This window comes from Nitrospirota bacterium (assembly GCA_030645475.1).
In the GTDB taxonomy this organism is placed as follows: Bacteria; Nitrospirota; Nitrospiria; order Nitrospirales; family Nitrospiraceae; genus Palsa-1315.
In genome coordinates this window covers 1-55125 of sequence record JAUSMA010000058.1, presented here as the reverse complement: position 1 = coordinate 55125, position 55125 = coordinate 1, and the positions used below count along the sequence as shown (strand labels likewise).

Genomic DNA, 55125 nt, shown 5'->3' with positions numbered 1-55125 from the left:
TCGGATGGTTGCCCTTTGCGTTTACGATCGCGATGAACGGGTTGGAAGTCGGTATCGCGTTCATTCAAGCCTATATTTTTACCGTGTTGACTTGCGTCTATTTGGGAGACGCATTCCACTTACACGGCCACGATGAGCACGCGCACTAGCGCGTGTTAGTTCAGACAAGGGAGGAGTAGGACACAATGGATTCAGCAGCAGCAGCATTGTTGGGCATGGGGTTGGCGGCGGCAGGGTTTGCCGGAGCCGGCGTGGGTATCGGCTACATCTTCGGGAAGATGATCGAAGCGGTGGCGCGCCAGCCGGAAGCGGAAGCCCGCGTCGGAAAGTATATGTGGATCGGGTTCGCGCTGGTGGAAGCCATCGCGCTGTACGGCCTGGTCATCGCGTTCATCATCATGGGCCTTCGCAAATAGGAGCAGGCTAAAGGCTTGAGGCAATGGGCCGGGGAAAGGACGTGAGTTCCTCTTGCCATTTGCCACGCGCCTTGTGCTTGGGTTGAACTATGCCGCAGTTTGAATCTCACTTTTTTTCTTCCCTGATTTTCTGGGAAGTCCTGTCGTTTGGGATTCTCTTTTTCGTGCTCTACAAGTTTGCCTTCCCCGGCATCTTGGGCGTGCTGGAAGAGCGGGAAAAGAAAATTAAGGACAGTCTCGATCAAGCCGAGCGTCACCGGTCAGAGGCCGAACGGAAGCTCAAGGAGTATGAGGCCAAGCTCAATACCGCGGCGAAAGAAGCAGAAGCTATTCTCGCTGCCGCGAAAGAACGGGCACAGCGGCTTATGGAAGAAAATGAGCAGCGGTTGACGACCGAAGCCGAGCGGATCAAGGGTGATGCGACGCGCGAGATCGATCATGAGCGCCGTAAGGCGATTCAGGATATTCGGGCTCAAACGACGGACTTGGCCTTGATGGTGGCAGAGAAGGTGGTGCAGCGCAGTTTGACGGATGCCGACCATCGGAAATTCGCAGACGAGGCGCTTGAGGCCCTGTCGAAATCCTACCAGCGGTAATTTTTGGATCAGGCGGGGTCAGCCTAGGCTGGTCCCGCCCGGTCTGTATCCATCCAAATCTACACAGACGAAGCGGAATCCAGCCTGGCGGAGCCTGTCGCTGATTCGTGCTCGCAGGTCCGATTGATTCAGCCTGGAGAACTCCTCCTGGCCGACTTCGATTCGCGCTACCTCGCCATGTTCTCGTACGCGCACATGGCGAAACCCCTCAGCCTGTAAGACCTCTTCAGCCTGTTCTACTCGGCGGAGTTTGTCGATCGTGATCGGGATGCCGCGCGGGATTCTAGAAGAGAGGCAGGCTGCAGCCGGCTTATCCCAATTCGAGAGTCCCAGGATCCTGGCGAGCGCCCGTATATCCGCCTTTGAGAAGGAAGCCTCGACCAGCGGGCTGCGCACCCCCCACTCGCGTGCGGCGGTGATGCCTGGCCGATCGTCTCCGAGATCGTCGAGATTCGTTCCATCCACAATCCACTTGCTCTGACGTGGTTCACGCAGTCCGTCCATCAATTGATAGAGGTCTGTTTTACAATGGAAGCAGCGGGCGGCATCGTTCTGTACGAAGGCTGGAATCTCGAGTTGATCGGTATGGACGAGCTCATGCCGAGCACCAATCTCTGAGGCCATCTGCCTCGCACCGTTGAGTTCGATCTCGGGAAATGTCGGTGAGACGGCGGTGATGCCCAGTGCGCGTGCGCCGAGCTGCTCATGGGCGATTTTCAGGACGATGGTGCTGTCGATCCCGCCGGAGTAAGCGACCAGGACGGACTGCATGTCCGAGATCACCTGGCGGAGTCTGTCGAGTTTGCCCTGGAGGGATTCGGTCGCCATGGATGCCTGACCTTTGGAGTCGATGCAGGGTCGACTAGTTTTTGACTTTGGCTTTGGCGAGGTTCCCCACCACGACTAAGGCGTAGCGCTTGGGGTCCAAATATTGTTTGGCGACGCGCTGCACGTCTTCCTTCGTGACCCGTTCTATCCACTTCGGGTAGTCCGAAAAATATTCGAATCCCAGGCCGTAGAACTCCACTTGGGCGAGCACCTGCGCAAGTTTTGCCGTGGAATCGAGCCGGAGTGGGAAGCTGCCGACCAAGAACGATTTGGCTTCAGCCAATTCCTGGTCTGATACCGGCGCGTCACGAATCGATTTGATTTCAGACAAGACCCCGGTAATGGCTTGGTTGGTCGTCTCTGTTTTAGTTTGAAGGTTGACCCAAAACGAGCCGGGCATCAGTCGGGCATCGAAGTGGCTCATGATCCCATAGGCCAGCCCCTGCTTGTCGCGAATCGAATCCATCAGGCGGGAGGAAAATCCACCGGCTCCCAGGATGTAATTCATGACCGTCACAGAATAGAAGTCCGGGTGCGCGCGCGAAAGCCCTCCATGCCCAAGTACGATGGTGGATTGGGAGAGGTCCTTCTCGATGAGTTGAACCGTTCTGCGTTCGACGGGGGATGCCTTCTTCGTATTCCGTGCCGTTACGGCCACTTTTTTCCAGGCACCCAAGTGGGTCTGGACCAATGCCGTGGCTTGTTCAAGGGTGATGTCGCCCACGACGGTTACGATAACTTGGGAAGGAGAATATTCCCGTCCATAAAAGCTCTGTACGTCGGCGAGAGTGATCTTGCTGAGCGTCTCTTCCGTGCCGGTGACGGGCCAGCGATAGGGGTGTCCGTGGAAGACCAGCTGGTTGAAGGCTTTCATGGCGATATGGCCCGGGTCGTCGTTGTCGCTGGCCATCTCGCCCAGGAGCTGGGTGCGAATCCGTTCGAACTCCTGTTTATGGAACGCGGGATGTTGCAGCATGTCGGCGAGCAGGGTAAAGCCGAGGTCGACGTCTTTCTTGAGGACGCGGGCGGAGGCGGTAGTGAAGTCCTCAGCGGCCTTGGCTTCCAGCGCTCCTCCGACAAAGTCGATTTGTTCTGCCTGCTGTTTTGACGTCCGGGTCGTCGTTCCTTCGTCCAGGAGGCTGGCGACGAGGTTTGCGAGTCCTGCTTTGTCAGGAGGGTCCTGCGCAGAGCCGGCTTTGATCAATGCATGGATCTCAACGATGGGGAGAAAATGCTGTTCCAGAACCAGCACGGTGATCCCGTTCGAGGTCACAAACTTCGTCGGGGCGATCTCGGCGGCGACGGAGACGCCCGATGCCCAGAGCATGGCGCAGCATCCCATCCCAAGAACCAGGGTTGTCTGGCGCCACAGCGCAGTCGCCCATTGTCTGATCATCGACATCATTTAGGGTCGTCCCTGTTGTGCGGCGGTGGCTGGTGCCTCTGGTTGTTTGGGCGGCACCGGAATCAACGTGCCGACGGTCCGATTATCTTCCGTCAAGTATTGGCGGGCGACACGTTGGATGTCTTTCGCCGTCACGGCCCGGATCCGTTCCACAAATTGGTCGATCTTTCGCCAGCCGGCGCCGACGGACTCCGCTTGCCCCAGCAGCATGGCATGCCGGAAGTTAGAGTCCTGTTCGAAGACATGGGTGGCTTCAACCTGGTTCTTGGCCCGTTGGAGCTCCAGTTCTGTCGGTGGATCGGTCTGGAGGCGTTTGATCTCCCGATGAAGGGCTTCTTCGACGATCTCAGGTTTCTGGCCAGGGCTCACGAGGGCGTAAAAATAGAAAAGGCCTGGATCGGTCTGGAGCAGGCTGTATTCCGCCCCGACGGCCAACGACGACTTCTGTTCGTACACGAGGCTCTGGTAGAGGCGTGAACTTTTTCCATGCGAGAGAATCGAGTCTAGAATGTCGAGGGCATAGGAGTCTTCGCTCGTAAAATTCGGCACGCGATAACCCATCATGACGAAGGGGACTTGGGCATCTCGCTTGAGCAGAAAACGGCGTTCACCTTTTTGCTCCGATTCCATCGTGGCGATGGGTTTGGGTTCCGGCCCTCGTGGAATCGGCTCGAACAGTTGCTTGATGATAGGGAACAGGTTGTCGGCCTTGATGTCGCCCACCACGACGAGGGTCGCATTGTTGGGCGAGTAGTAGGTATCGTAATGCCGCTGCAGGTCGTCCAGGGTCATCGCATCCAGATCGCCGAACCAGCCGATGACCGGCCAATGGTAGGGATGGCTGAGATAGGCCTGGGCAAAGAGCGCTTCGACGAGTGCACCTTGGGGATCGTCCTCCGAGCGAAGACGCCGTTCTTCCTTCACCACCTCCCGCTCCGTCTTCAACTCGCTCATCTCGAGTACGAGCCCCTGCATGCGATCAGCCTCAAGCTCCAGGGCCAGTTCGACGCGGTCGGCTGCGAGATTCTCGAAATAGGCGGTGAAGTCCTGGCTCGTGAAGGCGTTATCCATGCCGCCGTTCTTGCGAATGAGACGGGAGAAGGTGCCTTTCGGGTATTTGGCGGTACCCTTGAACATCATATGTTCCAGCATGTGGGAGAGGCCCGCACGGCCCATGACTTCGTTGCGTGAGCCCACTTTGTACCAGACTTGGACGGTCGCAACCGGAGCTTTGGGCACTTCGACTAAGAGGACTTTCATCCCATTGGAGAGGATGAACTCTCGAGGCTCCGTGGCGATGGCGGGCGATGTGAAGGCGAAGAGGAGACTGCTCGCGGCGATCAGCCAGAATAGTTGCATCATGTGTCGGGAATAGGGCCAGGTCATAGTTGGATGGAATGCACAGCACATGCTAGCAACGGGGTTCAATTTGTGTCAAGGCGCGTCCTGCATACTCGGGTGAAAGATTGCCCAATTGACCGCAGGCGCCCAGCACATCACGACCGCGACTCTTGCGGATGAAGGCGTCAATGCCGCCATGTGTGAGTACCGCCTGAAATGCGAATACGTTCCGGTCGGTCGGCCGGCGGAAGGGATTGCCCGGAAACTCATTAAAGGGAATCAGGTTCACCTTGCAGCGGAGACCCTTGAGCAGTTTCACCAGGCGATGGGCGTCCTCGTCGCGGTCGTTCACGCCGGCGAGCAACACATATTCAAACGTTAGTCGTCTGGTTGGGGCGAGCGGATAGCGCCGGCAGGCGGCCATGAGGGTCTTGAGCGAGGCGATTTGGCTGGCCGCCGGCATCAATTGCTGGCGTTGCTCTTCCGTCGTGCCGTTCAATGAGATGGCGAGATTCACCCCGAGCGCGGCCACATCCTTCAACCGTGCGGCGAGTCCTGCCGTCGACACGGTAATGCGGCGCGGCGACCAGCCAAGCCCCCATGACTTGTTCGTGAGGCAATGGATGGCGGTGGAGAGCGCGTCGATATTGGCAAGGGGCTCCCCCATGCCCATGAAGACGAGATTGGTCAGGCGTTCGGTGCCGGTCAAATGGTCCTGAGACGTCAGCACCTGATCGACGATCTCATGTGCCTTGAGGTTTCGCTTCAGTCCCATGGTGCCGGTTAGGCAGAAACCACAATCTAGCATGCAGCCCACTTGGGTCGAGACGCAGAGCGTGAGTCGATCCTCGTCGGGAATGAGCACCGTTTCGATGCGGAGTGCATCGTCCAATGTGAGTAGAAGCTTGCGCGTATGGTCGGTCGATTCAAGCACGGTGCAGTCTTGCGTGCGCGAAATTGTAGCGACCTCGGCCAGTTGTTCTCGATCGTTCTGGGAGAGATCGGTCATCTGCGTGATGCTGCGGGCGCGTCGTTGATAGAGCCAGCGGAGAATCTGACCAGTTCGGTATCGGGGCCATCCGAATGGCTGCAGGAGCCGACTGAGACCTTCTTCTGTCAGCGACAAGAGATTGGTCGGAGCGGGACTCGATGGGAGGGCGTGATTCTCATGCTGCATAATGGCACCCTACCATAGCCTTAAAAAGTGGAACAAGGTAGAGGGTTCAGATGGCTCTGCTGGCAACGGGGATAAGGACGCTGTTATATATGATAGGAGTCGAGGGGGGCCACGCGTGCGCACCGGTACATATCAATTGACTATACGAAATCTATTCCTTGTCGCGAGCCTTGGCCTCTGGGGGGTTGCGCTGCCCTCGGGCCAGGCATTTGCCGGTCCGGTCTCTCAGTCGGCAGTGAGTGACGGTGCAGTCTGTGAGGGTGCAGAAGAATGCTTCCACGCAGCCGCGCTGCCGAAGGAACGGCTCGGTAAGGTCCTGAACAAAGAACAAGTGGTGTTGCTGAAGCTTGAGCGGCTCCAGCAGCTGATGGAGCGGTTCCCTGCCACGATCTGGGCGAAGCGCGCAGGATTGTTATCCGGTGTGCTGCTTCTTGAGCGAAATCCTGCCGTAGCCATGCAGTTTCTCCGCGCGGCACAGCGAGACGTCCCGATGTTGGACGACTATATCCGGCTATGGATCGGAGAGGCGTTGCTGAATCTTGGAGACGCCAAACCCGCAGCAGCGATGTTTGAAACCCTTTCCCTGACTGCATCGGACTCGCCGTTGTTGGTGAAGGCCGCCTATCGGGCCGGAGAAGCGTGGTATCAGGCCTCGAGTTGTCACGAAGCGACGGCCTGGATTTCTAAAGCAGTGGCGATGAGCGTGAAGGAATTGGAGACTCCCCAGGCGTTGCTCCGGCAAGGCGCTTGTCAGTTGCGAGAGAATAATATCGCCGAGGGTCGTGAAACCCTTACGCAGTTGTGGACCCGGTTTGCAGCCAGTGGAGAAGCGAAAGAGGCGGAGGCGCTGTTGGCGTCGAATCTAGGTGGCGAGCCTTGGGTCGTTCAGTCGAACGAGCGGCTCGCTCGGGCGCAGGTGTATCTTGGGCAAGCGTTCCATGCCGAGGCGATCGAGGAGCTTCGAAAGTTTCTTGCAGCTGATCCTCAGTCGCCGCTTCGCACCGAAGCGAAGCTGAAGCTTGGGATTGCACAGGTTCGGCTGAAGCAGTACGACCAAGCCCGAGAGACGTTTCGTGCGCTGGTGAAAGATGGCGCGGCTGAATCGTCCGAAGCCTCCGTGTGGCTCGCACGCGTCTATCTTCGCCAAGGCCTGGGTGATAAATTGCTCGATCTTGCGCGGACCATGTCCGCGTCGTTATCCGCAGAGCAGAAAGGCCAGATCACGCTCTTCGCCGGAATTTGGCTGGAAGATCAGGGCCGCTTCGACGACGCGATCGCGAGATATCGGCAGGTGGCAAAGGCTGGCGAGCCGGCGTCTCAGCGAGCCGAGGGGCAGTGGCGTGTAGGCTGGGGGTATTACCGGATGGCGCGCTATCGTGAGGCGTCAGACCAGTTGCATGCGCTCGTGGATCAGCACGACGGCGATTTCGAGCCGCAGGCGCTCTATTGGATGGGGCGGGCGGCTGAACTGAGCCAGCAGCCTCAAGCTCGCGATGCCTACGTGAGGCTCTGCCAACGATACGTCTATACCTATTATTGCCAACTGGCTCGCGAGCGGATCGACATTCCGTCGCCGGATTCTCCTGCCGCAGAATCAGTCGTGGCCGCCGTTTCGGTAGACGGCGGCAGGTCTGGAGGTGGTGAGGCCGCACGTTCGGTGTCTGCCAGGGCAGAAATCGAGCAGCAGCCTGCCTATCGACGCGCCATCGAGCTGAAGACGTTGGGGCTGGACTCGGATGCCGCGCGAGAATTGGCGGGATTGACGGATCGCTATAGTCGAGATCCTGACCTTCTCATGGTGCTATCGACATTGTTGAACGAGGCAGGTGCCTATCACCATGCCCTCCGACTCGCACGGGCCCGGTTCAGGGATAAGCTGGAGCGGACTGGAGGCGCTGTCGATCCATCGCTGTGGCAGGTGGCCTATCCGACAGGTCTTCTGCCTACGATCAAGGGGCAGGGAGCCAAAGGCGTCGATCCTTATCTGGTGGCGGCGATCATACGAGAGGAAAGTCAGTACGATTGGCGGGCGGTATCGCGGGTTGGCGCGATCGGCTTGATGCAAGTGATGCCGGGTACGGCAAATACTGTTGCCCAGCGACTTGGACTTCCCGCAGTCGGACGGGATGACCTCTTTGACCAAGAGACGAACATTCGCCTTGGTGTTCGTTACGTCGAACAACTGCTCGAACAGTTTTCCGGGAACGTTGCCTATACGATTGCCTCATACAATGCCGGACCGATCGCGGTTGGAAATTGGATTGCGCTGCACCGTGGGCGAAGTCAGGATGAATTCGTTGAATTGATCCCCTATCAGGAGACGCGGCAGTATGTGAAGCGTGTTCTGCGGAGTTATCGAGAATATGCCCGGCTGGGCAGGGCTTCCTAGGTGCCGTTTCTTGACAAGATTTAGACAAGTTTCTATAGTGCGCCACAACCTGTAGGGGCTACTTTTAAGGAGGGGACTGAGGGAATGGCACTCGATCGATTGGACGCGCTTGAAGACCGTATTAAAGACCTTGTGAAGCTGATCCAAGAATTGAAGAAGAAGAATGCGGCTGCTGAAGAAGAGTTAAAGGTTGTTCGGCAGCGACTTGCGGAGAAGGATGATTCGAATCGGCGCTGGGAGCAAGAGCGTATCGATATCAAGTCCCGCATCGAAAAAGTCCTCGGCGACGTTGAGTTGTTGGAGTGCTTTGAAGAACGCAAGGAGGTGGCCCTTGACGAAGACCATTGACGTGGAAATCTATGGCCAACGGTTTGCGATCCGCGGGGAGGCGGACGAGGGGTATATTCGGCGGCTCGCGAGTTTTGTCGATAGCCAGATGCGTAGTCTCGCGGAGGGAATGAATACGACGACTCCGTCGAAGCTCGCCGTGTTGACGGCGATCAACCTGGCCCATCAGTTGTTCGAAGTTGAACGGAAGCGTGCGCAGGGTGATGCGGATGTCGAGCGGCGGATGACGTCGCTCATGGAATCAATCGAGGAGCAGGTGCCAACCTCGCTCTTTCGCTAGATTCAACTTGCAAAGGGTAACCCCCTTTGATATCGTGAATTGTGCTGTTGGGATGTAGTGGAGTTGACGGTAGGGATACAATCAGGTCACGCTCAAACCGGTTTAGTGATCCGGGAAGATGATGCAGTCGCCGCGGAATAGATGTGGGTTCTTGATGCTGGTGAAATTGAGACAAGTAGAATCTGTGCAAGGGTTCGTCCTCCTCATGTATCGCCTCCTCGAAATGTTGGGCAAATTCATGGAGTTCCTGCTGCCGTCTGGCAGTGCGGTGCATGGAGGGAGTCTTCGGCTGCTTCCCGTTCGCGCACTCGATCCTCTCAAGCGGATGAGGGGATGGCGACGTAGCGGAACCTCGTGGAATCTGTCCGGCACGGGACGTACTCGTTCGCTCAAGCCATCAAGATCTTCATCCCCGTGGAGTCCGTTCTCGGAGTGAATCTGTAGACCGCGTGTTGGGCTATCCTCTTCCGTTCAGCTAATCTTCCACTGCGCCCCCACATCAAGATAGAACCGTCGACCAACCTTGTATCAAGACGAGGCTGAGAAGCCGGGTGTTTCTCGTCTCGGGACTGTAGGGGGGTGAGTCAAATTACTACTTCAATTTTTGCCTATCTGTTGACAGGACTCGTTGGAGGATTGCTCGGAATCGGGCTTTTCGAACTGATTCGTCGTTCTTCTGGCGCTACGAAGAAGGCGCAAGAAGAGGAGCAAGCCCGCCAGTCTGTGCAGAATGCCCAGCGGGAGGCGGACAATATTGTCAAAGAAGCCAAGCTGGAAGCGAAAGATCTTCTGCTGCAGTCGAAATCGGAACTCGAGAAAGAGCAGAAGGCCAAGATGGCCGAGCTCGCCGTTGTCGAAAAACGTTTGATTCAGCGCGATGAAACCATCGAGAAACGAATCAGTGCGATCGACAAGCGAGAAGGCGATACGCAGAAACGAGATCTGGAGCTGGTGAAACGGGAAGAAAAGCTGACAGTGAAAGAATCGGCTTGTGCTCGAGCGGAGAAGGAACATTGTGAGGCACTGGAACGTGTCGCAGGAATGACGTCCGACGAAGCGAAGAAGCAGCTCATTCATGAAATGGAAAGTCAGGCTCGGCTGGAAGCTGTTGGGCTTGCGAAGCGGATCTTAGAAGAGGCCCGGGAGAATGCGGAACGGGAAGCACGCGAGATCATTACCTGCTCAATCCAACGGGTGGTGCGTGATTACGTGTCCGAGTCCACGATTTCCGTGGTCCAGATCCCGAACGACGCGATGAAGGGGCGGATCATTGGACGGGAAGGGCGCAATATTCGTGCGATCGAAGCTGCGACGGGAATCGACTTAATCATCGATGAGACCCCCGAAGCGGTGATTATCTCCGGTTTCGATCCGTTGCGTCGGGAGATCGCCAAGGTGTCGCTCGAACGGCTCATGCATGACGGGCGCATCCATCCGACGCGGATCGAGGAGATCGTTGAGAAGGTCAAAGTCGATATCGATAAGCTCATGTATGAAGAGGCCGAGAAAATCATTTTTGAGTTAGGCCTCTCTGACTTTCATCCTGAGTTGATCAAAGTGCTTGGTCGGCTCAAATACCGGACGAGTTATGGACAGAACAATCTCTACCATGCGCGTGAAGCGGCTTATATCTGCGGCATCATGGCGTCGGAGCTCGGGCTCGATGTGAAGTTGGCAAGACGAGGGGCGCTGCTCCACGATATCGGGAAAGCCGTCAGTCATGAAGAAGAGGGCCCCCATGCCATGTTGGGCGCCGAGATCGCCAAGAAGTATGGCGAGAGTGAGAAGATTATCAATGCCATCGCAGGGCACCACGAACAAGTGGAGCCGATCTGTCCCGAGTCCGTCTTGGTGGCTGCAGCCGAAGCGTTGTCTGCCGCCAGACCTGGGGCGAGACGTGAGGCCTTGGAGACCTACGTGAAGCGGTTGGAGAAGTTGGAGTCGCTTGCCACGACGATCAAAGGGGTGCAGAAAGCCTATGCCATCCAGGCAGGCCGGGAGATTCGCGTCATCGTTCGACAGGAAGATATTACAGATGCCGAGTCGTTCCAGCTGTCGCGGGACCTGGCGAAGAAGATCGAGCAGGAGTTGACCTATCCAGGCACAATTCGGGTGACGGTCATTCGAGAGAGCCGGTATGTGGAGTATGCGAAGTGAAGGTTCTCTTCATCGGCGATATCTTTGGAGAACCCGGGCGCCGTGCGGTGGCCCGGGCCGTTCCCAGACTGGTCGCTCAGCGGCAGATTGACATTGTTATTGGTAATGGTGAAAACGCGGCCGCCGGATTTGGCATCACGCCTGATTTGGCTGAAGAGTTGTTCGAGCTCGGCCTTGCGGTCATCACGACCGGGAATCATGCCTGGGATAAGAAGGAAATTCTCGACTATTTTCCCCGTGAGCCGCGCCTGCTTCGGCCTGCCAATTATCCGAGCGGTGTGCCGGGGTATGGCAGTGTGGTGGTCGAATCGGCCGGTGGGGAGCAGTTAGGCGTCATGCAGCTGATGGGTCGGGCCTATATGCCGACGTTGGATTGCCCGTTTCAGGTCGCAAAAAAAGAGCTGGCCGGATTGAAGAAGCGAGTGGCTGCTGTGATTGTCGATATGCATGCAGAGGCCACATCTGAAAAAATGGCGATGGGACATTATCTGGACGGCGAGGTCGTGGCCGTGGTCGGGACCCATACGCATGTGCAAACGGCTGACGATCAGATTTTCCCGAAGGGGACGGCCTATATGACGGACATCGGCATGACCGGCCCTCTCCATTCCGTGATTGGGGTAAAGAAAGAATTGGCGATCGAAAAGTTTCTGACTGGGATGCCGCGGCGCTTCGAAGTGGCCTCAGGACCCTCCGTTTTTTGTGCGGTTCTGATCGAGCTTGATGCGCGCCTCGGGAAGGCCCTCTCGATCGAACGCATTCGCATCATCGATTAAAGGAGTCTCACCACGAGCTCTCCCGGTTTCCCTGATCTCTTCTCTCAGCCTACTCCTCCGAAACAGGTCTTTACGGTTTCGGAGTTGACGGGACTACTCCGCACCTCCATCGAAGAACAATTCTCTGACATCTGGCTGGAAGGCGAACTCTCCAACCTTCGTGCTCCCGGATCGGGACATGTCTATTGCACACTCAAGGACAAGACGAGCCAAATTCGCGCGGTGCTGTTTCGGTCCAGCGCGGTGCGGCTGCGTTTCGCCTTGCAGGAGGGGATGCAGGTGATTGTGCGGGGGCGGCTCACGGTGTACGAACTGCGTGGAGAATATCAGATTGTTCTCGATACGGTGGAGCCGAAGGGAGTCGGCGCGTTACAGCTGGCCTTTGAACAGTTGAAAGAACGATTGGCTGAAGAGGGGTTGTTCGATCAGGACAGAAAGAAGCCTCTTCCGGTGTTTCCACGGACAGTGGGTGTCATCACCTCGCTAACTGGCGCAGCCATACGGGATATTCTGGCCGTGCTTTGTCGCCGCTGGCCGACGATCCAGATTCTGATCGCGCCAGTTCAAGTTCAGGGGGAGAGTGCCGGACGTCAAGTCGCCGAGGCGCTTGCTGCGTTGAACGAATGGGGCTCTGTGGACGTCATCATTGTCGGGCGTGGCGGAGGGTCGATGGAGGATCTCTGGAGTTTCAACGAAGAGATCGTTGTGCGTGCCATTGCGGTTTCTCATGTACCAGTAGTGTCGGCGGTCGGGCATGAAATCGATGTGACGTTGTCTGACTTCGTGGCCGACCTCCGTGCGCCGACGCCGTCGGCGGCGGCCGAGGCGGTCGTTCCGGTCTTGGCGGAGATCGTGGAGCGATTACGAGAGCTGACCGTCCGTATGGGACAGATGATGCTCCGGCATTGCGCGTTTGAGCGGCAGCGGCTCGATGCCGGCATTCGGGGGGTGACGGATGTCCGTTTCCGTCTCCAGGCAGCGGCGCAACGGACAGACGATATGGTGGATCGGTTACGCGAGATGCTCCAGCGCTTGCTCACGGTAGGGCGGGAGCGGGTGCATGTAGCACAGCGTGATCTATCCGGTCTCAATCCTATTCTCGCGATCAAGCAAGGGTTGGCAACCGTCCCGCAGTTTTCACAGCGCTTAGAGGGGCAGATGGGAGTGGTCTTGACGCAACATCGTCATCGCGTCCATGCGCTGCTGGCGCAGCTCCATACGCTCAGTCCATTGGCAGTCCTTGGTCGCGGGTACAGCATCCTTCAGACTGTGCCGGCTGGGAAGATTCTCCATCGAGCGAACGACGTCGCGGTTGGCGAGGAGTTGGAGGCTCAATTGGCAAGCGGGCGGCTGAGTTGCAAGGTCACGCGGGTGTTCGACGATTCCGCAGTTTGAAATTGCAAGGTGGTCGAGTATAATGGCTCTCTACATCTGTGAATGAATAACGAGGCGTACTGTGGCAGCGGTAAAGTTTGAACAGGCAATGGCGCGGTTGGAAGCCATTGTCGGCGAGTTGGAGAAAAGCGATCTTCCCTTGGACGAATCGCTCAGGATCTTCGAAGAGGGCATTCGCCTCTCCAAGAATTGCCTCAAGGTTCTGGAAGAAGCCGAGCATAAAGTAGAAGTGCTCGTGCAAGATAAGAACGGCAGAAAACGAATCCACGCCTTCTCCCCAGACGACGAAACCGATGAGCCGTCTTCCTAAGTTCCCTGGTAGGGGCTCCTCTATCCGCCTCCATTCCGTCGTATTGCTTCCGTAAGTGACTATGGCGACCACCCCTCGTATTCACAAAGAACGGTTGGACCGTGTGTTGCTGGTGCAGGGCTTGGTGTCGAGCCGTGAAGCCGCGGCTCGAGCGGTCTTGGCAGGCGGAGTCTCGGTTGATGGGATCATGGTGGATAAGCCTGCGAAGCTGGTACCGCTGGATGCGCGGATTGAGGTTGTGCAGCCTGCGTTATTCGTCAGTCGATCAGGCGATAAATTAGCCGCGGCTCTTGACGCGTTTCACATAGATCCACTCGGGGCGGTTGGTATGGACGTCGGCTGTTCGACCGGCGGGTTCACCGATTGTTTATTGCAGCGAGGCGCGACCCGTATTTACGCCATCGATGTGGGGTATGGGCAGTTCGAGTGGAAGCTTCGTCAAGATTCTCGTGTTGTCTTGCTCGAACGGACTAATATTCGGTATGTTGACCGTGCCGTGGTTCCTGAGCCGATCGATCTGGCGGTCATCGATGTATCCTTTATATCGCTGACCTTAGTCTTGCCCGCCGTTGTGCGCCTCCTCAATAGATCCGCGGCGGTTGTCGCGTTAGTCAAGCCACAGTTTGAAGTTGGCAAGGGGCAGGTAGGGCGAGGCGGAATCGTGCGGGATGATGCACAACGCGAGGCAGTGACTGAAAAAGTCATTGCTTGTGCGACGCAGTTGGGGCTTCAGTTGAAAGGCGTACTCGATTCTCCTGTGATAGGGCGAAAAGGGAATCGGGAGATTCTTGTCGGGTTTAGTATGGGCGATCGCAGCATGACGGGGACTGTGGAGGGGCGAGGATGACGACGATTCATTGGCGATGGGGGCATGCATGAAGGTACTCGTGACGGGAGGTGCCGGCTTTATTGGTTCCCATGTGGTCGATCGCCTTGTCCAGGAAGGACATGAAGTGGTGGTGGTGGACAATCTATCCACAGGAAAGCGGAAAAACCTCAATCGTGCCGCTCGCTTCTGTAAGATGGATATCCAGAGCTGGCGACTTGAGCGGGTGTTTCGCAACGAGCGGCCCCATATCGTCATGCATCTTGCGGCACAGATGGACGTCAGGAAATCTGTGGAAGATCCGGTCTTCGATGCCCAGGTGAATATTCTTGGAATGCTGAACGTATTGCAGCAAGCAGTCAGGCACGGTGTGCGGAAGGTGGTATTCTCTTCTTCGGGTGGAGCGATCTACGGCGAACAGGAGATCTACCCTGCTTCTGAGTCCCACGTCACGCGGCCGCTATCGCCCTACGGCATCAGTAAGTTGTGCGGGGAGCAGTACCTCTCATACTACCAACGGGTGAGCGGGCTTCAAGTGGTGAACTTGCGCTACGCGAATGTCTATGGCCCTCGTCAGGATCCTGATGGAGAGGCTGGGGTGGTTGCGATCTTTATTCAGAAGTTGCTGAACAACGAGCAAGCGATTATTTATGGAAATGGACGGCAAACGAGAGACTTCGTCTATGTTGAAGATGTTGTTGAGGCAAATCTCGCGGTGATGAGTCAGGAAATACAAGGAACGTATAATGTTGGCACAGGGCAAGAAACGTCAATCAACGATTTGTTGAGGCTTCTCATCACGCATACGAATTCAACCTGTAAGGAAGTTCATGGGCCAGCCAGAAAGGGCGAGCAGGCACGGAGCGTCATTGATTCCACTAAGCTCCGTCAGGAATTGTCTTGGGAGCCGAGAGCCGAACTCAGCGAAGGGCTCAAGCGTACTGTCGAATATTTCCGTGAGCGTATGGGCTAGCAACAGCTGGGCCGTTCAGGCTTAATTAGCGCCAAACGCATCGTCTCCAGAGCTAGTATCGAGGAACGGTTCCATCCACCTGGGTCGACCAGGCATCGATTCCACCCACTAGATTCTTTACAGTACTGAACCCTTGTTGGAGTAGAAAGTTTGTCGCATCGGCGCTTCTCATCCCATGGTGGCAGATGGCGATGATCTCCGAGTCACGGTTCAACTGAGCCAGCGATTGAGGAAGTGTTCCAAGAGGAATGAGGGTTGAGCCCTCAATCTTTGCAAGGGAATATTCCCAGTCCTCCCGCACATCGACCAGTACTAGCTTGTCGCCCTTATCAAGTCTTGCTTTTAGTTCTTTTGGGGAAATGGCAAAGCCCATTGAGTAGCCTCCTAATTGCGGGCATCATATGTGAGGGGTGAAAAGGCTGTCAATGATCAAGGTATTCGGTTTTTATGGGTACTGCTTGGATCGTTAGTGGGGCGGTAACCCGATGGTCTTTGAACAAGGATGATAAGTAACTGTACACTTTTGTCATTTTGTCGTCTTTATGTGGTCTAGACGACACGATTTGAGGGGGGTGAATATTATGATTTGTACGATTGAGTAACGCAACATATTGATAAAGCTGTAAAAGTAAGTATTTGCCTAGAAGGCAGGTCCAGAAATTGCGTTATCAGGCCATCAGTAGTGAAGGAGATATAGTTGGAGAGGGAGGAGAAGGGTATCTTGCCAGGGTCACGTCCCCTTATGAAAAAGGTCCCAACAAAGGTCCTCATTGTTTTGGTCACAACGGCAAGTCAGAAAGAAGCGGTAAGGATCGGGGAGAAAATGGTGAGTGCCAGGCTGGCTGTCTGTGCGAATGTCATCCCCAGTATCAAGTCGATCTATCGGTGGAACGGAAAAGTTGTCAAATCAAGGGAAACGCTCCTGATGCTGAAATCCACAGAGCTTCGGTACCAGGCACTCGAGAAGGCGATTAAGGCGATGCATAGTTATGAAACTCCTGAGATCGTGGCGTTGGAGATCAGGGCAGGCCTCGATCAATATATGAGTTGGGTGCGGGGAGAGACTCATATCTAATTGTTAATATTGAGTATTTTGTCATAGTTAATGTGAGGGGTTGACCGAAGCAGCCTGGATAGGTACACTCGCCGAGGACTATCTTGGACAGCTGGGGAGAGCCCATTCAGCAGGGGGTGAAGGTTATGGGACAAGTAAACGGTACTGAAAATAGCGATGCCTATACCGTCGTAATTTTTCGTGGCTCAACAGCCAAGCCTCTTCGGTTTAGTTTTCCACGCAAATTTGTCAGTAAGTTATTGATTGTTGGAGCAATTATCCTATTAGCCGACATTCTGATCATTTCACATTACGTGATCAGAACTGGTGAGGTCTGGGAACTCTCAGCGTTCCGCGCAGAAGCGATGAGCGCACGGGAGCAGACAGCCGCTTTCTCTGGAGCCGTCGATGATCTGAAGAAGCGCTTAACGGGCATGAAAGAGGTCAATCAGCGACTTCGTGTTATGTTGGGAATCGAGGCCCCAAAGACAGGGGATGTCGCAAATGGCCGAGGTGGTGAGGATGGCCCCATTCCAGATGGCAATGTTCTGTCTTCTGCTGAGAAGAATCTCAAGAGGGATGAGGGTGCTCAGCGCCCAAGTTTGGTAGAAACGGATCAGAATACTCCCGTTGGACAAACGAGCCATTCTGTCGACCCAAGTGGTCTCACCGAGCAGGAGATGATCGCCTCAATCAAGAATGGCATTGACTGGTTATCGAAAGAAGCGACGACTCAGGAGCAGTTCCTTCAAGAGTTATCCTTGGCTGCCGAGCAGAAGTCTTCTCGGTGGGCAGCGACTCCGTCCATTTGGCCAGTGAAGGGGTGGGTGACGTCTGGGTTTGGACCAAGGGTTTCCCCATTCACTGAAAAGCCTGCGTGGCATGATGGATTGGATATTGGCGCTGCTGCGAATGCTCCAGTTCAGGCTCCGGCTCAAGGCCGCGTTACAACAGTCGGGTTCGACCCGAAGCTGGGAAATCTCGTAAAAATTGATCATGGATTCGGTATTGAAACTCTCTACGGTCACATGGCTAAGGCTTTAGTGAAAGAGGGTCAGCGCGTCAAACGTGGGGAAGTCGTTGGATTAGTTGGTAGCACCGGACTGGCTACTGGGCCCCACTTACACTATATGGTCAAAGTGTATGGCCAGACGCTTGACCCGGTTCGGTATATCCTCGAATAACTAGCTAGTCTTTCCGTTTCGATCAGGGGCCTCGCTATGAACCACTCGGCTCATGACGAGGCCAGACGAAACTCAGCCCTCCTCAAGATCCCCCACCGAGCTGACTGAACTCCTGTGTTATACTGCCGCGCTATTGCGGCGGTAGTCACCATCATGGTGCCACTCCACCTATGACAGATATTGAGATCAATCGATCGGTGAAGGCGCGTTCCATTCAGGATGTTGCCGATCAGCTTGGAATCCAGGCCGTCGAGCTATTCCCTTATGGAAAACTAAAGGCGAAAGTTTCGCTCGATGTACTGACTCGCCTCAAATCAGCGCGACTAGGCAAGTATGTACTCGTGACCGCCATCAACCCGACCCCGCTCGGTGAAGGCAAGACGACCACGTCCATTGGGCTTGCCATGGGCCTGTCGCGCCTCGGCCATCGAACTGCCGTCACGCTTCGGCAGCCGTCATTGGGGCCGGTGTTCGGGATCAAAGGGGGAGGAACAGGGGGAGGGCGTGCGCAAGTCCTTCCGATGGAAGAGATCAACCTCCATTTGACCGGCGATGCCCACGCGGTCTCTGCCAGCCACAATCTTTTGTCGGCATTTATTGATAATCATCTGTTTCATGGGAATGCGCTTCATGTGGACCAGAATCGGATCACCTGGCCTCGGACGTTAGGAGTGAGTGATCGCGCGCTCCGGCAGATCTCACTGGGGGAGGGGGCGGCGGGTCATACAGGACAGTTTGTGATCACAGAAGCCTCTGAAGTCATGGCGATGCTCGCGTTAGCATCGAGCCAGGCAGACTTACGACAGAGGCTCGGGCAGATCATTGTGGGGTTTACAACTGATGGGAAGCCAGTGCGGGCAGAAGAGTTCGGCTGTGCCGGGTCTATGGCCGTTTTGCTGAGAGAAGCATTGCTGCCGAATTTGGTTCAAACGCTGGAGGGAACGCCGGCATTTGTGCATACGGGTCCCTTCGGCAATATCGCCCATGGAAATTGTTCGATTCTTTCCGATGCCATCGCGCTACGTTGTGCGGATTATGTCGTCACAGAGGCTGGATTCGGTAGCGATCTTGGTGCGGAAAAGTTTTTCAACATCAAGTGCCGTCTCTCCGGATTCAAGCCTGCAGCAGCCGTGGTCGTGGCGACGCTCCGCGCACTCAAACTCCACGGGGGCGGCGGAGCGGTTAAGGTTGGGGCACGGCTTCCGGTCGGGCTGACCGGGCCCAATCAAGAGGCCTTGGTCAAAGGCTTTGCAAACTTGGAACAGCACATTGCGAACGTAAAAGCTCATGGAATCCCTGTGGTGGTGGCGGTCAATGCCTTCAGCGACGATCCGGTGGCGGAGCTGGAGTGGGTTCGAGAGCGATCCCGAGAGGTTGGTGCGGTGGATGCAGCAGTCTCAACTCATTGGGCCGATGGTGGGAAAGGGGCTGAGGCATTAGCAGAGGCGGTGGCTAGGGCCACAGAGGAAGGCTCTACATTCAAGCATCTCTATGAGGTTGCGTGGCCGATCAAGAAGAAGATTCAGGCCATTGCTACGCAGATGTATGGAGCCTCTGATGTGTCGTTTGAGGCAACAGCCGAACGAGACATTGAGATGGCCGAGCGGCTTGGATTGGATCAGCTACCGATCTGTATGGCGAAGACGCCGTTATCGCTGTCGCACGATCCGGCGTTGAAGGGGCGCCCGTCGGGGTTTACGCTGCCGGTCAAGGAGGTCCGACTACTTGCAGGGGCCGGGTTTCTTACGGCGGTCTGTTCCGGCATTCAACTGATGCCGGGATTGCCGAAGAAGCCGGCAGGGGAACGGATTGGATTCGATCCCGCCACGGGCGAGGTTGTGGGGCTGTCCTGAATCCTAGCGCTGCTTGAGAAATCTGAAGAACTCTGAATCTGGACTCACCACCAGGGTCGACTTATCTTTGAAGGCTTTCTTGTAGGCTTCCATCGAACGGGTAAACTCGAAAAATTTCGGATCCTGTCTGTAGGCGTCCGCGTAGACCTTGAAGGCCTTAGCATCTCCTGCGCCTCGAAGCTCTTCAGATTCTTTATAGGCCTGTGCGAGAATGATCTCACGGTCTTTCTCTGCTTCAGACCGAATCTTTTGCGCTTCCTCAGCGCCTTCTGCACGGTATTGCTTCGCTTGCCGTTCTCGTTCAGCCTGCATTCTGGCGAATACAGCCTTTTCGTTCTGCTCAGGAAGATCGGCGCGTTTGATTCTCACATCCTGAATCTCGATCCCATAGGCGGATGCCTTCTCATTTGAGCGTTGGGTCACGATCTTCATGAGGTCATGACGACCGGTCGCGACGATTTCCAGAAGATCATGGCGTCCGAGTTCGACCCGGAGTTCCGAGTAAATAATGTCGTGCAGCCGTTGGTAGGCTCCCCGTTGGCTTTGAAAGTTCTGGTAAACTTTTAACGGGTCAACAATTCGCCATTTGGCATAGTTGTCAAGCAGGAGGGTCTTCTTGTCTTGCGTGATCACATCTTGGGGGTCCGAGTCGTAATCCAGCAAGCGCTTATCGAAGTACGTGACCTCTTGAATAAACGGTACTTTCACATAGAGGCCCGGCTCTGTGAGATTACGCTTGGGTTTTCCCAGTTCGACCACAATCGCGTTCTGGGTGATGTCCACGATGAAGAGCGGTGAGGCTCCCAGGATAAATAGTCCGACGACGACCACCAGGAGTGCAATGATGAATCCCTGCTTGGTCATGGTTTCTGCTCCTCAGCGGCGGCACCGGATTTGGCTTTGAGCCGTTCGAGTGGAAGGTAGGGCAGCACACGATCGCCGCCCTTGCCATCAATGATGACTTTCTCGATATTCGGGAGAATCTCTTCCATCGTTTCAATATAGAGCCGCTTGCTGATGATGTCTTTGGCCTGGTTATATTCCTTCAAGGTGGCCGTGAAACGGTTGGCTTCACCCTGCGCACGATTGAGTCGAGCCTGGGCATAGCCCTTGGCCTGGTTCACCACCTGTGCAGCTTCGCCCTTGGCTTTGGGAAGAATGTCGTTGCGATAGCTCTGGGACTGGTTGATCAGTTTCTCCCGATCTTCTTTCGCATTCGTCACGTCCTTGAATGCAGCGGCCACGGCTTCGGGAGGATCGACATCTTGAAGCTGGATGGCGGCGATCTGGACGCCACCGTGATATTGGTCGAGAATCGATTGGAGAAGGACCAAGGTATCTTGTTGGATCTGGGCTTTGCCGGTCGTCAAGGCCTCGTCGATCTTGCTCTTGCCGACCACTTCACGCATGGAGGCTTCGGCAGCTTTGCCGATCGTCTCATGGATTTCCGCGACGCTGAAGAGGTAGTTCTCAGATTCTTTAATCTTGTATTGCACGATGAACTCGATGGCCAGGATGTTCATATCGCCGGTGAGCATCAAGGCTTCTTGCGCCAGCATTTGCTGACGGCCTTGCCGATCCGTGCGGAATCCCACCTCGATCCGATGAAGTTTTTCGACTTTTGGCTGCAGGACCGTTTCGATCAGAGGAATTTTCCCATGGGGGCCGGGGCCCACTGTCCTGACTGGGACGCCGAACCGCTTCACGACGCCCTCCTCATCAGGGGCGATGATAAACGCACTTTGCCAGGCGAGGAAGACGACCAAGGCGGCGAGGGCGACGTTTCTGAAGCCGCTCGAGGGCATCAGATTCTTGAATTGCGATTGGGCCTGTTTGAGGGCATCCTCAAGCGGGTCACTCTTCTTGCTCCAAGGATCTTTGGGGTCCCAAACCATGTGAGGTATGTGTCCGGTGATGGTCGCGAAGGAACTCTATCGGCGTCACCTTAGCAGACTGCCGGAAGTTTACGCAATCAGGATCCTCTCCCGTTGACCCATCATGAATTCTTGATGTATAAGATGGGATGCTTACCTTGTCGGGGAAGAATCGGGCCAAAACCGCCGAGTTGTGCCATGCGCTGGCAGATGAGACCAGGCTGGATATTCTCGATCAGCTCAAGGAGGGGGAACGGTGTGTCTGTGAACTGACCGATGCCCTTCAGACCGGGCAGTCGCGTCTATCTTTTCATTTAAAAGTATTGAAGGACGCAGGCTTGATTCTCGATCGGCCGGAAGGCCGCTGGATCTATTACGCCATCAATTCCGAAGCGGTTGCGGAGCTTGAAGAGCTTGTCGGATCGCTCAAAGCAACCAGGAAAACAGTTCGGCCTAGCTCGCGCTGTTAACTTTTTTTGTTTCATGAATCAAGTATTCTTGATGTCTTGGAGATCGCGCTATGCACACGCCGCCGGTAGTCGAGAAGCAGCTAAACCCTTTTGAGCGGTATCTGACGATCTGGGTAACCCTCTGCATGATCGTGGGTATCGTGATTGGACAGGGGGCACCGGACCTTGTCCAATCGTTGAGGGCGATGGAGTTCGGTCAAGGCAGCCATATCAACCTGCCGATTGCGGTGCTGATTTGGCTGATGATCGTGCCGATGATGATGAAGGTCGATTTTGCCTCGATTCGTCACGTTGGGACGCGTCCGACCGGGCTCGTGATTACGTTGTTCGTCAATTGGGTGGTCAAACCGTTTTCGATGGCCCTCTTCGCCTGGTTCTTCTTCCGCGTCGTCTTTGCCGCCTGGATCACACCGACCGAAGCCGATCAATACATCGCGGGGACGATCATTCTGGCCGCGGCGCCCTGCACCGCGATGGTATTTGTCTGGAGCTATCTGACGGATGGGGACCCCGCCTATACGTTGGTCCAGGTATCCGTGAACGATCTCATCATGCTCCTGCTCTTTGCGCCGATTGTCGGCCTGTTGGTGAGTGGCGCTTCATCGTTAGCTGTTCCATTCGATGTCTTGCTCTACTCAGTCCTGGCTTTCATCGTGATTCCGCTGGCGATTGGGTGGGGGCTTCGGATGTGGCTCGTGCGGCAACAGGGCCAGCGGTGGCTTGAAGACGTGCTCTTGCCGAAGTTTGCCCCGGTCACCATCGTCGCCTTGCTCCTCACCCTGGCCTTCATCTTCGCCTTCCAATCCCAGAACATCATGGGCAAGACCGTTCATGTGGCGTTGATTGCCGTGCCGATCCTCCTGCAAGTGTATCTGAATGCCTCATTGGCCTATGGGCTCATGTATCGGTTTCATGTGCCCTATGCGATCGCCGCACCGGGTGCGTTGATCGGGGCCAGCAACTTTTTCGAATTGGCAGTGGCGACAGCCATTGCGCTGTTTGGCCCCGAGTCCGGCGCAGCCTTGGCAACTGTGGTGGGCGTGTTGGTGGAAGTGCCCGTCATGTTGTCGGTCTGTGGGATCTGCAATCGAACCAAGCATTGGTTCAGGCCCGAGGTGGTCGCATGAAGGAACGAGTCCTATTCCTCTGCACTGGGAACTCGGCTCGAAGTCAGATGGCAGAGGGCTAGTTTTGGAGTTTTGCCGACCCGGCAGCGGTTGCGGACGCAGATGTGCGTTCGCTCCTCTTTCGCCTGGTTCGCGACGAGATTGCTGCGGCGATTTGACAGTTTCTGGCAGATGGAGAGAGGTCGGACGTTAAGCCGTGACGGAGCCGCCGCAGGATGAGCCTGTCCCGGCTGTGCAGCCGTAGCAATGGTTGCCCGTCGTGATCTGGCGCTGATTCAGCTGCACCGGATCGAAATCGCGGATGTGTGTGGGTGCGCCATGGGCGACCGGTAAATCCAGCATCTGGTTGAAGTCGCAGTCATAAAGTCTGCCATCCCAGCTGACGGAGATCGTATAGCGGCACATGACGCCGGTAGCGGCGGCAGGGTTGAAGGCGTTGGCGAGTCGCTCCATATACTGCTCATAATTCCCGCTTTCCACCAGAAACTCCAAGTATCGGCTCACCGGCATGTTGGTGATCGTGTAGAGATGGTTGAACTCGACGCCATACCTGGCCCGGAGCTCTTTCCGAAACTGCGCTTCGATGGCCCCTTGCTTGGGCGGAAGAAAAGCCCCCACCGGATTGTAGACAAGGTTTAGGGCGAGGCCGCTGTCAGGCTGACCATAGCCGAGTCGATTCAGCAGGCGCAGTGCCTCGATCGATTTCTGAAAAATTCCGTCGCCCCGTTGGGCATCGGTTTGACTGGCCTGATAGGAGGGGAGTGAGGCGATAATCTCGACCTGGTGAGCGGCCAGGAATTCGGCTAAGTTTGCCTGTGAAGGAATCAGCAGCACCGAAAGATTACAGCGATCCAGCACATGGCGACCGAGTGTGCGAGCCTGTTCGACCAGCCAGCAAAAGTTGGGGTTCAGTTCCGGCGCGCCCCCTGTGATATCGACCGTAGGAATATCGGTTTTGGCGAGAGCCTGAATGCACAGCTCTGCCGTTTCTCGGGACATGCTCTCGGTCCGATCCGGTCCCGCATCCACATGACAATGGCGGCAGGTCTGGTTGCAGAGTTTGCCGACGTTGATTTGAAAGACGGTGATTCCCGTGGCGCGAAGCGGGAGCAGGCCCATCCGATCGAGTTGTGTCTCAAAGGGTGGCGCGCTTGTGATGGTTCCAAGCAGCCTCAACTGCTCTGCCGAAGAGGCGAGGGGGCTCTGTTGTCCCAACAGGGTTAGCGCCATAGAGTTCTGCTCATCATACCGAGGATCGTTTCTGAGCCGACGACAGAGATGACTGCTGTGATGCCTCCTCGGGGAGTCTCAGCAGCAGCCTCCGTCAGGGGCGCAGGTGACGGCGTCACCTGTCGCCGGTTCGCTGGCGCGATTGAGTATGGCGAAGTGCGAGCGATAGCCGTCTGTTTCGAGCACCCTGCGCGTTTTGGAGCAGATTTCGACCGGCTCGCCGCGCCGGAACAGGTGGTGGTCGTCATCGCAGGCTTCCAGGAATGGGCCGGCCAGGAGCGCGAAGTCGCCTGTCCACAGGCACGGGTCCTGTGAGGGAGTCACGGAGGCCCAGCGCGGATCGGCCCGGTCCAGCCAGAACGGATTGGGCGAGAAGACAAACAAGGAGTCAAAGGGAGGCTGACTGAGGAGTAGGGCCAGGTCCGGCGTCAGTGGTTGAGGAATCCCGCGCAGGTAGGCCGTGCCTCGTTCATCCACCACGCGACTGAAGGGGCCGCGAAGCGTCGCATACCGGGGGGCGGCGGCTGGGAGTTGCGCGGGCAGCTTGTAGCCGGTCAAGGTGACCGAGAAAAAATGGATACCGTCGATTCGCTGCCAGGGTGACGATGTGATGAGATGAAGACCGACGAACCCTGCGTCGGTCATGCCTTCCATATAGTCGGTGAGCGTGAGGGCGCCGGACAAGCAATCGCCCCATTTCTTCGCATCGTGAACCAAATACTGTGGGACAGGCTGGTCGGCCACGATATCGGAAACTGTGAATCGTCCGCTTGGCTTGGCGACACGGAACATCTCTCGAAACACCTTCCGCTTATCGGGCGCAAGGTTGATGACACAATTGGAGATGATCAAGTCGACCGTATTCTCCGCCACCGGCATGGCGTCGGCCATCCCCTTCTTAAACTCGACATTGGAGGCGGGATAGCCAAGGTTGGTGGCGACTACGACGGCGTTCTTGCGGGCGATCTCCAGCATCGTATCGGTCATATCGATGCCGATTACTCGACCAGTCGGACCGACGAGGCGCGAGGCTTCAAAACAGTCGATGCCGCCCCCCGAGCCGATGTCCAGAACCGTTTCACCGGGGCGTACCGTTTTTAACCCGGCCGGGGTGCCGCATCCGTAGGAGATCTTGAGGACCTCTTCCGGGATGAAGGATTTAAGGTTCGCCATGTCGTAACTGGTCGGGCAACACATCTGCTCACCTATACTGGCGGCCCTGGCATAGCGCTCGCTGACTTTCTGCTCAATTTCGTCTATGGGCATAGTCTCCTCGCGGTCGGGTAGAGAGATGGATGGCTCTCCATGTATCAATACTGACGCATGTCCGTCAACTCCGGTATATCCGGGCAATTTATCGAATGGCATGCCTTGTGAGAGTCGTGTGGAAGAGGTGTTTCTTACGAGGGGATCTGCGAAAAGAAGGGGGGAGCCGCGGAGCCTTCGCGGCTCCCCCCTTTCGAACGTCTCTCTACATCCGTCCGCGCTTCTCGAAGTACTCATCGTACCGATGTACGAAATCCTTCTGCGCTAACGGCATATGGCAGGCGCGGCACTTCGTGAAGTCTTCCATCAGGGGTTTGCTGGTCGCGTCATAGGCGGCGTAGGCCCAATCGCCGTTTTTCAGATCGTCGGGGAGCTTGTCGCCCCAGCCCTGTTCCTTCCCCATCACAAACACCTTCGCCAGGTCGCCTTTCACCGGCTTCCCATCCATGCCGGTCGCCAGCTTGTCGCCGTCCATCTTGGCCTTGTAGATCTCCATCACCATGATCGTACCGTTCGGAAAGTTCTGTCCTGCTGATGTTCTCGCGCCGGTTGGATTGATGTAGATGTCGCGCACCTGTTTGGCTTCGCCTTTTGGGATATCGACCAGGAACTTGGGCCAGAACTTGTAGTCGGCGGGAAGGGCTACGGTGCCATCAGGGCCAGACGGGGCCGCCATCGAGGGGGCCATTGCCGGCTTTGTCTCGGCAGCCATCATCTTGGAACCAGACGATTCTGTCGTGTTACAGCCGCCCATGATGAGCAGCAATCCACTGAAGGCAAGAGACGAGGCAAACTGCTTGTGCATGGTGGACCCTCCTATTGATAGTGGTATGTGGGCCCATGGAAAAGTGGGCCGCTATTCTTTCATCTCACTTTCCCTACGGAGCCTATTCCTGTTTGGATGTCTGGTGCTGTGCAGGCCTATGTAGGGACATGGATTTACCCTCCAATGCCGCCTCCGCCGGATGAGAAGGCCACAGACAAAAGCCTGTGGCCGCTGTGCGCGATGATGAAAAGGGCGATGATAGGAAAAAGGATGAGCGGAGCGGCTGCTGAAGACGTCGTCCGACGGCAGTGGGTAGCGGAACAGCCATACTCCGCTGTCCGTGCCGTCAAGGCCGTTGTTTCTGAGATCGACGCCAGAGCCATCCATACAACGAGAGATTGACGACGAGCACGACGAGGCCGAGTATGAGTTGTGTATCGCGAGTCAAGCCGTCGGGATACAATGTTGGCAACAGGTAGCGGGAGAGAAAGTCCTCGCGATAGCCCTGTTGGCCAGCCTGTTCGCGCAGGCTATTTTCCAGCGGTGTGAGCGGGCAGATCCAGCCGGTGAATTCGACGGTCGCACCCCATAAAACCGCCGGCAGGTGCAGCCAGGCTGCACGAGGCCACTTCAACGCCAAGAACCCTCCGACGATGACGAAGAGAACAAATCCGGCATGTACGCACAGGGTCAGGTCTGCGAGCCATCCATACCACATGGCGTCAGAAGAGCCGGGGTGGAGCGAAAGGATCGACCGGTTGAGGGTAGACGAGTCTGTTTCCGTTGATGATCGCGAATGGCGTCAGCCGATGCTCATCTGCCTTGACCGGCGAGAGGATGTGTCTGACGGTCCAGCCCCTGCTCGCCAGCGCATCGGCAATCAAGGATCGGTGACAGCGCCAGGGGACGGCTTCGGCACACATGATGGCGGTCGGGTGCAATCGGCTGGTAGCTATCAGTGTTTCTAACGCTTCGAAGAATTCCGGCGTCTGCATATAGTCAGCATAGCCTCGAAAGCTGGCGTTTCTCCATCCGTCGTTGATCGAATCTTTTCGGGGCTTTCGCAGGCCGCCAAGCGCCAACATGTGGAGATAGTTGAGGCCGGAAGTTTTCAGGCTCTTGGCGAGGGCCTCCGTATTGAACTGCGTGTTGTGCCGCGATTGTGGAACGGTTCGCACGTCGATGAGGAGGTTGATGGCATGGGCGTGCAGGAGAGCGATGAATTCGTGGATCGGTCTGGTCGAATGGCCGATGGTCCAGATTGTCGATGGTGGAGTCGACATAAATCAGTGTCGCATAGCACAAAGGGAATCGCTATCGGTAGAATGGGATGCGGTTCAATCCGGCGGCAATTTGTCGGAGTCGATTTCAAGGAGCCGCAGTCGGCCGTTGGTGATGTGTTCGGTCTTGTAGAGGCGGTCGCCCACCTGCATGGTACCGACAAGCAGCGACCCGTTGACGACAAAGGTAAAGTCTCCCTTCGTGGGCAACTTGAAGGTACCGCGGATCACGGCGGTATCGTTGCTGCGGGAGATGGTCGAGCTGATATCCAGCTCGGGATTGATCCCGTCAAAGAGCTCAACGGTGATCCTGGGATGGGGCCTGGCCCCGGCATCCTTTAAGACTTGAAGTAGTGGGAGGTCGAGCGCAATTTCCCGATCGCGGAGTACCCAGGGCCTTCTCGGTACCGGCTGATCGGTCGTGGGAGGAGTCAGGACCGTCTGCCATAAACTCTTCGGAGCCGGACGTCCATCGGCCCAGGCGATCTGACAGAAGACCGCGCTCAGCATCGTCATGAGGAGAAGAGACCTGAATGGGTGGATCACAGAGTTGTTTCCTGGTGAGTGCGGTCCGGTCGATTCATTTCATTATTATAAAGGGATCCGACTTGGCGTGATCATGAATAGTGGGAGCAACTCCATTTTTTTCTCAGTCATTCCGGTCACGAGGAGCCGCTGGAGTCAGGAATGCGGCGGATTGTTATCCCTGTGCGGCTTGAGAGGCCCAGGTGAGGAGATCATCGGGCGATTCTAAGATATCGACTGGAACTTCGTAGTAATTCTTGAGCGTCTGAGTGGACGTGGGTGTGAAGGGCTTCATGCCCCGGTCGCGATAGTGAGGTGCGGTCAGTCGATCGGTTTTAAAGTAGAGCCGGCCCTTGTGGATGATCCCGAAGAACCGGTCTCCTTGGTAAAGTCCATATCCGCCGAACATGGCACGGGAGGTCAGGCCTGGCAGCCCGCTGAGCTGATCCAGCACGAAGTCCCTAAACCCGTCTCGTTTCGGTACCATGGCGGAGGTCAGAGGGGTTTGCGCGCTGTGACAATCCGCACAGCCATCGGGAATACGATGCGGCCACCGCGTATATAGTTGGATGCGGCCTGAGTGATGCGCTGCTTGACGTCTTGTTTCTGCGCGTTAGTCAGCTTGGCCATCAAATTTTGGACCGGCGCGGCGATTTCCATCAGGCTGGTGTAGTACTCCTCAGCCGACGCATAGGACCATTCCGCAAGGAACTCCTGATCGGTCACATCGATCAATCCTACCTGCTGAAAGATTCCGGCGAGCTCGCCCGGTTTGGCCAATCTGAAAATCCCCGGGGCGGCTGGATCCGGCGGTGGCAGCTCGATGACTTGTTTGATGGCGGCCATCGAGAGTCCGATCGAAGGATTCTTTTCCGGCACGGACCAGACAGCTGCTGCGACCCAGCTTCCGGGTTTCAGAACCCGTCCAATCTCTGATGCGGCTTTGGGAATCTCAGGGAGAAACATCAGGCAGAAGCGACTCGTCATGGCGTCGAACGAGTTGGGCTCAAACGGCAGCGTCGTGACGTCGCCGGTTTTGAAGGAGACGTTGGTCAGGCCGAGACGCTTGGCTTTTCGATCGGCGGCAGCCAGCATATGCTCGGCGAGATCTATGCCGACCACGCTGCCGGATGCTCCGACAGTTTGGGCGCCCAGCAGGGCGGGGTAGCCGGTTCCGGAGCCGAGATCGAGGACGCGGAGACCCGCGCGAAGGCGGGCGTCGGCGATGAGCCGATGGTTCAGAAAGGCCATCTGCTCGTCGAACACGCGATCCCACTTTTCCCAGCCGCCGGCGACACGGTTCCAATCCTGACGTTGACCCTCGATGAGTTGCTGTGCGGTCGGTTGTGGAGCCATGGGTTACCTCTCTCCGTGTGACGAATGACCATTGACGAACGACGAGTCCGACTTATCCGCCGCTGAGGGCGCAGACGATGTAGATCCGATCCTCAGGCTGAAGCGGTGCAGTCAGGTGCGAGAGCTGTTGGTCGTTCACGAAAATTCTGATGTGCGGTCTGATTGTATCCTGTTCCGTGATGATGCGGAATCGAATGCCAGGATAGCGTTGATCCAATGCCGACACCATATCCGCCAGCGTCCGGCCTTCAGCCTCCACCTCAGCCTTCTGCTTCGTATAGGACCGCAAGGCGCTGGGGATATGGATCGTCATCGTCCGAGTGCGACCGCTTCGACCGAATAGATTTCGGGCAGATGCCTGGCGATGCAGGCCCAGGTCGCCCCCTCGTTCCGGCTCGCCCAGATCTCACCCTGCGTCGTGCCCACATAGAGCCCGACGGGATCATGTGCGTCGCGGGTCATGGCCTGACGTTTCACCGTCCACCAGGCGCCCGACTTCGGGAAGCCTTTGTCTTGGCGCGTCCAACTCTTGCCGGCGTTCTTAGTCGTAAACGCGGCGGGCTTGCCACCGGGACTCACGCGCGGCCACACCGTCGATCCGTCCATGGGAAAGACCCAGGCCATGTCCGCATTACGCGGGTGCAGGACCATGGGGAATCCGATATCGCCGGTTTTCTTGGGCATGTTCTTGCCGATCCGTACCCAGGTATTCGAAGGCCGGTCGAGGCGGTAGATGCCGCAGTGGTTCTGCTGATAGAGCCGGTCCGGATTGCTGGGACAGAGCCGGACGCAATGGGGATCGTGGAAGGTGACGACGGCGGGATCGAGCCCCTCCACGATGTCGAGTCCCTGCACCAGAGGCACGAAGGTCTTGCCGCCATCGACAGATTCATGCACGCCTCCGCCGGACATGGCGAAGTAGAGATGTGTGGGATCGCGCGGGTCCACGAGGATCGAGTGCAGCTTCGGGCCGTCCGGCGTGCCGTCCTGCACCGTGCCCATCCACTCGCGGTATTGCGGATCGTCGTTGATAGAGGAAAACGGCTTCCACGTGACCCCTCCGTCATCGGAACGGAAGAGGCCCTGCGGCGAGGTGCCGGCGTACCAGGCGTTCGGTTCGTTCGCGTGGCAGGGCGTCAGCCAGAAGGTGTGACCCACCGATCGGCCCTTCTCGCTTTCGTGAAGTTTGGGAAAGGCCGGCGGAGCCGGCGATTCCTTCCAGGTTTTCCCGGCATTGGTGGAACGATAGAGCGTCGGTCCCAGATGCCCTGTACTGGCCGCCATCAACATCGTGCGGCGGTCCCGCGGGTCGCACACGACGTGATGGATGATGTGGCCGAGGAAGATCGGAGCCGAGAGTTTCCATGTCCGCCTCGTCCGGTCGCTCTTCAGTGTGAATGCGCCTTTTCTGGTGCCGATCAACAAGGTGACGGCCCCGCTACTGGCTGGTGCGGTCGACAGTTTCATTACCGGCCTCCGATCGACGACTACTTCAAGGTTTGTAATGTCTCTCGCAATTCTTTCAACTCGGTGCTCAGGAGATCCAAATGCTGGTCGCGCTGCGGTTGCTCGTCTTTGAACTTCCACAGCCGACCAAATATGGCGCTGAGTTCTTTTTTGTGCGTTTTGGCCAGGTCGTATGCCGGCGTTTTCGACTGTGCCTCGGTTACCCCGCAGAAGGAATCCATGAGGGCGTGGAGCTGGTTGTGAAGGTCATCGAACGCGGTATCGACGCCCTTGCCGCCCTTGGCTTTCGCCGCCGTGGCTTCTATCATATTTGTCAAATTGATCATCGTCTCGACGCCGCTTGCGCCTTTGGCCTGCGTCGCGTAGTCGCCCGCACGAGGATAGAATAGATAACTACAGCCACTGAGCCCGGTCAGCATCAGGGCCAATGCCAACATGCCAATCGTCCGTTGCATAAGAAGCCTCCTTAGGTAAACGTGTAAGGTCTCTAGTCAAGCATGTCGGCCTATCCAGGTCAATGCTGTGGCATCACGATTTCCTGGTATAGACGATCTCGAGGAACTTCATTTCCTTGCCACCATGGCCGTGCGTCCCGTACATCTCGAACGTTTGGTTGTTGGCGTCCTGGATCTTCCAGACCGCGCGATGGGACATCTTGCCGCCGCCCGGCTCAGGGTGCGACCCTTTCAACGTGATGGTCTTGCCGTCGGCGCTGGCCGTGCCCTCCATGAAGAAGATCCCGGTTCCCATGGTGTCGATCCAGGCGGTGACATATTTCTTGGTCACGTTGTCGTATCCGTCGATCCCGATACCGGAGAAGGGCTGCCCCATCATCTGGGCGTTGTATTCCTGGTAGAGAAATCGTCCATCCAGCAGCATTTTTGTTTCCGCGGTTCCGGTGGATTCCGTCGGCGGCTTGCCCGGTTCCATCCATTCTTTGGTCTGCGTCGTCCAGCTTCCGGCCAGACTGGCAAACAACTTGTGCGGCTCGCCGGGCTGGGCCAGCTTCTTCCAGAGCTCCATCATTGCCTGCTGGTCCATCGGCTTTTCGTGTTTCTTCTCTTTGGCGAGGGCCGGCGAGACGGTCAGCATCAGGCACAGAGTTGTGATAGCGAGATTCATGATACGCATGGCGGCCTCCTTGGTTTATTTCTCAGCCAATTGTTTCAGATTGGCCAAGCCGGTTTCAAAGTCTTTTCCGACCATCTTGTCCATGCCCATCACCAGATCCATGACCTTCATGATGAAGGGCTGCGGGCCATGCATGGCCCAGGTCACGCTTGTCGCAGACTCGCTGCCTTCCACGGTGAATTCCGCTTGGTTATGGGCTTCAAACGGTTTCAGAAAGTCGAGCTTGATTACGACCCGTGATGAAGGAACTGTGCTGATGATCTCCATGCGTCCTGTACCGACATCGTTATTGCCGTCCCAGTCGAGCGCGGCGCCCGCCCCCTGAGGCGCGCCGCTATAGGATTTCTTCATCGCCGGGTCCATCTTTTCCCAGGGCGACCAGGAGGCCCACTGATGCAGATCTTGGATGAGTCCGAAGACATTCTCCGGCGGAGCCGCGATGGTTGCCGTCCGTTGAACCCGGAACGTATCGGGCTTGGTCGCAGCATACATGAGAGCGGCTGAGATGAGGCTCACGGCGAGGATCAGGATGTTCTTCAGCATGACTCCCTCCTACTTGTTGTGCGCAGTCTGCGCCCGGACCTGCTCCTCTTGCTCCTTCAACTCAGGCGTGAACTCAGCCCCGAAGTCTTCCGCTTCGAAGACTTGACGCAGTTCAATCTCGCCTTCGTTGCCGTCGCCGGCCGGATTCTGGCAGCGCGTGATCCATTCGATCGCCTCGTCCTTCGACTGCACTTGCCACAGCCAATAGCCGGCAATGAGCTCCTTCGTCTCAGCGAAGGGACCGTCGATAAGGGTGCGCGTGGTTCCTGAAAATTTCACGCGAGTGCCTGTGGAGCTGGGCTGAAGGCCTTCGCCTGCCAGTAGTACCCCGGCGTTCATGAGTGCTTCGTTAAACTTCCCCATCTCCGTCAGTAACTGTTCGCTCGGCATGACGCCCGCCTCAGAATTCTTCGTGGCTTTGACCAGAACCATGAATCGCATCGTGAGCCCTCCTCGTACGCAAATCAGTCGAATGTATTCGTGACGACTCTATGGGTGTTCATAGGCCTGCTGGAGTCCTTGGATATCGATCTTGTCCATCTGCAGCATGGCCCGCATGACTCGGTCGGATTTCGCGTCATCCTCATCCTGCAACAGCTCGCCCAATATAGATGGGATAATTTGCCACGACACCCCGAATTTGTCTTTTAGCCAACCGCAACGTCTCGGTTCACCTCCGGCCGAGAGCGTTTCCCACAGCTCATCGACTTCCTCCTGGGTTTGGCAATCCACGAAGAAGGAGATGGCCTCGGTGAAGGGGAATTGCGGGCCGCCGTTTAAGGCTATGAACTGTTGCCCATTGAGATGGAATGTGGCGGACATCTTCGAGACGCTGTCGATCTTCGAATCCTTGAAGATCGACGTATAGAACCTGGCGGCCTCTTCGGCTCTGCCGTCAAACCATAAGAACGGAGTGATTGTGGGCATGGCGGTTGCTCCCTTGCATCGAGTCACATCTCGCAAGAAACGGTTTTGTATCTGGATGTAATCCTCTGAGCTCAGCACCTTCCCGCTGCGGGCAATCCCGTGATCTCGATCAGCGGCCTTACCTCGACGGTTCCAATCCTCGCTCCAGGAACCCGAACGGCGACCCCGACCGCCTCGCTGAGACTCCGCGCGTCGATCAGGAAATAGCCTGCGATCTGCTCGCGCGTTTCGATGAAGGGGCCGTCGGTCACGAGCGGTTTGCCCTCGCGTACTTTCACAATCACTGCGGTACCAGCCGGATGGAGCGGCGAGGCATGGACGTATTGTCCTGCGGCATGAAGCTGATGGGTCAACTCGATAGAGTCGGCGAGCAGTGCCTGTCGCGTCTCTTTCTCGATCTTTTCGAACGCCTCTTCGTCATGATGCACGATCAACAAGAATTTCATGGTATGACTCCCGGCATGATCGCGATCGTTCGCTGATTACGCACAGCCGTCTTCTTTTAGCGGCCGCACCTCGATGCTCCCGTACTGGGCTGCGGGAAACTTCGAGGCGATCCGTACAGCATCGTTCAGGTCTTTGACGTCGATCAGCAAGTAGCCGCCCAGCTGTTCCTTCGTTTCGGCAAAGGGCCCATCGGTTGTGGAGACTTTTCCCCCTCGCACCCGCACCGTCGTGGCGGTTTCTACCGGGTGCAGAGGCGAAGCCGCGATGAACTGGCCGTTCTTCTGCAGCTCACCGCAGTAGGCCATGGACTCGTTCGAGAGCGCGACCCGCTCGTTTTGGGGTATGGCGTGGAGTGTTTTCTCTTCAAGGTAGATTAGGCAGAGGTATTTCATGGCATGTTTCCTATGAGTGATCCGTGGATCTGTCTTCGTTATGCAGCCCGCTCGTTCGGTTCCCAGAGGGCGAAGACGTTATGTTCCGTGTCCTCGCAGATGGCGAAATAACCCATGTGTGGCACCGCGGTCTTCGGCTTGCAAACCGTGCCGCCGAGTTTCTGGACTTTGGCCAGGGCCTTGTCCACCGATGGGACGGTTACGTAGACCGTAATGGTGTGCCCGGGATGCATGCGGGGTAAGAGCCCGCCGTCCGGCGAGGCATCCTTTCCGCCGGTGTCGATGTGCCAGTAGTCGGCGATGGCCGCGGACAACTTCGCAAATTTCCAACCGAATAACGACGTATAGAACTTTTTTGCCCGTTTCAGATCGTCTGCGGGAACGTCAAACCAGCAGACATTTGCCGCCTGCAGGGGCTGCTTCACCTTTTTCTTCGTCGGCTTCGCCATGGCATCCTCCAATGAGTCCTTCATCCTGCTGTCATGAGATTGTCGCTGGGAGATCTCAAAATCGACATCGCCTCAACCTTCTTGGAATGGACAAGGATTAGTCCATCTGAATCAAGTGCTTACGAGCCTGCATCCAGATGTGTCTAGCCGATTGAACTCGTCAAATCGGCCAGCCGTTTTTCCAGAAACCGCCGCTCCGGTTCCTGCTGTGTCAGGCTCAGGGCTCGTTGGTAAGAGGTGCGGGCCTCTTTCGTCCGTCCCAGCCGCCGGCAGAGATCCGCTCGCGCGGCATGGGCCAAGTGATAGGCGTCCAGATCGCCTCTCTTCAGAATGGCATCGACCAACTCCAGACCGGCGAGCGGATCATCGCGCATCGCCACGGCGACCGCGCGGTTGAGTTCGATGACCGGCGAGGGTTCTGCTCGGAGTAAGAGACTGTAGAGTTCGACGATCTGCTGCCAATCCGTTGCGGCGGCGGTCGGGGCTTGTGCATGTACGGTTGCGATCGCAGCTTGAACGGTATAGGGTCCGACCTGGCCTATCGAGAAGGCCCGCTGCACCAACGCTACGCCCTCTGCAATCTGCTCACGATTCCAAAGCGACCGATCCTGATCTTCCAAGAGAATCAGTTCGCCAGTGGCTGAGGTGCGAGCGGCCCGCCGTGAGTCTTGCAAGAGCATGAGCCCCAGCAGTCCCAGTACCTCTGCGTGCGGGATCAGTGTGGTCAGGACTCTCGTCAGACGAACGGCCTCCCCACTGAGATCGTGACGTGTGACTGCGTCGCCAGATGAGGCAGAGTAGCCCTCGTTGAAGACGAGGTAGACCACTCGGAGCACGGCGTCCAGTCGATCGGGCAATTCTGTTTCGGACGGCACTTCGTAGGGAATGCGGGCGTCGCGGATTTTGTTCTTGGCCCGCACGATGCGCTGCGCGACGGTTGGGGGCTTGATCAAAAATGCGCGCGCAATTTCTTCTGTGGTGAGGCCGCAGACTTCGCGCAATGTCATGGCCATCTGTGCTGCCGGTGCCAAGGCCGGATGGCAACAGGTGAAGATCAATCGGAGCCGGTCGTCCTCGACATGCTCGTCCTCTTGTGGCTCGGCATCGAGCCTCGTTGTCAGTTCCGGTTGTTTGGCGAGCTCCGCGACCGATGCATCCAGTCGGGCGCGGCGTCGCATGCCGTCGATGGCCTTGAAACGACCGGTTGAGACGAGCCAGGCTCTGGGATTGGCGGGGATACCTTCCCGTGACCATTGTTCGACGGCAATGGCGAAGGCTTCGTGCATCGCCTCTTCGGCTACGTCGAAGTTGCCCAGTAGGCGGATCAAGGTGGCCAGCACCTGCCGCGATTCCGTGCGGTAGATCGCCTCCACCGTTTCACGTGCCTGATTGGAAGCGTCATCGGCCATGGCAATCGATCTCTTTCACGACGGAAAACATTTACCAAACGTCATTAGCAGCTTCGGCGAGCCGGTGAGACGAATCGTGCGTATCAGCAAGGCCCAGATGAGGCTGCCTTCTTTGCGTACAAACCGAAGCCATGTCTGGCTGTCGGCGGTGAGGCGCAGATGCGGGGTGCCAATATGACCGTCCTGCACTGAGATGTTCTTGTTGCGAATAGTAACTGTGGCTTGCCGCGTTTCGGCACCGGTGAAGCTAAAGTGATACGTCGCGTCGAGACCCTCTGCTTTCCCTCGTTGAAAGGCGTGGGGAAGGCCGGCCAGGAACTGCTCGATGGAGGAGGGGCGAAGGCCGTTGCCGACCCGTCGAACGGTCTTCTGGGGAAAGCGCTTGGCCACGTGCGATTCGGCATCGGACTCTGGCACGACGTAGATCGGCTCGATCTTGTCCTGGAGCGGTGTCACGACATCGGCGGTGAAGGCCTTACGATTAGCCAAGAACGGCGGAATGACTTCCTCTCCAGCGGGACAGACGGCGAGACAGTAGGCCGCTTTGTAATTGGCGCCGAAGGACAGACTCTGCCACATGGAGGTGGTTTCGGCGTCGCTGACTTTCTGCCGGTATACCGTCGCATTTGGGCTGTCCGCGATCCGTTCGACCCAATCGGTAAAGCCACCCATAAACTCCCGGTAGTTGTGCGTGTAGCAGGCGGAGAAATCGAAGTGGCCGTCGGCCCCGATGGCGCCTGTCGGGCAGGCCGCCACGCAGAGTTTGCATTCGAGACAGGGGTTGTAGGCGATGGGGCTGTCGTAGGCGCTGATCTCGGCATCCAGCACGATGGTGCCCAAGAGCATGAAATTGCCGAACTTTGGATGAATGACATTCCGGTGAATGCCCATCTGGCCGAGTCCAGCTTCTACTGCGATCGGTTTGTGGGAGATCACCCAGATTTTTCCGGGAAATCTGTCCATTTCCATCGGGAATCCCATCGAGGGGTTCAAGGCTCGCACCCCGCGAGCCTCAAGTGCCTCCACGATGGTTCGGGCGATGTCATTCACGCGATCGCCTGCATGATGAAACTCTAGGTTGGCGATTGACCGAGCCGGATTGCGAATCGGTTCGCGGTTCATCCGCACGACGAAACTGATGAAGGACTTAGTCTGCGGGAAGAGGTGAAGGATATCGTCGCGTTGATCGCCCAGAGCCGGTCGTTCCAGCTCCACAAAGCCCACGTCGTCGGCCCCTGTATCGAGACAGAGCTTCCGGAGCAATTCCGCATTCAATGTGCTCGCTGAAACCTGGGTAGATCGGTGGGAGAGTTTTCCTCGGACCAGTTGGACCGTTGGGTGATCATCCAGCGGCATGGGCATTCCTCCAGTCATCGGTCACGAGCGAGCATTCCGAACAGATCAAAAAGAGATGTTGTTTAATCCAAAATCGACAATGCCGTCTCCGCAGTCTGTCTCACTACGTCGGCCGGCGTGCCGGCTTTGATCATGACGATGGTGCCTTGCATCATCGTGACCAGGACCCGAGCCAGCGCACGAGGGTCTTTGTGTTTCGCAAGTTCTCCCTCGTGCTTCGCGCGCGCGAGCAGCTGAAAGAAGCCCTCTTCCGCCATCTGCAGCCGTCCCGACACTTTCAGGGCGATGTCTTTCTCATGTGGCCCCAGTTCTACCAGCGTGTTGGTCATCATGCAGCCTCGGCGTAACGGATCGGAGAGGCCGAATTCCAGCATGGCGCCGATGAACTGGCGAATGAGAGGAAGTGCCGGGCCCGGCTGGCTCAAGATGGAGAGCCTGTTGCCGATGCCGCCGCCGGAGCAATAGAGGTCCATGGCCCTCAGGAATAGTTCGCGTTTGTCGCCGAAGGTGGCGTAGAGGCTCCCGCGATTGATGCCCATCGCGTTGAGCAGATCTTCCATCGAGGTGGCTTCATAGCCCTTGTGCCAAAAGACCTGCATGGCCTTCTCAAGCGCCTCATCCGGGTTGAATTTTTTTGGGCGAGACATGCGATGTCCATCCTCTTCTCACGCGAAAGGACCATATCACATATTGGAACGATCGGTCAATAATGGATACGTGAAGATCGCGGCATGCTGCTGTCAGTGGAAGACTTATGCGTGTGGGTAATTTTCGCAATGTACATGGCGCAAGGGCCTACGTAGTTTTAGGGAACCCTTTTGTTTTCTATACAATCGCGCTCGCGTTGTATTACAACGTCACAGTTGCCGAAAGCCGACAATCCGGATGGGAGAATGCCGGGCAGGGGCGATGTCATTCGTTGTAGAGGTGGAGTTCGCGCATGAAGCAGATCTTGGAGTACGTACGGTCGTTTGGGAAATCGTTGCTGCGGAAGGCAGGCGTGCCAGCAGTCGAGCACGCGATGCATGATATCTCCTGGCAGAGTAGACCTGTTCTTCGAGTTGAGCGTCGACGGGAAACTCGAAACCAGAGAGTGAGTCCCTGTACCTATGGTTTGATGCGTTCGGTGGATCGTGATGGTGTGGTACTCGAAGAGGGGCATGGCACGGCAGTGAGCGACAGTCCGACCGGACTGCGGCTCCTGCTCGGCGTCGCTCCAACCAAAGGGCAGCTCTTGGAAATCCAAACCGGCAACTCAGCGATCAAGAACGCAGTCTGTTTGGCAGAAGTCTGTTGGACGAAACCCCTGAGACAAGAATCGCAGGGCGCGCTCTACCTCGTCGGCTGTCGTATAAATTTCGGTAGCACGCACGTGTGAGGCCATTCGGGAGGCCTTCCCATCTGTGACCAGCCCACCTCTCTTTCCTCCATCACTCTGATCCCGATGCCTCTAAAAATCGTATGCGTGATCGAGGTGTACTCCTTCCTGCTTCAGGCTCGGCAGAGTCTCGTGCTGTTGTCCCATGGGAACCAAGCATGTCATACGCTTGAGCTGCAGAGGATTGTCTCGAAGAGATCTCTATAGCGCGGCATGATATTGCCTCCTCCTCTTCCATTCGGATAGGCTTTCCGACAGATGGATCAATGTGAAACGCGAAGGGGAAGCGTCATGCCTGACAGACGGCAAGTCATCGAGCATATTCGACAGGCCTTTCGCGAGACAGAGCGTCCCTGTGACGCCTTTCTGCAGGACAGCCACGAGGGCTGTGAGCCGGGCGAGTCGGTTGTCCCGTTTATGGGCATCGCCGATTGGTCACAGCTTGATCCTGCGATTCTGGATACGAGCTATACCGCGCTCAGTTTTTTCTCCGAAGGGGGCTTCAGGTATTTCCTCCCGGCCTATCTGATCGCAGACCTTGAAGCGCGGTTGCAGACTGCCGATCCGGTGTTTCATCTCACGAATGGTTTTTCAGACAGGGTCCTCAAGATTCCTGCGGGGCAACGAATCTATGAGAAGAGGGTTGGCAAATCGGCGTTTGTGAATCCGCAGCGGTATGGGGCGATGACCTGGCGGGATCATGCGCGTTGCCAGCTCTCCGTCTTCACTAGAGAGGAAGCCGAGGCCATCGTGGCCTACCTGGAATATAAACGGGACCAGGATTCCCACGGGCTCAATGCACAAGAGATCAATGCAGCCCTCGACGGTTTCTGGCGTGACCGGGCTGTAGCGGGACCCACTCAGCAAGCCATCAGGCAGCATCTCAAGGAAGAAGCCGACTATCTCAACGATATCGGGGGTGGAACGAATGGATAGGAAAGGAGCGATTCAATGGCGACAGGCCGACTGACTCCGGCGAAGATCATGCAACTCGGGATGGGGTTTTGGGGATCGAAGACGCTTCTCAGCGCGATTGAGCTCGGGCTCTTTACGGAACTCGCCAAAGGACCGCTAGATGAGGGGGCATTGACGAAGCGGCTCCAACTCCATCCTCGCAGCGCGAAGGACTTTTTCGATGCGTTGGTGGCTCTCGGCATGTTGAAGCGGACTGGAGCGAGGTACGCAAATACGCCGGAGACAGCTAAGTTTCTGGATCGATCGAAGTCTTCGTATGCCGGCGGTATCCTCGAAATGTGTAACGCACGGCTCTATCCATTCTGGGGTTCGCTGACGGAGGGCCTTCGCACCGGCAAGCCGCAGAACGAGGTGAAGACAGGCGAGGACTTTTTCGGTACCTTGTATGCCGATCCTCAACGGTTGGAGGGGTTCCTCAAGGCCATGACCGGCTTGAGCATCGGCACCGCACAGATCATTGCCAAGAAGTTTCCCTGGAAAAAATATAAGACGTTTGTGGATGTCGGTTGTGCGCAAGGCGGCGTCGCGGTTGAGATCGCGCTCGCGCACAAACATCTGACGGGCGGGGGGATGGATCTGCCGGTCGTGCAGCCGGTGTTCGAGGCCTACGCGCGGGAACGGGGCGTCGCGCAGCGGCTGCGCTTTCACTCTGGAAATTTCTTCAACGACCCCTTGCCGACGTGCGACGTGATCATCATGGGGCATATCCTTCACGACTGGAATCTGGACGAGAAGAGGCTGCTCCTCCGCAAGGCCTATGATGCGCTGTCGCCGAAGGGTGCGATCATTGTTCACGAAGCCCTCATCGACGACGCGCGGAAACAGAATGCGTTCGGGCTGCTCATGAGCCTCAACATGCTCATCGAAACGCCCGGCGGATTCGACTTCACCGGTGCGGACTGCCGAACGTGGATGAAAGAAGCCGGGTTCAAGCGGACGCAAGTCGCCCGGTTGGCCGGACCGGATGGCATGGTCGTGGGATTTAAGTGAGCGATACATGGGCCAGCAGCGCCACTTTCCTAATGATTGCGGCAACGACTCTCGCTCTGACTGCCTGTAGCCAGTTCGAGCCGCGAGACAAGCGGTTCTACTACCGGGCGCTGTGGAACTTCTCGCTGCGCGAGGATCTGGCTGAACTCGACAGCGAGTTCAACGGGGTCGATTTCGGCCATTCCAATCTGTACGAAAATCTCCTCCTGACAGGCGGCAAGGATGTCCTGGCTATCGAAGACCGGGCCCGCAAAGAAACGCTGGCCTTCATCGCCACCAAGCCCCGCATCAATCCTAACGAGGAGGCCATCGCTCCGACCTACATGAAGCTGGCCTGGCGCGCGCAGAATACCTTCGACGAAGCCCATGCCCTGCATCGCGCCACCTACGACATCATGGCTTCGGATGAGCCAAACAAAGACCGCGCCATTCGAAACGTGCTGGCGTACTACCAGGAGAGCGCCTACGCCATCACGGCCAAGCGGCTGGACCATCACCGCCTTGATCGGTTTCCCTATTCCAAGACGTTCCGCAACCGGTTCCCGCTTTTCAATGCCACGATCTGGTCGTACCACTATCTGCAAGTCGCCGTGTACGATCCCTTGCAGGCCGCACCCGATCTCGCAGCGAAGACGCAGGCGGTGCGGCCTATTCTCACGACCTATCGCCGCTATCTTGAGCAGCCGCCTGTGGCATGGACTTTCATGCCGCTCACGGCCGAATTGAGTCCTTCGTTTGCTGCCCGTTATCCGGAGATCGCCAACATCTTCGACAACCTCCATATGTTGCACGACAACATCAGCGACATCCTCGCGAGCGAACAGTTGCCGACCTGGGACGCGAAGCGGACCGAGATCTACCGTATTCTGAATGCCTATTACCTGGCGAGCGCGGATGCGACCAATCCCATGATTGTGAAGGAGCAGGAGCACCACCATTGAATCAGCCGGTCCTACGCGCCATCAGACCGTTCGTCGTGCTCCTGCTGGGGCTATGGCCTCTGCCGAGCTTCGCCCTGGATCACGACAATCTCGACCCGAACAGGCCGATCGGGATGGAAGACGCCTATGCCATCCCAAAAGGGGAAATCGGGATGGAGAGCGGCGTCCGCTTCAACGATCGGCGGGAGGGCCGTACGCGTGTCACTTTCCAACCGCAGATCATCTATGGTGCCTTCGACAACGCACAGATCGAAATCCAGGGCGACCTCGTCACCGAGCCGAACACCCTCGTCGGGGCCACCAAGTCCGGAGACCTGCATCTGGGTCTGCTCTATAACTTTAATACGGAAACAATCACTCTGCCGGCCTTCGCCGTCCGCGTTGAGACGGATCTCCCCACCGGTGTGAACTCCAAAGGCGTGGATACCCAGATGACCGGCATCCTCACCCGCTCGTTCGGGCGGCTCCGCGCGCACCTCAATGCGGGTTACACGATTCTGGGCTCGCCACAGGGGCAGGAGCGGCCGGGGGTCTATCGTGCGGTCGCAGCCGTGAGTTACCCCTTAGGGTATCCCGACAGTTTCCGCGACACGCTGATCGTCAGCCTGTACACGAGGCAGTCGGACCAGCGCGGCCAACGCAACAACACGGGATGTGAAATCGGCCTGCGCCATCAGCTCACCTCGCGCGTCGTGCTCGACGCGGGGCTCGGCACCGAATTCTATGGACCGACCGATCGCGCCGCGCTGCTGGGAACGGCGGGCGTCTCGGTCGGATTCTGATCCTTGTGGGAGGACCCATCTGGCGGATCTTTTCCTCATCCTGCTAGAATCTTCCGCCATGTCGGTCGAAACCTTTACCGCGCAAGTCGAGTCGGTCACGCATCTCACGCAGGACGTGTGCGAGCTTGATTTGCGATTGATCGAGCCGAAGTCCATCACGTTCAAGCCCGGTCAGTTCATCTCCTTCGAGATGCCGCATCCGCAGACCGGTCGTCTCATGACGCGGGCCTATTCTATCGCCTCGCAGCCCAGCCGCTCCGACGTCATTACCCTGCTGTTCAATCTCGTGCCGGGCGGAGCGGGCTCAGGATTTCTGTTCGACCTCAAGGTGGGGGATAAGACATCCTTTAAGGGACCGGCGGGGAGTTTCTATCTGAGAGAGGATCCGGGGCGCGATTTCCTGTTCATCGCCAGCGGCACCGGTATCACGCCGATCCGGTCTATGTTGCTGGCGAATGCGGAATGTCCCGATCCGAGACCGGCCACTTTGTTCTGGGGCCTGCGCAGCCAGCGGGACCTGTATTATCAGCATGAGTTGGCCGAATTGGCTAAACGGAATCCGACTCTTACCGTCGTCACGACATTGTCCCGTCCCGAACCTGGCTGGTCGGGTCCCTCAGGCCGCGTTCTCAGATTGATCGAAGAGCGAATCGCGTCAGTCAAGGATCTGGCCGTCTATCTCTGTGGGAATAGCGCCATGATCGCCGAGGCCAAGGCATTGCTGCAGCAAAAAGGCCTCTGCCCCATCTACCGAGAAAAGTACTATGACGATACAGGCGCACCGGAGGATTAAAGCAATCACATGCACCGGCTCAAAGACAAAGTCGCGATTGTGACTGGCAGCAGCAGCGGCATCGGCAAGGCGATCGCACTACGGTTTGGGGCCGAAGGGGCGAAAGTCGTCGTGACGGCTAGGCGGATGGCGCTCTGCGAACAGACGGTCGTACAGATTGTGAAAAGTGGTGGCGAGGCTTGGGCTATTCAGACCGACGTGGCCGATGAGCGCCAGGTGGAACGGCTGGTCCATGAGACGGTCACGCGTTATGGGCGGCTCGACATTCTCGTGAACAATGCAGGGGGCATCGCGGGCGGGCGGCTCGCCGAAACGACGACCAAGGCGTTTGACGAGGTCTTGAACGTGAATCTGCGCGGCACGTTTTTTTGTTGCCGGGCGGGATTCACACAGATGAAGCAGCAGGGCGGAGGCACCATCATCAATATGTCGAGCGTCGCCGGATTACAGGCCTGGGCCGGCACCGGTGCCTATAGCGCCTCGAAGCACGGGGTTCAGGCGTTGACAAAATCGCTGGCCGACGAAGGCCGGCCCCATCACATTAAAGTCAGTGCCATCTGTCCCAGCGGCGTGGCAGACGAACTCGTCGATGCGCCGCCGGATGAGATTCTCCGGAGCGAGAAGATCGATCCCTTCGATATTGCGGAGACCGCCGTCTACTTGGCGACCTTGGGGAAATATTCCGTGGTGCATCAGATCGTTATCGATCGACTGGGCGCCGACTGGTGACGATCGCTCCATCTGTTACACCGACTCAGCCGCGGCAAGCCGCGATCCTCTTCATCCTCATCACCGTCATGCTCGACGTGCTCTCGTTCGGGATCATCATTCCCGTCTTGCCGAAGCTCGTCGAGGACTTCATGGGGGGCGATACGGCGCAGGCGGCCGTGATGTACGGCCTCATGGGCACGGCCTGGGCGCTCATGCAGTTCGTCTGTTCGCCGATTCAAGGCGCGCTCTCGGATCGTTTCGGGCGGCGGCCGGTCGTGCTGCTGTCGAATCTCGGCCTCGGCCTCGACTACATCTTCATGGCACTCGCGCCGAGCGTGACCTGGCTCTTCGTGGGTCGGGCCATTTCCGGCATCGCCTCATCCAGCTTCAGCACCGCCGGCGCCTATATCACCGATGTGACGCCGCCGGAGAAACGAGCCGCCGGCTTCGGGATGATCGGTGCGGCTTTCGGCTTAGGCTTTGTGCTTGGCCCTGCAGTGGGCGGTTTGCTTGGGGTGATCGACCCGCGTCTCCCGTTCTGGGGCGCAGCGGCGACCAGCCTGGTGAACGCCTGTTACGGATTTTTCGTTCTGCCTGAATCGCTCCCGCGCGAGAAACGTATGGCCTTTGCATGGAAGCGGGCCAATCCGGTCGGCTCGCTCGTACTCCTCCGGTCGCACCGCGAACTCTTCAGCCTGGCAGCCGTCGTGTTCCTCGGCTATCTCGCGCATGCGATCTTGCCCAGTGTTGCTGTGCTCTATGTGGGGTATCGCTATGGCTGGGATGCGACAGCGATCGGCTTCATGCTGGCCGGGTCCGGTGTCAGTACGATGCTGGTGCAGGGTGTCCTGATCAAGCCTCTGACTAGGTGGGTCGGGGAGCGCAGGACCTTGCTGATGGGATTGGGCTGCGGAGCCATCGGGTTTTCGGTATATGGTTTTGCACCCAACGGGTGGATCTATTGTGCTGGTATTCCGGTCATGGCCTTCTGGGGCATGGCTGGTCCGTCCGCGCAGTTCTTTATGACCCGCCGCGTGAGCGCCTCGGAACAGGGCCAGCTCCAAGGGGCCATTGCGAGCCTCTCCGGTATCGCCGGTCTCATCGGACCAAGTCTCTTCACGCAAACCTTCGCCTTCTTCATCCGTTCAGACTCCTCTCTCAGCACTCAGGATTCAACGCTCAGCACGTCCCTGCATTTCCCCGGCGCGCCGTTTCTGCTCGCGTCCGTTTTATTGCTGCTTGCCATGGCACTGGCCTGGAGGGCCACGAGGCCAGCCGATTGACAGCGATTTGAGCGGCCAGTAGTCTAAGAACAGAAGGAGGATTCATCATGCCCATTCTTCTTGCTCTGTTTCTCGTCCTTGCCGTTGTCACTCCATCACAAGCCGCAGAGGAAGCTCAGCCGGCCGCCACCACTGCGGTCAAGGCCGATGTGATGTATTGGGAAGGCGATGAAGTCATTGTGAAGGAGGTCTCCGGTCGGGAACTGCGCTTGCGCGTGACCGCGGAGACGAAAATCACGGGCGTTGCGGGCGGACGATTGAAAACCGGCGACAAGGTCGCGGCACAGGTTGCGTCCGACGGGCATGCCCTTTCGATTGCGGTACAGATTCCAGACGGCGGGATGGCCCCCGGGCCACGCTGACCGGCAGTCTGTCGAGGCGGTAGTGGTGTCTGCCGGGTTATCGGATCGTTTTCTGCTGAGGGGTGGCGCGGCATCGTTCGGTCTGGGGCTGAGCGGCGATCAGTGCCAGTTTGTCTCCTCTCCGGAGTGATTTGATCGCGGCCTCACGTGTCAGCGCCGCGCCTTTGCTGTCCTGATGCTCGGTATATCGTACGGTGACCGGACCGCGGTGTTTCGTGTATTTGGCGCCTTTGCCTGTCCCATGTTCTTCCACTCGCCGCGCGAGATCGTTCGTGATGCCGGTATAGAGACTGCCGTCCGAGCATTCCACGATATAGACGACCCACGTCATGCCGATGATTCCATTGTGTGCCAGGCGTTGGCCGACGATAGTATCGTGGAAATAGAGAGCGCGTCAGCCTGTGAAGTCGATTGTATCAGGGTGATGGTCGATCTGCAGAAAAGAGCCAGTGCTCAGGTGTTTCGAGGTCGGAGGTTGGAAACCTAGCCGAGCTCATGACGAGGTCACGGGTCTGGTTTCTCAAATAATAGCTCGTCTTGTCGGTGCAGCAGGTCGTTCCTGCGACTATCCGTTTGTCAATTTTTTGCGTATGCTCTTTCTTGTCGCAGGCTAGTGCTCGTCACGGGTATCGCGGGGGTTATATGACAGAACCGGAGTACGTCTTTCATCGAGTCGAAGATCAACGGGAACTGGAGCGGCTTCGCGCCATCGAGCGGGTGTTCGATCCGGCGAGTCGGCGGCGATTGCTGGCCGCTGGCGTACAACCAGGCTGGAGATGTTTGGAGGTGGGGCCCGGGGCCGGGTCGGTTCTCAGTTGGATGAGCAACGTGGTTGGGGCGACAGGGCGAGTGGAAGCAGTCGATCTCTCCACCAAGTTTCTGCCAGGTGCATGGCCGTCGAATGTGGCGGTGCGGCAAGGCGACATTCGTACGATACCGCTGGGCGACGCGTCATTCGATCTCGTCCATGCCCGGTACGTGCTCATCCATCTGCCTGACTTTCAAGTGGCGTTGTCGCGGATGCTCGCATCCCTCAAACCGGGCGGATGGCTGATATTGGAAGAGCCTGATTTTTCTGCTTCGCGAGGCGTGATGGGCGAGCTCACGCAGATGGAGGCGGTGCATAGAGTCAACCAGGCCATCAAGGTGATGTATGACGCATTGGGGATGGACTATGCGCTGGGGCTTACGTTGCCCTCGCTCTTGCAGCACAGAGGTGTGACCGGGCTGATGGTGGAGAATGACGCGCCCCTCTCCTCCGGCGGGTCCGGTATGGCGACGATCATGAAGATGTCGGCGCTGCAATTACGCGAGAAATATCTGGCAACCGGCGTCGTGACGGAGGAGGACCTCGACCTGTATTGCCGCTTCGCCGACGATCCTCACGCCTGGGCGATCTACTATGCCACCGTGGCGGTGAGCGGTCGGAAGCCCTGACAGGCGATACCAGGGCCTCCGGAGAATTGGATGAACGATGGTGAGTGGTGAGGAGTTGATTGCTGAGGTGGCGAGGCGTGGACCGTACGAGCATGGCACAGTGGTCGGGAGTCTTTTCTCGCCAGCACTGGGCCATGAAGACTCCCGACCGTCCCTGTGTCCCCGTCGTTAGTTCAACGGGGGAACTACCCCGGCAAACGTCAGCAGGTCGGTCATATGAAACTCGCCCGGCGTCGCAGAGGGCAATACGGGTGTCCAATGTGGCCTGGCGGACAGATAGGAGGTGTCATCGGCCTTCAAGAGACCGATAAATACTTCACCGACGATGCGGCCTCCCACAGGTCCTAAGCGAAGACCCTGTTCCATCAACTCCGCTTCTTTCAAAATATAGAACCAGAGAGGTGTGCTCCGTTCCATTCCAAAGGGCGTGAGCGCATTCAGTTGCGTCGGCGTCAACACCGGAAGTCCCATCCTTTGCGCAATCGCCTGACCGGACGGGATTCCGAAATTGACGTGGCGCATCAGATTGCGCGAGGCCAAGGACTGCACGCCGTCGGCCGGCAAGCCCGGAGCAGGTCCCCGTGAGCCGGGGAGCAACATGACGACAGTGGAGAGTGTGCCGTCGATTTGCTTATTGGGGCGGACGTTTCCATCGCCAAAGTTAAAGAACGTTTGCCAATCCACAAACCGGCGAGGCGCGCGTTTTGCGCCACGCAGGTCGCTTGGATCCGGATCGTTGGGGTCCTGGGCATCGTCGAAGAGAAACACGAAGAATGGATTGTGCCCCATATCGGGACGTCCGAAGTTGAGGCGGTAGCTGGGACGGATTTGTGAATGGCCGAACCGATAGGCCGCCACCGAAAACTCGATCGGCATCTGCGGATTGTCTCGATCGAACCGATAGAAGCGGATTCCACTATTCAATATGTCATCCACGCGCGCTTGCCCGATGGTCAGCGGCAGAAAATCGTGCAGGATGATCCATTGATAGTGCCAGCGGACCTGGCGTCGAGCCTCCCTGAACAGTTTCTCGGCTGACTCTCCGGCGTTCGTTGGGTCGGCACGGAGCCGGTCTGTTACTGCATTGTGAAACCGGAGCATCGCCACATGGAGCTGCGAGAGGATCACGTTCTCGTCGTTGCGCCTGTCTCCCAGAAACGCTGAGAGGGTATTCGGATCGCGCGGGAGATCGAATCGGATCGCTCCGTTGCGCGAGAATTGCTCGGACCCGGGGATGGCCTCGACGCGCAACTTGATGACGCCGGAACTGAGGTCATACAACTCCGGGGACCGTTCCGGCCCGCCGCCATACACACTGTCCAGATCGAACTTCGGCGTCCGAAAGTTGGTGGTCTTTTTGGGATTGGTTTTTTCGAGCAAGGGAGAGTTCGGATCGAAGGTAATATCGTGGTCGAGAAATTGGCCGAGGAACGTCATGCCCGCCGTCATATTGGGATTGTCGGGATTATTCGGACTGAACTGGGCAGGATTCGTAATCGACAACACCGGATCGCTGAGGATATCCAGGGCATCGATGAGGCCGCCTTTTTCTCCCAGCTTCTTGGCCTGGTCGCGAGCCGCATCGGTCTGCGGCGCAAAGGGAGGTAACTCAGGAAACATCCGCGTAAAGGACATCTCTCGGTCTCTTCCCCGATCCCTCTCTCCATCGTCCGCCACAGCGATACCAATGAGTGCGGTAGAACAGAGCGCCCCTGCTAGCCCGGCGAATAGAAACGTCTGACGATAATGCGGCATCCTGGCCTCCTTCCCGTTGTTTCACTCGTGCGACGATCCTGGATGTGATCATTGTCTCCCAGGGATAAACGCGGTCAAATATAGGTGAGAGCAAAAAGTAAACCACGGAGTATGTGCACGGCAGATCGTCTACTTTCCGAGCGAAAAGCGTTAGAAAAAGTCATCTTCAGAATAAGGGCTAATGGAGAACTGTATGCAAAGGTGTCCCCTGTTTGACACAATCATACACATTGGTTTCACTGCCGGAATCCATCGCCTTATATAAGTGAATCAAGATATAGACGCACCACGTCGGTTTGGCGGCTCCGCGCGGGGCAATCAGAGGCGATGCAATCTTGACAGGTTCATGTGTCGAGTCTAGCCTGATCGGCCAGGCATCGTTCGAAGACGTGTCAGAATATTATCCACCGAGGAGGGCCAAGCATGAACCAGAAGAGACGCATTCACGATGCAGTCGTGGGAATTGTCGTGACGGCTGGAGTCGCGTTGGGACATTACGTCAGCGCCCATTGGCTGATTCTGCCGGTGGTGATCGGTGTCACGCTGATTCAGAGCGGGATCACGGGTTTTTGCCCGGTCTACTTCCTGCTCGACCGTCTCCTTCCCTCCGAGGGCGCAGCTGGCTCGTCCAGTTGCTGCGCCAAGTAAGCGAATCCGTTCAGAGGTTCCGTCTGTTCCCGCTCAATGCAGTGACGGTGATGCACTGTTTTCATGGACTCTCACCACCGAGTTTGTTACGACAGGCTATAACACCTCTGGAGTCGACGCACTGTGTCCTTGATCCACGGCCTGTCCTTCAAACATCTTCGCGGTGATCTCTACGGCGGTCTCGTGGCGGCGGTGGTCGCGTTGCCGTTGGCGCTGGCCTTCGGGGTGGCATCCGGAGCCGGTGCGACCGCCGGGCTCTATGGCGCGATCTTCGTCGGACTCTTCGCCGCGCTGTTCGGCGGGACTCCGGCCCAGGTGTCCGGTCCCACCGGCCCGATGACCGTCGTCATGGCCGGGCTCATTGCGCAATTCGGACAGGAGCCGTCGCTGGCCTTTACCGCCGTCATCTTGGGGGGAGGCTTGCAGATTCTCCTTGGCCTGAGCGGCGTCGGCCAATACATCACCCTGATGCCCTATCCCGTGATTTCAGGATTCATGAGCGGGATCGGCATGATCATCATCATCCTTCAGGCCGGTCCGCTCGTCGGTCATGCGGCTCAATCGGGGGGAGTGCTCACCACGCTGGTCATGCTGCCATCGTTTGTGGCCCATCCTATCGTGGATGCGCTGGTGCTCGGTCTGGTCTCGTTGGCCTGTGTCTACGGCACACCGGAGCGGCTCGGAAAGATTGTCCCGCCACCCTTGCTCGCGTTGCTCGCAGGCACGATCCTGGGTGTTGTCGCCTTTCCAGGCGCGCCCGTCATCGGACCGATCCCGACCAATTTCCCTCTACAGGTCCTTCCCAGTCTGCATCTCGATGCGGTCAAGGTGGTGATCGGCCAAGCCATCGTGCTGGCGGTCCTTGGCAGTATCGATAGTCTGCTGACATCGTTGGTCTGCGACAACATGACCCGCACCCGCCACGATTCCAATCGCGAGTTGATCGGGCAGGGGATCGGCAACGCTGTGGCCGGTTTTTTCGGGGGGTTGCCGGGCGCCGGCGCCACGATGCGCTCCGTCGTGAATATTCGCACCGGCGGGCGGACGCCCATCTCGGGATCGTTCCATGCTCTGATCCTGCTGGTGGTGCTCCTCGGGCTCGGGCCCTTGGCGGAACGGATTCCACTTGCGGTCTTGGCCGGCATCCTTGTCAAAGTCGGCGTCGACATCATCGATTGGCGCTTCCTCAAACATGCCGTCCAAGCGCCTCGCGCGGATGTGACGATCATGGTGGTGGTCTGCGGCATGACCGTCTTAGCGGACCTGATTATGGCCGTGGCGGTCGGCCTGGTGTTGGCCAGTGTGCTGTTTGTGAAACGGATGGCGGATCTTGAATTGATGAACCTCCGGGTGATCACCGACCGGACGGGGGAATCCTCGCTCACCGAAGAGGAAGCCGCCGTACTCGGGCGCCACGAGGGCCAGATCATTCTCATCCATATCGACGGTCCGATGAGTTTTGGCTCAGCCAAGGATATGGTCCGTCGCCTTGAAGGCGTGTCGCGGTGGAGCAGTTTCCGGGTCGTCGTGCTGGACCTTTCAGATGTCCCGGCCATCGATGGCACGGCGGCTCTGGCGGTGGAGGACATGATTCGCATGGCCCAGTCCTATCACCAGCATCTGGTGCTCGTAGGGATGCAGCCAGTCGTGACCAAGGTGCTGTCGGGGCTCGGTGTGTTGCAGTTGTTGCCGCCGGACCATCACCATGCCAGACGGCTCGATGCGCTCCGGCATGCGGCGCAACTGGCCGCGCCGACTTCCGAACAACCGCATCCCCCCTCAGGCCTGCGCTAGCGAAATCATCGCGAGAGGGTTGTCCTGAAATCCACAAATCGTTTCTCGATCGGTGGGACCTTGTGTACAGTGTGCCTCAGGAAGGTGAGGGAACGTATGGGAAACGACAGCGCAGGTAAAGACAAGTTCATCAACTTTCGCGAGCATGCCAGGCTCCGCATCCCCGTCCCCTTTACCTGTTCAATCGCTCGAAAAGGCGTGACACGCTGGTTCAGCAAGGACAGCCTTGGTATCGGCGTAGTCTACGACGTCTCGATGAAGGGAGCCCGCGTGTCGAGCGAAGCCTCCATCAAACCGGGCGATCAGGTGATGGTGACCTTGCAGCTACCCAAACAGCTCGCACCGGTCGCCGTTGAACGCGCCACGGTCCGCTGGGCGAAGGAACAGACATTCGGATTGGAATTCATGCATCTGACGTTCACGGGTGCCTTGCAACTCAAGCGATTTATCGCACTTCACGCCATACCTTCCGTTTAGCCATTCTTCCAATCTGACGGGCTCACTTGCCCATTATCCCCCTTTCGTGATCACGAATCCTACGGTGAAGGAATCGCCTTGGGGTTGTAGGACGATGACTACAGCAGGAAGACCTCTGTGAAATCGACGAGATAGAGTGATTTCGATCCCGAATGGTGCAGTCGCATCCCTTCGTAGGGATTGGCCTCTCCAGTTAGAACCAGGGGGCGATACATCGAAAGGCCTGATAATCAGGCGGTCGGCTCTCTCTGCTGTGCGGTACGGTGTTTGCTCTCTTTCTTCAAGACTCACGAGGACATCCACCCCGCTCAACAAGACTGGAGGCCTGAAGATGGCGACGCAGACTCTCGACGCAATGTGTTCTCTCAGTGCGGCGATCATCGCGCAAGAACAACATGTGGAAGATCTCGATCTCCAGCAGGCCTCAGCTGTGCTGTCGGCGACGACGGTTCCGCCGGCTCGCCGTGGTGAGGCGCGCGTCGAGTATCGGTCGATGTGTACCTATGAGGTCCTCGAAGCCGATGATGACCAGTCCGTCGTGATTGAACAGGGAGAGGCCTTTGCATTGAACCGGAGCAAGGATGGAATCCTGCTGGTCATGGGCAAAGCTCCTCAGAATACACAATCGATCGAAGTCCATACCTCCCGCTTTGGATGGGGCAAGACGGTGAACGTGTTTGAGGTCCGATGGAGCAAACCCGTTCAGGTGGAGTCACTGGGATATCTGTACCTGGTTGGATGCCGCCGGACATTCGGCCCCTGTCACTACCTCGCGTTTTGACATTCTTCCACGGCTGAGACTCGCGCTCTCCTCACGAAATGCCCTTCCTATGATGTTGGCCGCTTGCCCTTGCTGATCCAGCGGAGGTAAGATCGGCCATTCTCGCCAGTTACATCATCATAAGGAGGTGCCATGGACCGGACGCGCACCACTCCCAAGAAGCCACGAGTCTCTCTTGACCGCAGCATCGAGCGATTGCGCAAGCAACTCGCCGATTTCACGCCCTATCTGGGGAAGGGCACACCGACGCGCAGCCTGGATGAATTCGATCTGGAAACAGAGCGATTGATTGCCGATCTGCTGGGGGAGACCTCCGAGTCGTTGGAGGCCTACGAATATGCAGAGGTGGGCGAGGCTGGTGGATTGGTGAATATGACGGATGAGGCGCCGGAAGGCACTGGCATGGACAGCCTGCGGCAAAGCCTCTTGCAGCGGAGCCGGGTCTTAGAAACCTGTATCTCCGAGCTGGAAGCGCGCCGATCCGACGAACCCAAGAAACACAAGACGGGTCGGCAGGTCCTCACCGGCCCTCAGGTGGCCGAACACATGTCCTTCGAAATCAGGAATGTGTCGCAAGATGCCAGCCTGCGAGACGCGGGGCAGCTGATGCAGCAATGGAAGCTGGGTTCGCTTCTCGTGACGGATCGCCAGTCCTACGTGGGCTTCATCACCGATTCGATCCTGGCCCGCGAGGTCGTTGCCAAGGGGTTGGATCCCAATACGACGCTCGTTAAATCCTGTATGCGGAATCCGCTAGTGGCGATCGATGGCGAGAAGTCTATTCTTGATGCGGTACGGCTGATGAAGAACCAAGCCACGCGGCATCTGGCCGTGACTCAGGATGGAGCGATCATCGGCGTGATTTCTGTGAGCAACATTCTTCGATACTATTCGGGAGTGATGTAACGACAGGTTGTCCGTCGTTCGTGCCATGCAGTTCATCTTGCGAGATGCCGTTCTTGTTCATGCCATCAGCGATCAGCCATTCGCTCTTATCAGAAGGGGAGGTGCGACATGGGTCCAACCAAGGCAATCGTGAAAGAGAACAGGCTCTACGAGGTGGTCGGGGGGAAGCTGATCCAGGACGGGTTCGCCAACCGGCATGAACTCGAAGACTATGTGAACCATCATTATCTGACGCTGCCGGTGGTCGATAATGCGGGCAAGCCATGGCTGCTCGATGGGAAGCCGATCTATTGTCTCCGTGGCTCGCAATACGAAACGGTGAACGATCAACGGATTCAGCTCGCACGTTGCCCGGACTGCGGTGGCATGGGAATCAGGTCAGACGAATTTACAGTCGAGTCGGATTGCATTCGTTGCACGGCTTGCGGGCATGAGTTCGATGCGCGGCTGGAGATGATGGAGACATAGGGGGATGGAGCCTGAGGGTCTTCTGTGCTCGCGCAACGCGCGGCCTCGGAAGGCCCTCGTTGGACGCGCGCAGTAGAAGATCACTCAGCCCCCATCCCTGAAGAGATCACGAGCGAGCTTTGAGGGAGCATTAGATTGCATGCTCGCGGAACGCGCACGATCAGAATGTGCTCGGTCGATGCGCGCAATAGGGGATAGAGCCAGACCACCCCTTGAGAAAAAGTACGAGCGAGCTTGGAGGGCGCAGGTATTTTTTATTCTACGCTTGTACAGAGCCTCTGGATCACACGATTACGAGGCATCGTATTGCTGTGGTGTAGCCTGTTATGGCTCCCTGGCTGCTCGACGCCGCCAGCGCCGCCTCGCAACCCCGACATCGTGCGCCAGCATGCGGACAAAGCTTTTCAACAGCTCCATGCGCAGGAGCAGTCGCAGACTCAAACTGAAACCTCTCCACAGTCTCAGCCTTCTGCCGCGGTGGACCAGTCGTCCGGGCAGGCTCCATCAAACAAGGCCGGTATCCATGTTCCCTTAGCCGAAATTCAACAATCCGACGATGGCTACGTCCGTGCAATCGGATATGGAAACCTTTCAAAGGGGCTCTCGCTCTGCCAACATTCAGCCGACCTGGCTGCACGCGTGGAACTTTCGAAACTCATCCGGGTGAAAGTCACGGAGCGGTCGACCGACCGCATCCGTGAGCGTACGGGGAAAGAGGCCGAGCAGGATATCGAAATCGTCCGCGAAGGACTGGTCAACGAGGTCCTGTCCGAAGTACGGATCGTGGACCGCACCCTACAGAAGGAAGCCGGCACCTGTGCGAGCACCGCGGTCATTCCCAAGAAAAATCTGAGCCCCACGCCGTCCACTGGCGGCAACGCCAACGTCAACAAGCCACAGTAACGAACTGCTCGCCTGGTCCTGCCTGGTAGGCGAACGACGGACCCCGCGTCTCACCGAATAGCCCATCCATCCGAGAGCTCAAATCTCTCCGACAGATGATGACCTGTTCGTAGAGCATGATCGAGCCACATCCGCACGCTTGACGGATCGCCACGGTGCCACGTAATTTTGCCGGTTCCGACCCCTGTCTAGAGTGAGGACGACATGCATACATGGGCTCCGGAACGTTACCGGACCCTCTGCAACATGTTTCTACGTTGGGAGCGAAGTTATATCCGCGCAGATTCAACTCCCCAGTGCATAACATTCAGCCGCGTCTGACCAGAGCCTGAAAGACCTCGTTGGGCGTTTTAAATCCGAGTGATTTTCTAGGTCTACGGTTGAGCAGGCGTTCGACCCTCGCCACCGTCGCCGGGTG

General features: G+C 57.3%; 63 protein-coding genes and 1 pseudogene (1 of these 64 only partly in view). 34 read left to right on the top strand and 30 right to left on the bottom strand.

The window, feature by feature from the left end:
• From Q7U76_10095 to atpF, 3 genes are all read left to right on the top strand, one after another.
• On the top strand, positions 1-149 hold the 3' portion of the coding sequence (locus tag Q7U76_10095; GenBank protein ID MDO8356727.1) for a F0F1 ATP synthase subunit A. Its footprint begins 601 nt before the window's first position; the window shows 149 of its 750 coding nt (coding positions 602-750); the start codon falls outside the window, past its left edge; the stop codon is at positions 147-149.
• Positions 150-185: 36 nt separating this feature from the next.
• The gene (atpE, locus tag Q7U76_10090; protein ID MDO8356726.1) at positions 186-416 is read left to right on the top strand and encodes an ATP synthase F0 subunit C; all 231 of its coding nucleotides are present in this window, start codon (positions 186-188) and stop codon (positions 414-416) included.
• Positions 417-505: 89 nt separating this feature from the next.
• Entirely contained in the window at positions 506-1012 is a 507-nt protein-coding gene (atpF, locus tag Q7U76_10085; GenBank protein ID MDO8356725.1) for a F0F1 ATP synthase subunit B, read from the top strand.
• 18 nt (positions 1013-1030) lie between these two features.
• Here the strand turns inward: atpF and larE are convergent, their stop codons facing one another.
• Genes larE through rlmN form a run of 4 tightly spaced genes read right to left on the bottom strand, consistent with a single transcriptional unit; the run spans position 1031 to position 5763 of the window.
• Complete coding sequence (larE, locus tag Q7U76_10080; GenBank protein MDO8356724.1) at positions 1031-1840, bottom strand: ATP-dependent sacrificial sulfur transferase LarE; 810 nt, start codon at positions 1838-1840, stop codon at positions 1031-1033.
• Between the two features lie 34 nt (positions 1841-1874).
• Entirely contained in the window at positions 1875-3245 is a 1371-nt protein-coding gene (locus tag Q7U76_10075) for a pitrilysin family protein (GenBank protein MDO8356723.1), read from the bottom strand.
• Complete coding sequence (locus Q7U76_10070; GenBank protein ID MDO8356722.1) at positions 3246-4607, bottom strand: pitrilysin family protein; 1362 nt, start codon at positions 4605-4607, stop codon at positions 3246-3248.
• A 49-nt stretch (positions 4608-4656) separates the two neighbouring features.
• Positions 4657-5763 carry a 23S rRNA (adenine(2503)-C(2))-methyltransferase RlmN gene (rlmN, locus tag Q7U76_10065; protein MDO8356721.1) on the bottom strand — a complete coding sequence of 369 codons (1107 nt, stop codon included), beginning with the start codon at positions 5761-5763 and terminating at the stop codon, positions 4657-4659.
• Between the two features lie 115 nt (positions 5764-5878).
• Here rlmN and Q7U76_10060 point away from each other — a divergent pair, with 115 nt between their 5' ends.
• From Q7U76_10060 to Q7U76_10020, 9 genes and pseudogenes are all read left to right on the top strand, one after another.
• Positions 5879-8152 carry a transglycosylase SLT domain-containing protein gene (locus Q7U76_10060; GenBank protein MDO8356720.1) on the top strand — a complete coding sequence of 758 codons (2274 nt, stop codon included), beginning with the start codon at positions 5879-5881 and terminating at the stop codon, positions 8150-8152.
• 84 nt (positions 8153-8236) lie between these two features.
• Complete coding sequence (zapB, locus tag Q7U76_10055) at positions 8237-8500, top strand: cell division protein ZapB (protein ID MDO8356719.1); 264 nt, start codon at positions 8237-8239, stop codon at positions 8498-8500.
• Positions 8484-8780 (top strand): cell division protein ZapA, encoded by a 297-nt coding sequence (locus Q7U76_10050; GenBank protein MDO8356718.1) that lies wholly within the window; start codon positions 8484-8486, stop codon positions 8778-8780. Before zapB ends, Q7U76_10050 begins: the two co-directional genes overlap by 17 nt.
• 579 nt (positions 8781-9359) lie before the next feature.
• Positions 9360-10937, top strand: a complete 1578-nt coding sequence (rny, locus tag Q7U76_10045; GenBank protein MDO8356717.1) for a ribonuclease Y — start codon at positions 9360-9362, stop codon at positions 10935-10937.
• The gene (locus Q7U76_10040; GenBank protein MDO8356716.1) at positions 10934-11713 is read left to right on the top strand and encodes a TIGR00282 family metallophosphoesterase; all 780 of its coding nucleotides are present in this window, start codon (positions 10934-10936) and stop codon (positions 11711-11713) included. The genes rny and Q7U76_10040 overlap by 4 nt, the downstream gene beginning before the upstream one ends.
• An 81-nt stretch (positions 11714-11794) precedes the next feature.
• A pseudogene (xseA, locus tag Q7U76_10035) lies at positions 11795-13108 on the top strand (exodeoxyribonuclease VII large subunit).
• 61 nt (positions 13109-13169) lie between these two features.
• Positions 13170-13418: an exodeoxyribonuclease VII small subunit gene (gene xseB, locus Q7U76_10030; protein MDO8356715.1), complete on the top strand. Its 249-nt coding sequence runs from the start codon at positions 13170-13172 to the stop codon at positions 13416-13418.
• 61 nt (positions 13419-13479) lie between these two features.
• On the top strand, positions 13480-14265 hold the full coding sequence (locus Q7U76_10025; protein MDO8356714.1) for a TlyA family RNA methyltransferase: 786 nt from the start codon (positions 13480-13482) through the stop codon (positions 14263-14265).
• Between the two features lie 28 nt (positions 14266-14293).
• Positions 14294-15217, top strand: coding sequence for an NAD-dependent epimerase/dehydratase family protein (locus Q7U76_10020; GenBank protein MDO8356713.1), 924 nt, complete (start codon positions 14294-14296; stop codon positions 15215-15217).
• Between the two features lie 52 nt (positions 15218-15269).
• Here the strand turns inward: Q7U76_10020 and Q7U76_10015 are convergent, their stop codons facing one another.
• Positions 15270-15590, bottom strand: a complete 321-nt coding sequence (locus Q7U76_10015; GenBank protein MDO8356712.1) for a rhodanese-like domain-containing protein — start codon at positions 15588-15590, stop codon at positions 15270-15272.
• A gap of 369 nt (positions 15591-15959) precedes the next feature.
• Between Q7U76_10015 and cutA the strand changes: the two genes are divergently transcribed.
• The 3 genes from cutA to Q7U76_10000 all read left to right on the top strand — a co-directional run bounded on the left by cutA (position 15960) and on the right by Q7U76_10000 (position 19308).
• Entirely contained in the window at positions 15960-16292 is a 333-nt protein-coding gene (gene cutA, locus Q7U76_10010) for a divalent-cation tolerance protein CutA (GenBank protein ID MDO8356711.1), read from the top strand.
• Positions 16293-16417: 125 nt separating this feature from the next.
• Complete coding sequence (locus tag Q7U76_10005; GenBank protein ID MDO8356710.1) at positions 16418-17455, top strand: M23 family metallopeptidase; 1038 nt, start codon at positions 16418-16420, stop codon at positions 17453-17455.
• A gap of 170 nt (positions 17456-17625) precedes the next feature.
• Positions 17626-19308, top strand: coding sequence for a formate--tetrahydrofolate ligase (locus Q7U76_10000; protein ID MDO8356709.1), 1683 nt, complete (start codon positions 17626-17628; stop codon positions 19306-19308).
• A 3-nt stretch (positions 19309-19311) separates the two neighbouring features.
• On the opposite strand, the gene hflC is transcribed toward Q7U76_10000, so the two are convergent.
• Both hflC and hflK read right to left on the bottom strand, forming a co-directional pair.
• Complete coding sequence (hflC, locus tag Q7U76_09995; protein MDO8356708.1) at positions 19312-20172, bottom strand: protease modulator HflC; 861 nt, start codon at positions 20170-20172, stop codon at positions 19312-19314.
• Positions 20169-21203: an FtsH protease activity modulator HflK gene (gene hflK, locus Q7U76_09990; GenBank protein ID MDO8356707.1), complete on the bottom strand. Its 1035-nt coding sequence runs from the start codon at positions 21201-21203 to the stop codon at positions 20169-20171. Before hflK ends, hflC begins: the two co-directional genes overlap by 4 nt.
• Before the next feature lie 128 nt (positions 21204-21331).
• Here hflK and Q7U76_09985 point away from each other — a divergent pair, with 128 nt between their 5' ends.
• Together Q7U76_09985 and arsB are read left to right on the top strand one after the other, a co-directional pair.
• A complete protein-coding gene (locus Q7U76_09985) occupies positions 21332-21652 on the top strand; it encodes a metalloregulator ArsR/SmtB family transcription factor (protein ID MDO8356706.1) in 321 nt (106 codons plus the stop codon).
• Positions 21653-21702: 50 nt separating this feature from the next.
• Positions 21703-22779 carry an ACR3 family arsenite efflux transporter gene (gene arsB / locus Q7U76_09980; GenBank protein ID MDO8356705.1) on the top strand — a complete coding sequence of 359 codons (1077 nt, stop codon included), beginning with the start codon at positions 21703-21705 and terminating at the stop codon, positions 22777-22779.
• Between the two features lie 189 nt (positions 22780-22968).
• Here arsB and arsS read toward each other — a convergent pair whose 3' ends face one another.
• From arsS to Q7U76_09875, 21 genes are all read right to left on the bottom strand, one after another.
• Positions 22969-24009 carry an arsenosugar biosynthesis radical SAM protein ArsS gene (arsS, locus tag Q7U76_09975; protein ID MDO8356704.1) on the bottom strand — a complete coding sequence of 347 codons (1041 nt, stop codon included), beginning with the start codon at positions 24007-24009 and terminating at the stop codon, positions 22969-22971.
• Between the two features lie 78 nt (positions 24010-24087).
• The gene (locus tag Q7U76_09970) at positions 24088-25275 is read right to left on the bottom strand and encodes a methyltransferase domain-containing protein (GenBank protein MDO8356703.1); all 1188 of its coding nucleotides are present in this window, start codon (positions 25273-25275) and stop codon (positions 24088-24090) included.
• A 205-nt stretch (positions 25276-25480) separates the two neighbouring features.
• On the bottom strand, positions 25481-26080 hold the full coding sequence (locus Q7U76_09965) for a cytochrome P460 family protein (GenBank protein MDO8356702.1): 600 nt from the start codon (positions 26078-26080) through the stop codon (positions 25481-25483).
• A 307-nt stretch (positions 26081-26387) separates the two neighbouring features.
• The gene (locus Q7U76_09960; GenBank protein ID MDO8356701.1) at positions 26388-26759 is read right to left on the bottom strand and encodes a DUF2784 domain-containing protein; all 372 of its coding nucleotides are present in this window, start codon (positions 26757-26759) and stop codon (positions 26388-26390) included.
• Positions 26760-26763: 4 nt separating this feature from the next.
• The gene (locus tag Q7U76_09955; GenBank protein MDO8356700.1) at positions 26764-27324 is read right to left on the bottom strand and encodes a DUF488 domain-containing protein; all 561 of its coding nucleotides are present in this window, start codon (positions 27322-27324) and stop codon (positions 26764-26766) included.
• 54 nt (positions 27325-27378) lie between these two features.
• Entirely contained in the window at positions 27379-27837 is a 459-nt protein-coding gene (locus tag Q7U76_09950; protein MDO8356699.1) for a hypothetical protein, read from the bottom strand.
• A gap of 184 nt (positions 27838-28021) precedes the next feature.
• Positions 28022-28333, bottom strand: a complete 312-nt coding sequence (locus tag Q7U76_09945) for a TfoX/Sxy family protein (protein MDO8356698.1) — start codon at positions 28331-28333, stop codon at positions 28022-28024.
• Between the two features lie 8 nt (positions 28334-28341).
• Positions 28342-29202, bottom strand: coding sequence for a methyltransferase domain-containing protein (locus Q7U76_09940; GenBank protein ID MDO8356697.1), 861 nt, complete (start codon positions 29200-29202; stop codon positions 28342-28344).
• 52 nt (positions 29203-29254) lie between these two features.
• Positions 29255-29515: a MoaD/ThiS family protein gene (locus tag Q7U76_09935; GenBank protein ID MDO8356696.1), complete on the bottom strand. Its 261-nt coding sequence runs from the start codon at positions 29513-29515 to the stop codon at positions 29255-29257.
• The gene (locus Q7U76_09930) at positions 29512-30669 is read right to left on the bottom strand and encodes a glycosyl hydrolase (GenBank protein MDO8356695.1); all 1158 of its coding nucleotides are present in this window, start codon (positions 30667-30669) and stop codon (positions 29512-29514) included. Before Q7U76_09930 ends, Q7U76_09935 begins: the two co-directional genes overlap by 4 nt.
• A 20-nt stretch (positions 30670-30689) precedes the next feature.
• Positions 30690-31124 carry a hypothetical protein gene (locus Q7U76_09925; GenBank protein ID MDO8356694.1) on the bottom strand — a complete coding sequence of 145 codons (435 nt, stop codon included), beginning with the start codon at positions 31122-31124 and terminating at the stop codon, positions 30690-30692.
• A gap of 73 nt (positions 31125-31197) precedes the next feature.
• Complete coding sequence (locus tag Q7U76_09920; protein MDO8356693.1) at positions 31198-31800, bottom strand: DUF1579 domain-containing protein; 603 nt, start codon at positions 31798-31800, stop codon at positions 31198-31200.
• 15 nt (positions 31801-31815) lie between these two features.
• Positions 31816-32343, bottom strand: coding sequence for an SRPBCC family protein (locus Q7U76_09915; protein MDO8356692.1), 528 nt, complete (start codon positions 32341-32343; stop codon positions 31816-31818).
• A gap of 9 nt (positions 32344-32352) precedes the next feature.
• Positions 32353-32784, bottom strand: a complete 432-nt coding sequence (locus tag Q7U76_09910) for a YciI family protein (protein ID MDO8356691.1) — start codon at positions 32782-32784, stop codon at positions 32353-32355.
• A gap of 48 nt (positions 32785-32832) precedes the next feature.
• Positions 32833-33270 carry a VOC family protein gene (locus Q7U76_09905; GenBank protein ID MDO8356690.1) on the bottom strand — a complete coding sequence of 146 codons (438 nt, stop codon included), beginning with the start codon at positions 33268-33270 and terminating at the stop codon, positions 32833-32835.
• Between the two features lie 71 nt (positions 33271-33341).
• Positions 33342-33716 carry a YciI family protein gene (locus tag Q7U76_09900; protein ID MDO8356689.1) on the bottom strand — a complete coding sequence of 125 codons (375 nt, stop codon included), beginning with the start codon at positions 33714-33716 and terminating at the stop codon, positions 33342-33344.
• Positions 33717-33752: 36 nt separating this feature from the next.
• The gene (locus tag Q7U76_09895; protein ID MDO8356688.1) at positions 33753-34109 is read right to left on the bottom strand and encodes a YciI family protein; all 357 of its coding nucleotides are present in this window, start codon (positions 34107-34109) and stop codon (positions 33753-33755) included.
• A gap of 38 nt (positions 34110-34147) precedes the next feature.
• Entirely contained in the window at positions 34148-34558 is a 411-nt protein-coding gene (locus Q7U76_09890) for a VOC family protein (GenBank protein ID MDO8356687.1), read from the bottom strand.
• Positions 34559-34701: 143 nt separating this feature from the next.
• Positions 34702-35967, bottom strand: a complete 1266-nt coding sequence (locus Q7U76_09885) for an RNA polymerase sigma factor (protein MDO8356686.1) — start codon at positions 35965-35967, stop codon at positions 34702-34704.
• A gap of 15 nt (positions 35968-35982) precedes the next feature.
• Positions 35983-37323 (bottom strand): SCP2 sterol-binding domain-containing protein, encoded by a 1341-nt coding sequence (locus tag Q7U76_09880; GenBank protein MDO8356685.1) that lies wholly within the window; start codon positions 37321-37323, stop codon positions 35983-35985.
• 62 nt (positions 37324-37385) lie between these two features.
• Complete coding sequence (locus Q7U76_09875) at positions 37386-37970, bottom strand: TetR/AcrR family transcriptional regulator (GenBank protein MDO8356684.1); 585 nt, start codon at positions 37968-37970, stop codon at positions 37386-37388.
• Positions 37971-38449: 479 nt separating this feature from the next.
• On the opposite strand from Q7U76_09875, the gene Q7U76_09870 reads away from it, so the two are divergent.
• The 9 genes from Q7U76_09870 (at position 38450) to Q7U76_09830 (ending at position 45538) form a co-directional block, all read left to right on the top strand.
• A complete protein-coding gene (locus Q7U76_09870; protein MDO8356683.1) occupies positions 38450-38701 on the top strand; it encodes a hypothetical protein in 252 nt (83 codons plus the stop codon).
• Positions 38702-38992: 291 nt separating this feature from the next.
• A complete protein-coding gene (locus Q7U76_09865) occupies positions 38993-39637 on the top strand; it encodes a hypothetical protein (protein ID MDO8356682.1) in 645 nt (214 codons plus the stop codon).
• A 15-nt stretch (positions 39638-39652) separates the two neighbouring features.
• Complete coding sequence (locus tag Q7U76_09860) at positions 39653-40666, top strand: methyltransferase (GenBank protein ID MDO8356681.1); 1014 nt, start codon at positions 39653-39655, stop codon at positions 40664-40666.
• A gap of 32 nt (positions 40667-40698) precedes the next feature.
• Positions 40699-41607 (top strand): hypothetical protein, encoded by a 909-nt coding sequence (locus Q7U76_09855; GenBank protein ID MDO8356680.1) that lies wholly within the window; start codon positions 40699-40701, stop codon positions 41605-41607.
• Positions 41604-42389 (top strand): transporter, encoded by a 786-nt coding sequence (locus tag Q7U76_09850; GenBank protein MDO8356679.1) that lies wholly within the window; start codon positions 41604-41606, stop codon positions 42387-42389. Before Q7U76_09855 ends, Q7U76_09850 begins: the two co-directional genes overlap by 4 nt.
• 58 nt (positions 42390-42447) lie before the next feature.
• Positions 42448-43182: an FAD-binding oxidoreductase gene (locus Q7U76_09845; protein MDO8356678.1), complete on the top strand. Its 735-nt coding sequence runs from the start codon at positions 42448-42450 to the stop codon at positions 43180-43182.
• 9 nt (positions 43183-43191) lie between these two features.
• The gene (locus Q7U76_09840) at positions 43192-43911 is read left to right on the top strand and encodes an SDR family oxidoreductase (protein ID MDO8356677.1); all 720 of its coding nucleotides are present in this window, start codon (positions 43192-43194) and stop codon (positions 43909-43911) included.
• Positions 43908-45176: a TCR/Tet family MFS transporter gene (locus Q7U76_09835; GenBank protein ID MDO8356676.1), complete on the top strand. Its 1269-nt coding sequence runs from the start codon at positions 43908-43910 to the stop codon at positions 45174-45176. Before Q7U76_09840 ends, Q7U76_09835 begins: the two co-directional genes overlap by 4 nt.
• A 47-nt stretch (positions 45177-45223) precedes the next feature.
• Complete coding sequence (locus Q7U76_09830; GenBank protein ID MDO8356675.1) at positions 45224-45538, top strand: hypothetical protein; 315 nt, start codon at positions 45224-45226, stop codon at positions 45536-45538.
• 37 nt (positions 45539-45575) lie between these two features.
• Here the strand turns inward: Q7U76_09830 and Q7U76_09825 are convergent, their stop codons facing one another.
• A complete protein-coding gene (locus tag Q7U76_09825; GenBank protein ID MDO8356674.1) occupies positions 45576-45869 on the bottom strand; it encodes a GIY-YIG nuclease family protein in 294 nt (97 codons plus the stop codon).
• 311 nt (positions 45870-46180) lie between these two features.
• On the opposite strand from Q7U76_09825, the gene Q7U76_09820 reads away from it, so the two are divergent.
• Complete coding sequence (locus Q7U76_09820) at positions 46181-46975, top strand: methyltransferase domain-containing protein (protein ID MDO8356673.1); 795 nt, start codon at positions 46181-46183, stop codon at positions 46973-46975.
• A gap of 168 nt (positions 46976-47143) precedes the next feature.
• On the opposite strand, the gene Q7U76_09815 is transcribed toward Q7U76_09820, so the two are convergent.
• Complete coding sequence (locus tag Q7U76_09815) at positions 47144-48730, bottom strand: heme peroxidase family protein (protein MDO8356672.1); 1587 nt, start codon at positions 48728-48730, stop codon at positions 47144-47146.
• A 423-nt stretch (positions 48731-49153) separates the two neighbouring features.
• Here Q7U76_09815 and Q7U76_09810 point away from each other — a divergent pair, with 423 nt between their 5' ends.
• From Q7U76_09810 to Q7U76_09780, 7 genes are all read left to right on the top strand, one after another.
• Positions 49154-49378 (top strand): DUF2892 domain-containing protein, encoded by a 225-nt coding sequence (locus Q7U76_09810; GenBank protein ID MDO8356671.1) that lies wholly within the window; start codon positions 49154-49156, stop codon positions 49376-49378.
• A 123-nt stretch (positions 49379-49501) separates the two neighbouring features.
• Positions 49502-51172, top strand: a complete 1671-nt coding sequence (locus Q7U76_09805; protein ID MDO8356670.1) for a SulP family inorganic anion transporter — start codon at positions 49502-49504, stop codon at positions 51170-51172.
• 96 nt (positions 51173-51268) lie between these two features.
• On the top strand, positions 51269-51649 hold the full coding sequence (locus Q7U76_09800) for a PilZ domain-containing protein (protein ID MDO8356669.1): 381 nt from the start codon (positions 51269-51271) through the stop codon (positions 51647-51649).
• A gap of 331 nt (positions 51650-51980) precedes the next feature.
• Positions 51981-52430: a hypothetical protein gene (locus tag Q7U76_09795; GenBank protein ID MDO8356668.1), complete on the top strand. Its 450-nt coding sequence runs from the start codon at positions 51981-51983 to the stop codon at positions 52428-52430.
• A 132-nt stretch (positions 52431-52562) separates the two neighbouring features.
• A complete protein-coding gene (locus Q7U76_09790; protein ID MDO8356667.1) occupies positions 52563-53336 on the top strand; it encodes a CBS domain-containing protein in 774 nt (257 codons plus the stop codon).
• Positions 53337-53444: 108 nt separating this feature from the next.
• The gene (locus Q7U76_09785; protein ID MDO8356666.1) at positions 53445-53804 is read left to right on the top strand and encodes a hypothetical protein; all 360 of its coding nucleotides are present in this window, start codon (positions 53445-53447) and stop codon (positions 53802-53804) included.
• A 378-nt stretch (positions 53805-54182) separates the two neighbouring features.
• The gene (locus tag Q7U76_09780; GenBank protein ID MDO8356665.1) at positions 54183-54707 is read left to right on the top strand and encodes a hypothetical protein; all 525 of its coding nucleotides are present in this window, start codon (positions 54183-54185) and stop codon (positions 54705-54707) included.
• Positions 54708-55125 lie beyond the last annotated feature (418 nt).

What these genes read in the sequence shown, in the direction of transcription:
- Q7U76_09860 (MDO8356681.1), top strand. Translation starts at nt 39,653, where the DNA reads ATGGCGACAGGCCGACTGACTCCGGCGAAGATCATGCAACTCGGGATG.
- Q7U76_09925 (MDO8356694.1), bottom strand. Translation starts at nt 31,124, where the DNA reads ATGCAACGGACGATTGGCATGTTGGCATTGGCCCTGATGCTGACCGGG.
- Q7U76_09920 (MDO8356693.1), bottom strand. Translation starts at nt 31,800, where the DNA reads ATGCGTATCATGAATCTCGCTATCACAACTCTGTGCCTGATGCTGACC.
- Q7U76_09930 (MDO8356695.1), bottom strand. Translation starts at nt 30,669, where the DNA reads ATGAAACTGTCGACCGCACCAGCCAGTAGCGGGGCCGTCACCTTGTTG.
- hflK (MDO8356707.1), bottom strand. Translation starts at nt 21,203, where the DNA reads ATGGTTTGGGACCCCAAAGATCCTTGGAGCAAGAAGAGTGACCCGCTT.
- Q7U76_10020 (MDO8356713.1), top strand. Translation starts at nt 14,294, where the DNA reads ATGAAGGTACTCGTGACGGGAGGTGCCGGCTTTATTGGTTCCCATGTG.
- Q7U76_10015 (MDO8356712.1), bottom strand. Translation starts at nt 15,590, where the DNA reads ATGGGCTTTGCCATTTCCCCAAAAGAACTAAAAGCAAGACTTGATAAG.
- Q7U76_09820 (MDO8356673.1), top strand. Translation starts at nt 46,181, where the DNA reads ATGACAGAACCGGAGTACGTCTTTCATCGAGTCGAAGATCAACGGGAA.
- Q7U76_09910 (MDO8356691.1), bottom strand. Translation starts at nt 32,784, where the DNA reads ATGCGATTCATGGTTCTGGTCAAAGCCACGAAGAATTCTGAGGCGGGC.
- Q7U76_09855 (MDO8356680.1), top strand. Translation starts at nt 40,699, where the DNA reads ATGATTGCGGCAACGACTCTCGCTCTGACTGCCTGTAGCCAGTTCGAG.
- Q7U76_09985 (MDO8356706.1), top strand. Translation starts at nt 21,332, where the DNA reads ATGCTTACCTTGTCGGGGAAGAATCGGGCCAAAACCGCCGAGTTGTGC.
- atpE (MDO8356726.1), top strand. Translation starts at nt 186, where the DNA reads ATGGATTCAGCAGCAGCAGCATTGTTGGGCATGGGGTTGGCGGCGGCA.
- Q7U76_10070 (MDO8356722.1), bottom strand. Translation starts at nt 4,607, where the DNA reads ATGATGCAACTATTCTGGCTGATCGCCGCGAGCAGTCTCCTCTTCGCC.
- arsS (MDO8356704.1), bottom strand. Translation starts at nt 24,009, where the DNA reads ATGGCGCTAACCCTGTTGGGACAACAGAGCCCCCTCGCCTCTTCGGCA.
- Q7U76_09945 (MDO8356698.1), bottom strand. Translation starts at nt 28,333, where the DNA reads ATGGTACCGAAACGAGACGGGTTTAGGGACTTCGTGCTGGATCAGCTC.
- Q7U76_09970 (MDO8356703.1), bottom strand. Translation starts at nt 25,275, where the DNA reads ATGCCCATAGACGAAATTGAGCAGAAAGTCAGCGAGCGCTATGCCAGG.
- Q7U76_09965 (MDO8356702.1), bottom strand. Translation starts at nt 26,080, where the DNA reads ATGCACAAGCAGTTTGCCTCGTCTCTTGCCTTCAGTGGATTGCTGCTC.
- Q7U76_09880 (MDO8356685.1), bottom strand. Translation starts at nt 37,323, where the DNA reads ATGCCGCTGGATGATCACCCAACGGTCCAACTGGTCCGAGGAAAACTC.
- Q7U76_09785 (MDO8356666.1), top strand. Translation starts at nt 53,445, where the DNA reads ATGGGTCCAACCAAGGCAATCGTGAAAGAGAACAGGCTCTACGAGGTG.
- Q7U76_10005 (MDO8356710.1), top strand. Translation starts at nt 16,418, where the DNA reads ATGGGACAAGTAAACGGTACTGAAAATAGCGATGCCTATACCGTCGTA.
- Q7U76_09955 (MDO8356700.1), bottom strand. Translation starts at nt 27,324, where the DNA reads ATGTCGACTCCACCATCGACAATCTGGACCATCGGCCATTCGACCAGA.
- arsB (MDO8356705.1), top strand. Translation starts at nt 21,703, where the DNA reads ATGCACACGCCGCCGGTAGTCGAGAAGCAGCTAAACCCTTTTGAGCGG.
- Q7U76_09905 (MDO8356690.1), bottom strand. Translation starts at nt 33,270, where the DNA reads ATGCCCACAATCACTCCGTTCTTATGGTTTGACGGCAGAGCCGAAGAG.
- zapB (MDO8356719.1), top strand. Translation starts at nt 8,237, where the DNA reads ATGGCACTCGATCGATTGGACGCGCTTGAAGACCGTATTAAAGACCTT.
- Q7U76_09915 (MDO8356692.1), bottom strand. Translation starts at nt 32,343, where the DNA reads ATGCTGAAGAACATCCTGATCCTCGCCGTGAGCCTCATCTCAGCCGCT.
- rlmN (MDO8356721.1), bottom strand. Translation starts at nt 5,763, where the DNA reads ATGCAGCATGAGAATCACGCCCTCCCATCGAGTCCCGCTCCGACCAAT.
- Q7U76_09940 (MDO8356697.1), bottom strand. Translation starts at nt 29,202, where the DNA reads ATGGCTCCACAACCGACCGCACAGCAACTCATCGAGGGTCAACGTCAG.
- Q7U76_09865 (MDO8356682.1), top strand. Translation starts at nt 38,993, where the DNA reads ATGCCTGACAGACGGCAAGTCATCGAGCATATTCGACAGGCCTTTCGC.
- Q7U76_09790 (MDO8356667.1), top strand. Translation starts at nt 52,563, where the DNA reads ATGGACCGGACGCGCACCACTCCCAAGAAGCCACGAGTCTCTCTTGAC.
- atpF (MDO8356725.1), top strand. Translation starts at nt 506, where the DNA reads ATGCCGCAGTTTGAATCTCACTTTTTTTCTTCCCTGATTTTCTGGGAA.
- Q7U76_09825 (MDO8356674.1), bottom strand. Translation starts at nt 45,869, where the DNA reads ATGACGTGGGTCGTCTATATCGTGGAATGCTCGGACGGCAGTCTCTAT.
- Q7U76_09900 (MDO8356689.1), bottom strand. Translation starts at nt 33,716, where the DNA reads ATGAAATTCTTGTTGATCGTGCATCATGACGAAGAGGCGTTCGAAAAG.
- Q7U76_09935 (MDO8356696.1), bottom strand. Translation starts at nt 29,515, where the DNA reads ATGACGATCCATATCCCCAGCGCCTTGCGGTCCTATACGAAGCAGAAG.
- Q7U76_09895 (MDO8356688.1), bottom strand. Translation starts at nt 34,109, where the DNA reads ATGAAATACCTCTGCCTAATCTACCTTGAAGAGAAAACACTCCACGCC.
- Q7U76_10025 (MDO8356714.1), top strand. Translation starts at nt 13,480, where the DNA reads ATGGCGACCACCCCTCGTATTCACAAAGAACGGTTGGACCGTGTGTTG.
- Q7U76_09960 (MDO8356701.1), bottom strand. Translation starts at nt 26,759, where the DNA reads ATGTGGTATGGATGGCTCGCAGACCTGACCCTGTGCGTACATGCCGGA.
- Q7U76_09800 (MDO8356669.1), top strand. Translation starts at nt 51,269, where the DNA reads ATGGGAAACGACAGCGCAGGTAAAGACAAGTTCATCAACTTTCGCGAG.
- Q7U76_09840 (MDO8356677.1), top strand. Translation starts at nt 43,192, where the DNA reads ATGCACCGGCTCAAAGACAAAGTCGCGATTGTGACTGGCAGCAGCAGC.
- Q7U76_09875 (MDO8356684.1), bottom strand. Translation starts at nt 37,970, where the DNA reads ATGTCTCGCCCAAAAAAATTCAACCCGGATGAGGCGCTTGAGAAGGCC.
- Q7U76_09815 (MDO8356672.1), bottom strand. Translation starts at nt 48,730, where the DNA reads ATGCCGCATTATCGTCAGACGTTTCTATTCGCCGGGCTAGCAGGGGCG.
- Q7U76_09830 (MDO8356675.1), top strand. Translation starts at nt 45,224, where the DNA reads ATGCCCATTCTTCTTGCTCTGTTTCTCGTCCTTGCCGTTGTCACTCCA.
- hflC (MDO8356708.1), bottom strand. Translation starts at nt 20,172, where the DNA reads ATGACCAAGCAGGGATTCATCATTGCACTCCTGGTGGTCGTCGTCGGA.
- Q7U76_09890 (MDO8356687.1), bottom strand. Translation starts at nt 34,558, where the DNA reads ATGGCGAAGCCGACGAAGAAAAAGGTGAAGCAGCCCCTGCAGGCGGCA.
- Q7U76_09845 (MDO8356678.1), top strand. Translation starts at nt 42,448, where the DNA reads ATGTCGGTCGAAACCTTTACCGCGCAAGTCGAGTCGGTCACGCATCTC.
- cutA (MDO8356711.1), top strand. Translation starts at nt 15,960, where the DNA reads ATGAAAAAGGTCCCAACAAAGGTCCTCATTGTTTTGGTCACAACGGCA.
- Q7U76_09950 (MDO8356699.1), bottom strand. Translation starts at nt 27,837, where the DNA reads ATGACGATGCTGAGCGCGGTCTTCTGTCAGATCGCCTGGGCCGATGGA.
- larE (MDO8356724.1), bottom strand. Translation starts at nt 1,840, where the DNA reads ATGGCGACCGAATCCCTCCAGGGCAAACTCGACAGACTCCGCCAGGTG.
- Q7U76_10075 (MDO8356723.1), bottom strand. Translation starts at nt 3,245, where the DNA reads ATGATGTCGATGATCAGACAATGGGCGACTGCGCTGTGGCGCCAGACA.
- Q7U76_09795 (MDO8356668.1), top strand. Translation starts at nt 51,981, where the DNA reads ATGGCGACGCAGACTCTCGACGCAATGTGTTCTCTCAGTGCGGCGATC.
- Q7U76_10000 (MDO8356709.1), top strand. Translation starts at nt 17,626, where the DNA reads ATGACAGATATTGAGATCAATCGATCGGTGAAGGCGCGTTCCATTCAG.
- Q7U76_09885 (MDO8356686.1), bottom strand. Translation starts at nt 35,967, where the DNA reads ATGGCCGATGACGCTTCCAATCAGGCACGTGAAACGGTGGAGGCGATC.
- Q7U76_09810 (MDO8356671.1), top strand. Translation starts at nt 49,154, where the DNA reads ATGAACCAGAAGAGACGCATTCACGATGCAGTCGTGGGAATTGTCGTG.